The organism is Chryseobacterium scophthalmum (genome assembly GCF_900143185.1).
In the GTDB taxonomy this organism is placed as follows: Bacteria; Bacteroidota; Bacteroidia; order Flavobacteriales; family Weeksellaceae; genus Chryseobacterium; species Chryseobacterium scophthalmum.
Genome location: NZ_FSRQ01000001.1, coordinates 57,672 through 115,342, shown reverse-complemented (window position 1 = coordinate 115,342; position 57,671 = coordinate 57,672). Strand labels below are relative to the sequence as shown.

Annotated in this window: 64 protein-coding genes (1 of these 64 only partly in view); 25 read left to right on the top strand and 39 right to left on the bottom strand. The window is 32.6% G+C overall.

Features of this window, described 5'->3' with window-relative positions; all coding sequences use genetic code 11:
* Positions 1-3: 3 nt before the first annotated feature.
* The 3 genes from BUR17_RS00570 to BUR17_RS00560 all read left to right on the top strand — a co-directional run bounded on the left by BUR17_RS00570 (position 4) and on the right by BUR17_RS00560 (position 1,581).
* Positions 4-615, top strand: a complete 612-nt coding sequence (locus tag BUR17_RS00570; RefSeq protein ID WP_074228073.1) for a hypothetical protein — start codon at positions 4-6, stop codon at positions 613-615.
* A 247-nt stretch (positions 616-862) separates the two neighbouring features.
* Positions 863-1,183, top strand: coding sequence for a DUF962 domain-containing protein (locus tag BUR17_RS00565; protein WP_074228072.1), 321 nt, complete (start codon positions 863-865; stop codon positions 1,181-1,183).
* A gap of 50 nt (positions 1,184-1,233) precedes the next feature.
* Entirely contained in the window at positions 1,234-1,581 is a 348-nt protein-coding gene (locus BUR17_RS00560) for a DUF4377 domain-containing protein (protein WP_074230170.1), read from the top strand.
* A gap of 55 nt (positions 1,582-1,636) precedes the next feature.
* Here the strand turns inward: BUR17_RS00560 and BUR17_RS00555 are convergent, their stop codons facing one another.
* Positions 1,637-2,575 carry an SPFH domain-containing protein gene (locus BUR17_RS00555; RefSeq protein ID WP_074228071.1) on the bottom strand — a complete coding sequence of 313 codons (939 nt, stop codon included), beginning with the start codon at positions 2,573-2,575 and terminating at the stop codon, positions 1,637-1,639.
* Positions 2,576-2,641: 66 nt separating this feature from the next.
* The gene (locus BUR17_RS00550) at positions 2,642-3,997 is read right to left on the bottom strand and encodes a deoxyguanosinetriphosphate triphosphohydrolase (RefSeq protein ID WP_074230169.1); all 1,356 of its coding nucleotides are present in this window, start codon (positions 3,995-3,997) and stop codon (positions 2,642-2,644) included.
* Between the two features lie 71 nt (positions 3,998-4,068).
* Between BUR17_RS00550 and BUR17_RS00545 the strand changes: the two genes are divergently transcribed.
* Positions 4,069-4,800: an endonuclease gene (locus tag BUR17_RS00545; RefSeq protein WP_074228070.1), complete on the top strand. Its 732-nt coding sequence runs from the start codon at positions 4,069-4,071 to the stop codon at positions 4,798-4,800.
* Positions 4,801-4,858: 58 nt separating this feature from the next.
* Positions 4,859-5,485 (top strand): class I SAM-dependent methyltransferase, encoded by a 627-nt coding sequence (locus BUR17_RS00540; RefSeq protein WP_074228069.1) that lies wholly within the window; start codon positions 4,859-4,861, stop codon positions 5,483-5,485.
* 31 nt (positions 5,486-5,516) lie between these two features.
* Here BUR17_RS00540 and BUR17_RS00535 read toward each other — a convergent pair whose 3' ends face one another.
* Complete coding sequence (locus tag BUR17_RS00535) at positions 5,517-6,242, bottom strand: LytR/AlgR family response regulator transcription factor (protein WP_074228068.1); 726 nt, start codon at positions 6,240-6,242, stop codon at positions 5,517-5,519.
* The gene (locus BUR17_RS00530) at positions 6,239-7,315 is read right to left on the bottom strand and encodes a sensor histidine kinase (protein ID WP_074228067.1); all 1,077 of its coding nucleotides are present in this window, start codon (positions 7,313-7,315) and stop codon (positions 6,239-6,241) included. Before BUR17_RS00530 ends, BUR17_RS00535 begins: the two co-directional genes overlap by 4 nt.
* A gap of 199 nt (positions 7,316-7,514) precedes the next feature.
* Here BUR17_RS00530 and BUR17_RS00525 point away from each other — a divergent pair, with 199 nt between their 5' ends.
* From BUR17_RS00525 to BUR17_RS20530, 12 genes are all read left to right on the top strand, one after another.
* Positions 7,515-7,943 carry a hypothetical protein gene (locus tag BUR17_RS00525; RefSeq protein WP_074228066.1) on the top strand — a complete coding sequence of 143 codons (429 nt, stop codon included), beginning with the start codon at positions 7,515-7,517 and terminating at the stop codon, positions 7,941-7,943.
* 6 nt (positions 7,944-7,949) lie between these two features.
* On the top strand, positions 7,950-8,930 hold the full coding sequence (locus BUR17_RS00520; protein WP_074228065.1) for a hypothetical protein: 981 nt from the start codon (positions 7,950-7,952) through the stop codon (positions 8,928-8,930).
* A 534-nt stretch (positions 8,931-9,464) separates the two neighbouring features.
* Positions 9,465-9,968, top strand: coding sequence for a MepB family protein (locus BUR17_RS00515; RefSeq protein WP_074228064.1), 504 nt, complete (start codon positions 9,465-9,467; stop codon positions 9,966-9,968).
* Positions 9,969-10,151: 183 nt separating this feature from the next.
* A complete protein-coding gene (locus BUR17_RS00510; RefSeq protein WP_074228063.1) occupies positions 10,152-10,871 on the top strand; it encodes an AAA family ATPase in 720 nt (239 codons plus the stop codon).
* A gap of 142 nt (positions 10,872-11,013) precedes the next feature.
* Positions 11,014-11,703 carry an HNH endonuclease gene (locus BUR17_RS00505; RefSeq protein WP_074228062.1) on the top strand — a complete coding sequence of 230 codons (690 nt, stop codon included), beginning with the start codon at positions 11,014-11,016 and terminating at the stop codon, positions 11,701-11,703.
* 136 nt (positions 11,704-11,839) lie between these two features.
* Entirely contained in the window at positions 11,840-12,352 is a 513-nt protein-coding gene (locus BUR17_RS00500; protein WP_074228061.1) for a hypothetical protein, read from the top strand.
* On the top strand, positions 12,343-12,624 hold the full coding sequence (locus BUR17_RS00495) for a nucleotidyltransferase domain-containing protein (protein ID WP_074228060.1): 282 nt from the start codon (positions 12,343-12,345) through the stop codon (positions 12,622-12,624). Before BUR17_RS00500 ends, BUR17_RS00495 begins: the two co-directional genes overlap by 10 nt.
* Before the next feature lie 228 nt (positions 12,625-12,852).
* Positions 12,853-13,641 carry a GLPGLI family protein gene (locus BUR17_RS00490; RefSeq protein WP_074228059.1) on the top strand — a complete coding sequence of 263 codons (789 nt, stop codon included), beginning with the start codon at positions 12,853-12,855 and terminating at the stop codon, positions 13,639-13,641.
* Positions 13,642-13,780: 139 nt separating this feature from the next.
* Positions 13,781-14,563 (top strand): toxin-antitoxin system YwqK family antitoxin, encoded by a 783-nt coding sequence (locus BUR17_RS00485; RefSeq protein WP_074228058.1) that lies wholly within the window; start codon positions 13,781-13,783, stop codon positions 14,561-14,563.
* A 15-nt stretch (positions 14,564-14,578) separates the two neighbouring features.
* A complete protein-coding gene (locus BUR17_RS00480) occupies positions 14,579-14,950 on the top strand; it encodes a hypothetical protein (protein WP_074228057.1) in 372 nt (123 codons plus the stop codon).
* 81 nt (positions 14,951-15,031) lie between these two features.
* Entirely contained in the window at positions 15,032-15,763 is a 732-nt protein-coding gene (locus tag BUR17_RS20885; protein ID WP_084550313.1) for a hypothetical protein, read from the top strand.
* A 281-nt stretch (positions 15,764-16,044) separates the two neighbouring features.
* Positions 16,045-16,494: a hypothetical protein gene (locus tag BUR17_RS20530; protein ID WP_143747498.1), complete on the top strand. Its 450-nt coding sequence runs from the start codon at positions 16,045-16,047 to the stop codon at positions 16,492-16,494.
* Between the two features lie 115 nt (positions 16,495-16,609).
* Here the strand turns inward: BUR17_RS20530 and dnaN are convergent, their stop codons facing one another.
* Positions 16,610-17,740 carry a DNA polymerase III subunit beta gene (gene dnaN / locus BUR17_RS00470; protein ID WP_074228056.1) on the bottom strand — a complete coding sequence of 377 codons (1,131 nt, stop codon included), beginning with the start codon at positions 17,738-17,740 and terminating at the stop codon, positions 16,610-16,612.
* A gap of 83 nt (positions 17,741-17,823) precedes the next feature.
* Positions 17,824-18,438, bottom strand: coding sequence for a hypothetical protein (locus tag BUR17_RS00465; RefSeq protein ID WP_143747497.1), 615 nt, complete (start codon positions 18,436-18,438; stop codon positions 17,824-17,826).
* 76 nt (positions 18,439-18,514) lie between these two features.
* On the opposite strand from BUR17_RS00465, the gene BUR17_RS00460 reads away from it, so the two are divergent.
* On the top strand, positions 18,515-18,871 hold the full coding sequence (locus BUR17_RS00460) for a diacylglycerol kinase family protein (protein ID WP_074228054.1): 357 nt from the start codon (positions 18,515-18,517) through the stop codon (positions 18,869-18,871).
* Positions 18,872-18,978: 107 nt separating this feature from the next.
* Here the strand turns inward: BUR17_RS00460 and BUR17_RS00455 are convergent, their stop codons facing one another.
* From BUR17_RS00455 to tpx, 28 genes are all read right to left on the bottom strand, one after another.
* Positions 18,979-19,362: a ribonuclease inhibitor gene (locus BUR17_RS00455; RefSeq protein WP_074228053.1), complete on the bottom strand. Its 384-nt coding sequence runs from the start codon at positions 19,360-19,362 to the stop codon at positions 18,979-18,981.
* A 15-nt stretch (positions 19,363-19,377) separates the two neighbouring features.
* Entirely contained in the window at positions 19,378-20,100 is a 723-nt protein-coding gene (locus BUR17_RS00450) for a DUF4097 family beta strand repeat-containing protein (protein ID WP_074228052.1), read from the bottom strand.
* The gene (locus tag BUR17_RS00445; RefSeq protein ID WP_143747496.1) at positions 20,097-20,894 is read right to left on the bottom strand and encodes a DUF4097 family beta strand repeat-containing protein; all 798 of its coding nucleotides are present in this window, start codon (positions 20,892-20,894) and stop codon (positions 20,097-20,099) included. Before BUR17_RS00445 ends, BUR17_RS00450 begins: the two co-directional genes overlap by 4 nt.
* A gap of 133 nt (positions 20,895-21,027) precedes the next feature.
* Positions 21,028-21,870, bottom strand: a complete 843-nt coding sequence (locus BUR17_RS00440) for a HEAT repeat domain-containing protein (RefSeq protein WP_074228050.1) — start codon at positions 21,868-21,870, stop codon at positions 21,028-21,030.
* Positions 21,854-22,426 carry an RNA polymerase sigma factor gene (locus BUR17_RS00435; RefSeq protein WP_084550302.1) on the bottom strand — a complete coding sequence of 191 codons (573 nt, stop codon included), beginning with the start codon at positions 22,424-22,426 and terminating at the stop codon, positions 21,854-21,856. Before BUR17_RS00435 ends, BUR17_RS00440 begins: the two co-directional genes overlap by 17 nt.
* 192 nt (positions 22,427-22,618) lie before the next feature.
* The gene (locus BUR17_RS00430) at positions 22,619-26,317 is read right to left on the bottom strand and encodes a phosphoribosylformylglycinamidine synthase (protein ID WP_074228048.1); all 3,699 of its coding nucleotides are present in this window, start codon (positions 26,315-26,317) and stop codon (positions 22,619-22,621) included.
* 29 nt (positions 26,318-26,346) lie between these two features.
* Positions 26,347-27,309, bottom strand: coding sequence for a WG repeat-containing protein (locus BUR17_RS00425; protein WP_074228047.1), 963 nt, complete (start codon positions 27,307-27,309; stop codon positions 26,347-26,349).
* Between the two features lie 58 nt (positions 27,310-27,367).
* The gene (gene purB, locus BUR17_RS00420) at positions 27,368-28,795 is read right to left on the bottom strand and encodes an adenylosuccinate lyase (protein WP_074228046.1); all 1,428 of its coding nucleotides are present in this window, start codon (positions 28,793-28,795) and stop codon (positions 27,368-27,370) included.
* Between the two features lie 121 nt (positions 28,796-28,916).
* Positions 28,917-29,375 (bottom strand): DoxX family protein, encoded by a 459-nt coding sequence (locus BUR17_RS00415; protein WP_074228045.1) that lies wholly within the window; start codon positions 29,373-29,375, stop codon positions 28,917-28,919.
* 154 nt (positions 29,376-29,529) lie between these two features.
* Entirely contained in the window at positions 29,530-29,982 is a 453-nt protein-coding gene (locus tag BUR17_RS00410) for an SRPBCC family protein (RefSeq protein WP_074228044.1), read from the bottom strand.
* 161 nt (positions 29,983-30,143) lie between these two features.
* Positions 30,144-30,572 (bottom strand): SRPBCC domain-containing protein, encoded by a 429-nt coding sequence (locus tag BUR17_RS00405; RefSeq protein ID WP_074228043.1) that lies wholly within the window; start codon positions 30,570-30,572, stop codon positions 30,144-30,146.
* Between the two features lie 30 nt (positions 30,573-30,602).
* Positions 30,603-31,436, bottom strand: coding sequence for an SDR family oxidoreductase (locus BUR17_RS00400; protein WP_074228042.1), 834 nt, complete (start codon positions 31,434-31,436; stop codon positions 30,603-30,605).
* Between the two features lie 126 nt (positions 31,437-31,562).
* Entirely contained in the window at positions 31,563-32,426 is an 864-nt protein-coding gene (locus BUR17_RS00395; protein ID WP_074230168.1) for a VOC family protein, read from the bottom strand.
* Positions 32,427-32,550: 124 nt separating this feature from the next.
* Positions 32,551-32,808, bottom strand: a complete 258-nt coding sequence (locus BUR17_RS00390) for a DNA-directed RNA polymerase subunit alpha C-terminal domain-containing protein (RefSeq protein ID WP_074228041.1) — start codon at positions 32,806-32,808, stop codon at positions 32,551-32,553.
* Between the two features lie 18 nt (positions 32,809-32,826).
* Positions 32,827-33,240, bottom strand: a complete 414-nt coding sequence (locus tag BUR17_RS00385; RefSeq protein WP_074228040.1) for an SRPBCC family protein — start codon at positions 33,238-33,240, stop codon at positions 32,827-32,829.
* Between the two features lie 74 nt (positions 33,241-33,314).
* Complete coding sequence (locus BUR17_RS00380; RefSeq protein ID WP_074228039.1) at positions 33,315-33,746, bottom strand: VOC family protein; 432 nt, start codon at positions 33,744-33,746, stop codon at positions 33,315-33,317.
* 279 nt (positions 33,747-34,025) lie between these two features.
* Positions 34,026-34,550, bottom strand: coding sequence for a hypothetical protein (locus BUR17_RS00375; RefSeq protein ID WP_074228038.1), 525 nt, complete (start codon positions 34,548-34,550; stop codon positions 34,026-34,028).
* A 64-nt stretch (positions 34,551-34,614) separates the two neighbouring features.
* Complete coding sequence (locus BUR17_RS00370) at positions 34,615-35,076, bottom strand: hypothetical protein (RefSeq protein ID WP_074228037.1); 462 nt, start codon at positions 35,074-35,076, stop codon at positions 34,615-34,617.
* Positions 35,077-35,080: 4 nt separating this feature from the next.
* Positions 35,081-35,488, bottom strand: coding sequence for a VOC family protein (locus BUR17_RS00365; protein ID WP_074228036.1), 408 nt, complete (start codon positions 35,486-35,488; stop codon positions 35,081-35,083).
* Between the two features lie 33 nt (positions 35,489-35,521).
* Positions 35,522-35,935, bottom strand: coding sequence for a VOC family protein (locus BUR17_RS00360; RefSeq protein WP_074228035.1), 414 nt, complete (start codon positions 35,933-35,935; stop codon positions 35,522-35,524).
* Between the two features lie 76 nt (positions 35,936-36,011).
* Positions 36,012-36,602 (bottom strand): Crp/Fnr family transcriptional regulator, encoded by a 591-nt coding sequence (locus tag BUR17_RS00355; protein ID WP_074230167.1) that lies wholly within the window; start codon positions 36,600-36,602, stop codon positions 36,012-36,014.
* 280 nt (positions 36,603-36,882) lie between these two features.
* Entirely contained in the window at positions 36,883-38,094 is a 1,212-nt protein-coding gene (locus tag BUR17_RS00350) for a DUF763 domain-containing protein (RefSeq protein WP_074228034.1), read from the bottom strand.
* 163 nt (positions 38,095-38,257) lie between these two features.
* The gene (locus BUR17_RS00345; protein ID WP_074228033.1) at positions 38,258-38,602 is read right to left on the bottom strand and encodes a VOC family protein; all 345 of its coding nucleotides are present in this window, start codon (positions 38,600-38,602) and stop codon (positions 38,258-38,260) included.
* Positions 38,603-38,921: 319 nt separating this feature from the next.
* Positions 38,922-39,803 (bottom strand): YitT family protein, encoded by an 882-nt coding sequence (locus BUR17_RS00340; protein ID WP_074228032.1) that lies wholly within the window; start codon positions 39,801-39,803, stop codon positions 38,922-38,924.
* A 7-nt stretch (positions 39,804-39,810) separates the two neighbouring features.
* Positions 39,811-40,395, bottom strand: a complete 585-nt coding sequence (locus BUR17_RS00335; RefSeq protein WP_074230166.1) for an HD domain-containing protein — start codon at positions 40,393-40,395, stop codon at positions 39,811-39,813.
* A gap of 195 nt (positions 40,396-40,590) precedes the next feature.
* A complete protein-coding gene (locus BUR17_RS00330; RefSeq protein WP_143747495.1) occupies positions 40,591-42,639 on the bottom strand; it encodes an adenylate/guanylate cyclase domain-containing protein in 2,049 nt (682 codons plus the stop codon).
* Positions 42,640-42,649: 10 nt separating this feature from the next.
* Positions 42,650-44,986, bottom strand: coding sequence for an adenylate/guanylate cyclase domain-containing protein (locus BUR17_RS00325; RefSeq protein ID WP_074228030.1), 2,337 nt, complete (start codon positions 44,984-44,986; stop codon positions 42,650-42,652).
* An 87-nt stretch (positions 44,987-45,073) separates the two neighbouring features.
* Positions 45,074-45,571: a thiol peroxidase gene (tpx, locus tag BUR17_RS00320; RefSeq protein WP_074228029.1), complete on the bottom strand. Its 498-nt coding sequence runs from the start codon at positions 45,569-45,571 to the stop codon at positions 45,074-45,076.
* 172 nt (positions 45,572-45,743) lie between these two features.
* Here tpx and BUR17_RS00315 point away from each other — a divergent pair, with 172 nt between their 5' ends.
* Entirely contained in the window at positions 45,744-47,963 is a 2,220-nt protein-coding gene (locus BUR17_RS00315; protein ID WP_074228028.1) for an NADP-dependent isocitrate dehydrogenase, read from the top strand.
* Positions 47,964-48,258: 295 nt separating this feature from the next.
* Here BUR17_RS00315 and BUR17_RS00310 read toward each other — a convergent pair whose 3' ends face one another.
* Positions 48,259-49,443, bottom strand: a complete 1,185-nt coding sequence (locus BUR17_RS00310; RefSeq protein ID WP_228418559.1) for an MFS transporter — start codon at positions 49,441-49,443, stop codon at positions 48,259-48,261.
* A 288-nt stretch (positions 49,444-49,731) separates the two neighbouring features.
* Here BUR17_RS00310 and BUR17_RS00305 point away from each other — a divergent pair, with 288 nt between their 5' ends.
* Positions 49,732-50,019, top strand: a complete 288-nt coding sequence (locus BUR17_RS00305; RefSeq protein WP_074228026.1) for a GNAT family N-acetyltransferase — start codon at positions 49,732-49,734, stop codon at positions 50,017-50,019.
* 1 nt (position 50,020) lies between these two features.
* Here BUR17_RS00305 and BUR17_RS00300 read toward each other — a convergent pair whose 3' ends face one another.
* On the bottom strand, positions 50,021-51,112 hold the full coding sequence (locus BUR17_RS00300; protein WP_074228025.1) for an MBL fold metallo-hydrolase: 1,092 nt from the start codon (positions 51,110-51,112) through the stop codon (positions 50,021-50,023).
* A gap of 146 nt (positions 51,113-51,258) precedes the next feature.
* Here BUR17_RS00300 and BUR17_RS00295 point away from each other — a divergent pair, with 146 nt between their 5' ends.
* The 4 genes from BUR17_RS00295 (at position 51,259) to BUR17_RS00280 (ending at position 54,882) form a co-directional block, all read left to right on the top strand.
* Positions 51,259-52,803, top strand: coding sequence for a S41 family peptidase (locus BUR17_RS00295; protein WP_228418557.1), 1,545 nt, complete (start codon positions 51,259-51,261; stop codon positions 52,801-52,803).
* Positions 52,803-53,402, top strand: a complete 600-nt coding sequence (locus BUR17_RS00290; RefSeq protein ID WP_074228023.1) for a YdcF family protein — start codon at positions 52,803-52,805, stop codon at positions 53,400-53,402. The genes BUR17_RS00295 and BUR17_RS00290 overlap by 1 nt, the downstream gene beginning before the upstream one ends.
* A gap of 24 nt (positions 53,403-53,426) precedes the next feature.
* Complete coding sequence (locus tag BUR17_RS00285; RefSeq protein ID WP_074228022.1) at positions 53,427-54,260, top strand: helix-turn-helix domain-containing protein; 834 nt, start codon at positions 53,427-53,429, stop codon at positions 54,258-54,260.
* Between the two features lie 61 nt (positions 54,261-54,321).
* The gene (locus tag BUR17_RS00280) at positions 54,322-54,882 is read left to right on the top strand and encodes a DUF417 family protein (RefSeq protein ID WP_074228021.1); all 561 of its coding nucleotides are present in this window, start codon (positions 54,322-54,324) and stop codon (positions 54,880-54,882) included.
* 91 nt (positions 54,883-54,973) lie between these two features.
* Here BUR17_RS00280 and BUR17_RS00275 read toward each other — a convergent pair whose 3' ends face one another.
* From BUR17_RS00275 to BUR17_RS00265, 3 genes are all read right to left on the bottom strand, one after another.
* Positions 54,974-55,351: a GreA/GreB family elongation factor gene (locus tag BUR17_RS00275; RefSeq protein WP_074228020.1), complete on the bottom strand. Its 378-nt coding sequence runs from the start codon at positions 55,349-55,351 to the stop codon at positions 54,974-54,976.
* Between the two features lie 366 nt (positions 55,352-55,717).
* Entirely contained in the window at positions 55,718-56,320 is a 603-nt protein-coding gene (locus tag BUR17_RS00270) for a hypothetical protein (RefSeq protein ID WP_074228019.1), read from the bottom strand.
* A gap of 79 nt (positions 56,321-56,399) precedes the next feature.
* Positions 56,400-56,891, bottom strand: a complete 492-nt coding sequence (locus tag BUR17_RS00265) for an RNA polymerase sigma factor (protein ID WP_074228018.1) — start codon at positions 56,889-56,891, stop codon at positions 56,400-56,402.
* Between the two features lie 308 nt (positions 56,892-57,199).
* On the opposite strand from BUR17_RS00265, the gene BUR17_RS00260 reads away from it, so the two are divergent.
* A protein-coding gene (locus BUR17_RS00260) for an alpha/beta fold hydrolase (RefSeq protein WP_074228017.1) crosses the window boundary here: on the top strand, positions 57,200-57,671 show its 5' portion. It continues 359 nt past the right edge of the window; the window shows 472 of its 831 coding nt (coding positions 1-472); it begins with the start codon at positions 57,200-57,202; its stop codon lies beyond the right edge, outside the window.

The following is a 57,671-nucleotide window of genomic DNA, read 5'->3' as shown; positions in this document are numbered from 1 at the left end:
TCGATGAAATATCTTTTCTGTTTACTATTTTTAGTTATTATTGGCTGCAACAAAACTAAAGTTGAATCTGATAATCATTTAATTAGTGAAAATTTAGAAGAAAATAAAATTCCTTACAAAGAGTTTTTAATTTTAATCAACAAAAAATCTGAAGAAGAAAAGAAGAATTATCTGTTTCAATTTATCAACTATGATGTTCCAAATTACTGGGCTTCTACTCCATGGTCGTTTAACGGAACATCGAGGGAACCACAGAAAGGAACAATCGCCTGCGGATATTTTGTAACCAACACGCTGACTGATTTTGGTTTTGATATTAACAGAACTTATTTAGCGCAACAGGCTTCGTCGGTAATGATAAAAAAGCTTTGCAAAGACATTAAATATTTCAGCAAAAGACAAGATTTAGATAATTATATTTTAAGTAAAAATAAAAATCAGGTGTATATTGTCGGCTTAGATTTTCATACCGGATTTATTACTCGAGAAAACAAAGACACGTATTTTATTCATTCAAATTACATCAAAAACAAAGGAGTCGTAAAAGAATTAACGCAAACATCTCAAGCTTTGAATGCATCAAAAACTTTTATGATTGGAACTTTAAACTATTGACATTTTTAATTTTCTTAACTTAAATAAATTTTGTTTATTCTTTTTTCAACATTGAGAAATTAAGAAACATCATCATAATGAACGGTTTAAGAAATCAATAAATTGATTTTGATGAAAGTTTATTAAGCACAATTCTCTGAAAACCTTAACTTCTTAATGTTAAAAAATGTTTTATAAAAATTTAAACAGCTCTAATAATTGGCGAAATTATTGCTAAGGTTCTTTAAGAACTTTAAACTATAATGCCATGTCTGAAAGAATAAAAACATATGATGAGTTCTATGAGTTTTACCTCGGTGAACACAAAAAATTAGGAACCAGGATTTTTCATTTTCTTGGAATTTTATTTGTATTTCTCGTCATCGGTTTTGTAATATACACCGGTAAAGAAAGGTTCTTATGGTATATTCCGATATTTGGATATGGTTTTGCCTGGCTCAGTCATGCTTTTATTGAAAGAAATAAACCTGCCACTTTCAAATATCCGCTTTGGTCTTTAATGTCTGATTTTAAACTGTTTTTTGAGCTTTTAATAGGAAAACAGAAATTTAATGGAAAACAACCTTGAATTTTCTTTGGCACAAAACTTGTAAACCAACCCCCAAATTATATGAAGTTATGAAAAATGCGAAACTCTTCCTAAAAGGAACATTACTAGTATCGTCTTTATTTGTTTTATCACAATGTAAGCCGATGCCCAACTCAACAGCAGACAATGAAAAAACTTTCATTGTAGGTCCTGAAACAGCAGATTGCACAGGAGTTGCTCCTATGAAATGTCTTCAGGTAAAAGAAAAAGCATCTGATAGCTGGCAAAATTTCTACACCAACATTGAAGGTTTCACTTACGAACCAGGATATGAATATGTTTTAAAAGTAAAAACAGAGAAAATTGAAAATCCGCCAATGGACGCATCTTCAATTAAATACACTTTAATAAAGCAGGTTTCTAAAACCAAGAAATAACAAAAAATCCCTTTCAAATTATTTTTGAAAGGGATTTTTATTTTTTTAAACTATTTTATTCCTGATGTCCTCTATTTTGAGGAGGATTAGGCAATTGAGCTTTAGAATATTCTTCCATTTTTTGGGTTGCCGCCATAGAGACGACCAGATCATTCAGCATAGAGCTCGCTGCTGTCGGAGAATTTGGTAATAAAACCAAATTACTTCTATTATTCGCACCAATCGACTGTAAGGTGTCGTAATGTTGGGTAACTACGATCAATGCAGAAGCTTCCTGTGCGTTGATATTGGCTGCATTCAGCATTTTTACAGATTCTTCCAGACCTTTTGCGATTTCTCTTCTTTGGTCTGCAATACCTTGTCCCTGAAGTTTTTTAGATTCTGCTTCAGCTTTTGCTACGGCAACAATTCTGATTCTTTGTGCTTCAGATTCATATTCAGCAGCAGTTTTTTCACGTTCAGCAGCGTTGATTCTGTTCATCGCGTGTTTTACCTGTTCATCCGGATCGATATCGGTTACCAAAGCTTTGATAATATCATAACCATAACTTTGCATCGCTTCCTGTAATTCACTTTTTACAGCAATTGCAATATCATCTTTTCTTACAAAAACATCGTCTAATTTCGTTTTTGGAACTTCTGCACGGACCACATCGAAAACATAAGATGTAATCTGATTTTCAGGATTTTCTAAACGATAATATGCATCTTTTACATTTTCTCTGATGACCTGATATTGTACAGAAACTTTCATTTTGATAAAAACATTATCTAATGTTTTAGTATCAATAATAACATCCAACTGTTGAATTCTAAGATTCAGACGTTTTGAAATCTGATCCAGAAATGGAATTTTCAAATGCAAACCGGCGTGGCTCACTTTTAAAAATTTCCCTAATCTTTCTACAACAGCCGCAGATTCCTGCTTTACTGTAAAGAAAGAAGCGAATAATGTGACAAGTCCAAAAAAGACCAAAATACCTACATACACCATATTTGTTTTATTTTAATTGATATGTCGAGAAGATACGAAAAAGTTACATACCAATCAAACAAGCTACTACATCGTCATCCCGATATCAATTCCTTTTATTTTTCGATAAAGGTCAGTTGCGTAATTATCAGTCATTCCCGAAACAAAATCAATCACACCAAGAACTTTCTGATAATCGCTACCTTCTTCGTAAATAAACTGTTTTGGAATTAATTTTAAAGCTTTGGTGTCGTAAGATTTAATTTTATCTTCAGACTTCAAAATTGACGGAATAAAATGATCAAGCAATTCGTACATTACATTGTACCCTGCATTTTCAATTTCCACAACTGCTTTATGATTGTATATTTTTTCGACTGAAAAGCTTTCGATATCCTGTAAAGCTTTATTTTCACTTTTATAAATATCAAGCAAGGCTTTATCAAGGTTCCCTTCAAGAATTTTATCAAAGTTTTGCTTGTACATCGAAATCGATTTATTAATCAAAGCATTAATAACCTTTGCTCTTAAATAAGAAATCTTTTCGTTGTCATTTCCTATAGAATCCAGCTTTCTTTTTACTCTGTCAACATCATCAGTTTCTGATTTTACCAGCTCAAAAAACAAGTTTGTACAATCGGCTGTTGAAACGATACCCAATCTGTGTGCATCTTCCATATCGATGATATTGTAGCAAATATCATCGGCAGCTTCTACCAACCAAACGAAAGGATGCCTTTTAAAAATATACGGTTCTTCGCTTTCTGAAATTAAATTTGTTCCTTTTGCAATTTCAAGGAAAATATCTTTTTCATTCTGAAAAAATCCGAATTTTTTTCTGTGGATAATGCCTTTTTTCTTGGCAATGGCTTCACAGGGATATTTTGCAATACTTGCTAAAGTTGCAAACGTTAATTGAGTTCCTCCTGCATCTTTTCCGTTTTGCTGTTGTGCTAAAACTCGAATCGCATTGGCATTTCCTTCAAAATTAACCAGATCAGCCCATTCTTTTTCATTAAATTTAGGCTTCAGATCATTTTCATTTCGGTCGAAATAACTGGCAATTGCATCTTCACCGGAATGTCCGAAAGCGGGGTTCCCCACATCATGACAAAGACAGGCTGCAGCAATTACATTTCCTAAATTATGGTTGTAAAAATTCTTTGAATCTTCTGTAAGGTCACTTTTAAAATTTTCAGCAATAAATTCGCCGATCACGCTTCCTAAACTCCTTCCGACAGAAGAAACCTCTAAAGAATGTGTAAGTCTATTATGTACAAAAACACTTCCCGGAAGTGGAAAAACCTGCGTTTTATTTTGTAGTCTTCTGAAAGCCGAAGAAAAGATAATTCGATCAAAATCTCTCTGAAAATCTGTTCTTGAAGCTGTAGTATTTGGATTGTTACCGGTACGCTGACTGGTAAAAATTTGGTTCAAATTCATCATTTTTCAAAATTAATTCAATTTTTACTTTTAAAGGAATAATATTTGAGTTTTTCTTTAAAAACCAACCAATGCCTGAAGGTCCCACAATTGTTTTAATGAAAGAAGATCTACAAAAATTTGTAGGTGAAAAGGTAATTGAAGCTGATGGAAGCGAAATTCCTGAAACTCCCGAAGTAAAAGGAGAAATTCTGCGTGAAATAAAAACTTTTGGAAAGCAAACTTATTTGATTTTCGATACAATTATTTTTAAAATTCATCTATTGATGTTTGGCTCTTACAGTTTGTATAAAAGAAAAGATATCGACACGCTCCGATTGGGACTGACTTTTAAAGATGGCGGAATGTATTTTTATACGTGTTCGGTAAAAATTGTGGATGAAAGTTTTCTTAAGAAAATCGATTGGGAAGCAGATGTTATGAGCAACAAATGGAACCCGGAAAAAACTGAAAAAGTTTTAAAAGAAAATCCTAAAATGATGATTTGTGATGCTTTGATGAATCAGGATATTTTTTCAGGAGTGGGAAACATCATTAAAAATGAAGCTTTATTCAGAGTTGGAATTCATCCGGAAAGTCTGATTGGAAATTTGCCTCCGAAAAAATTAAAGGAAATCATTTCAGAAGCGAGAAATTACAGTTTCGATTTCAAAAAATGGAAAAAAGCGAATATCTTGAGTAAACACTTTCAGATTTATCATCAGAAAAACTGCCCAAAATGTGGTGAAGAGGTTATTAAAAAAGATATGGGAAAAGGAAAACGCACAAGTTTCTTCTGCGAAAACGACCAGAAACTGTATTAAAAATCATGTTTTTAAGAACAAAAAATATTCTAAATTTATAAAACCTTAATTACATGAAATGACCGACAACAAATGGCTTGACCGTTGGAATGAAAGATACAGCAATGATGAATTTGCTTATGGAACACAACCCAACAATTATTTAAAAGAGCAACTGCAAAAACTGGAAACAGGCTCTATTCTTTTTCCTGCAGAAGGTGAAGGACGAAATGGCGTTTTTGCCGCTCAACTCGGATGGAATGTTTCTGCTTTTGACATCAGTGCTGAAGGAAAAAATAAAGCGTTGCAACTTGCAGAAAACAACAATGTAGAAATTGATTATCAGGTTGGCGAATTGCAAAATTTGAACTTCCAGAAAGAACAGTTTGATGTCATTGCTTTAATTTATGCTCATTTTCCTGCAGATATTAAATCCTCGATCCATAAAATGTTAGATACCTATTTGCGTAAAGGAGGTTATATTATTTTTGAAGCTTTCAGCAAAAAACATTTAGATCTTGTGTTAAAAAACGAAAAAGTTGGCGGTCCGAAAGATATTGAGTCTCTATTCTCAATTGATGAAATGAAATCTGATTTTCCGGAATATGAAATTATTGAATTGGTGGAAACAGAAATAGAACTTAATGAAGGTGTTTTTCATAATGGTACAGGTTCGGTGATTCGATTTTTAGGAAAGAAAAAATAGAACATTTTAGAAACATTCTATTTTTGAAAATTTAGACCTCCAAATTCAGTGAACCTCCGGAATAAGCAGTAAAAAAATCAGATCTGTAAACTTCACCCAAAGGAATTTCAGATTCGTCGATGTAAATATTATGATTATCAAAAGAATCGATTACATTTAAATTAACCACAAAAGATTTGCTTACTCTAGAGAAAATTTCTGCCGGAAGTTTTTGATGAATGGTCTTAAGATTCATAGCTGTGATCAGTTTTTGAGTTTTGGTGTGAATCACTACATAATCTTTCAAACCCTCGATAAATTTGATCTCATCAAAATTGAGCTTATAAAACCTTCTGTCAGCTTTAATGAACAGAAACTCTTTGGTATTCGATTCAACCGTATTTTTCACCGTTCCTTGTGAAAGTAATTGATGATAAAGTATTGCTTTTCCAATCGCTTTTTCCAGACGTGGTTTTTCTATAGGTTTTAACAAATAATCGATCGCATCGAGCTCATAACTTTTCAAAGCATACTGAGAATATGCTGTTGTGAAAATAACCAGACATTCTTTGGGAAGCATTTTCGCAAATTCTAAACCAGTAACGAGAGGCATTTCTATGTCGAGAAAAATAAGATCGACAACATTCGTTTTCAAAAATTCTAACGCTGCAGGAGCATTCGAAAATGTTCCCAAAATATTGATCTTTGAAACTTCAAGGATTAACGACTGCATTTCTGCTTTTGCCAAAGACTCATCATCTACAATAATACAGTTCATACAGGAATTATTAGGTGAACAATATATTCGTTTGTGGTGGAACAAATTTCCAGCGTAAAAGTGTTTTGGTAAAGCAGCTCCAATCTTCTTTTGATATTTACCAATCCAAGTCCGCTGTAAATAGTTTCGGGAATTGGAAACTCTGAATTTTGAGAATTTCGGCATTCAAAGTGAAGAGTTTTATCTTTAATTTCGATATTCACTTTCACATAAGATCCTTTTCCACTGATGTCTACACTGTGTTTGACGGCATTTTCTACAAACGTGGTAAATAAATTAGGCGGAATGAAGGTGCTGTTTAAAGTTCTTTTATCGGTTTTGCTGTCGATATAAATTTGGAAATCTTCTCTTCTTATTTTTTCAAGGTTCAGAAAATTAGACAAAAAATCAATTTCGGAAGTGAGTAACGTTTTTTCTTCGTTGTTTTCATAAAGCTGATAACGCAGGAATTCTGATAACTTCATAATGACAACGGTTGCTTTTTCAGGATCTGTTCTTATTAAAGCTTTCACATTATTCATCATATTAAATAAGAAATGTGGGTTGATCTGATTTCGCAATTCATTAAGTTCCATTTTCAACGTCAAATTGCTCAGTTCTACAATTCTCATGTTATCTTTTGTCCATTTCTGAATAAGTTTCACCGTTGTACTCACCAAAATAATCGGAATACAGATCATAATTCCTTCATAAAGCCCACCTCGTCGAGCGTCATTCTCCAGACCTTCAATTTTATATTCTGCAAAGAAGATCTCAAAACAGTTCCCGATCAGATTGAGACCAACAATTCCCAAAGTGAAAAGCAATAAAAAGTAAATTACATAACGGGTTTTAAAGAAGAAAAGCGGCACTAAAACATAGATATTGATATATGCCATCCCAATCAACGATACAAAAACGAAAAGCAGAACAAAATATCGGTAGCCTTCTTTGTACCAATGCCAAAAATCTGCGAAGTACAGAAATATAAAGAAACAAATCGCAGAAACAACGTGCCTCAACAAACGGTAACGATCTTCCACCAGAAAATCAATCACCATGGTATCGTTTAATTCTTTAGACTTGCAATTCATTAAAATATCTGACCTTGTTAATTGTAAACAAAAATAACTAATAACGTCATCAAACAGCATATTATTATACAAACCCTGCACTTTATTATACAAAATTTTAAAACGTGGTATTTGGTAGAATTTGTAAGGCAGTTGGTATAAAAAACCAATTCCCAAAACCTTTTCTCTATTCCTTTGTCCTGTAAAATTTATTCAAGACATGGAATTAAACGTTTTTCAGAAACTCACCGAGCAAATTACACAGGAGTGTTATTTTATGACCGATTCTCAGCAGGAAGAAAAAGTCATTCAGCTTATCGACCTTCACCATTTTATAGCATCTTACAATGAAAGCCTGAAAGTGATCGATTACATCCATCATCCAATCAACATCATCGAAGAAAATGGAGTAAAAAAAGGGGTCTTATTTTACGATATGAAGCATTCTCATGCTTTAGACATTTATGAATCTGAACTTTTTAAAAGCCATCATCAGATCCAGGAATTATGGTTTGTTTTTGTGGAAGAAGAAAATGTTTCAAAAGCTGAAAAGTATATGGATTTTATTCAGCTAAATGCTATAGAAACTTTTTACGACAGAATATTCATGTTCAATTTTTTTCAGTCTACCATTAATGCCATCAAGTAAATTCTTATGATCCTATTTAAAAAAAATCTAATCACTTTTGCACTTATACCTGTTGCAACAATTGTTTCGGCTCAAAAGAGAGACAGTATTCCGCATAAAGTAGTTGCTTTTGTCACCGATAAATTTCCTCAAGCCCGAGATTTAAATATCGAATTTACCCAGGTTACGCCGTATAAATTTTCACCTGAACTTTATGGAAGCGATTTACCAGAAAATAAAATCAAATCTTTTCAGCAGGTAAAAGCGAATGCCAATGTTTATTTTATTAAAAACAGAAAATGGATGTTGAGCGGATCATTAAATTATCGCTTCACTTCTGTTAATTCAGAAAACAACATCAATATTTTCTCCGATGAAAATACCAATAAAGGGAATTTCCATTATCATTCTGAGGCCGTTAATGTTACTTATTTTTCAAAACTTTTCAATAAAATAGCAGTTTATTCTGCCACTGTATCAACTGATGGAAGCGATCAGCGTTTTGAAAGAATCAGAGGAATGGTAACTGGAAGTTTGGTTTTAAAAGCCAATGCAAAAACTAAAATGACTTTGGGAGTCGCTGTTTTAATAGATCCAAGTACACCAATTCCTGCGCTACCGATTTTTACTTATGAACATAAATTTGATAATGGCTGGGTTGCAGATATTATTTTACCTAAGAAAGTTTTAGTGAGAAAAGATATTTTTTCAAACGGAAGAATTTCTTTCGGAACCGAGATGGACACTACTTCTTTCTATCTTTATCCGTCAGGAAAAACATACGAATTCAGGCAATTGGAAATCAATTCCGGAGCAATTTATGAACATCATTTAGGCGGAAATTTTATCGGAACATTAAAAACCGGACTCAGAGCAACGCCAAATTCAAGGATTTTTGAAAAGAAAGAATCTCAGAAAGATTATATTTTTGAATCTAATGCAAAGCCTTCTTTTTATTTCAATGTAGGACTTTCTTACAATCCTTTTGGAAAACCGAGAACAAAATGACATAAAAATTAAATGCTAAAAAGTTAAATTTTGATGTTTCGAACATTTAATATGCTTTACATTCTATTTCCTTGATTTTGTCAACCTGAAAACAACAAATACAGAAACATTAACATATTCTTAATTTTTTATGAATTAAATAATTAAAAACAAAAACATTTTACACCTAAAGCAATCAATCCATTAATACTAAATTCATCTAAAAACACACCTAGACACTCTTAAAACACTGATATACATCATAGCAATTCAATTTGGCACGTCATTTGAAAGTTGTAATATTGCAATTATAAAATTCGCAATAAATAATTAATAATTTAAAAATTCAAAAATTATGATCGCTTATATTGGTATCGCTACATGTGCAGTTATTGTTACTTCTTATTTTGTAACAGCTAGAAAAGAAAGAAACTAGTTTTTAATAAACACGTTCTTTTATTTAACAAATTTCAATTAATATTTTTTTTTATGTTTGCAGTTCTAAACTGCCGCTCTTTTACTCAACCGGAGTAAAAGAGCCGAAAACATAAAGCAATGACTACCCTACTCGAGAAGCTTCAAGAATTACTTTTTTCAAATCTCGGCTTAGTCATTTCCAATACACACCAAGAGCAAGAATCCAAAGAATATTTTGGATGCAATTTTCAGCTCAATTCCTTTCAAATTAAATTCAGAAAAGCCAAAGTAACACCGACAAAAGTTGGTCAGTTCGTCACTTTATGGAAAAGAAATTCTATTTCTAAAGAAACAGAGCCTTTTACTTCTGAGGACACTTCCGATCTTTATTTAATTCTAACTGAAATCTCTGAGAATTTCGGGTTTTTCCTTTTTACGAAAGAAGTTTTAATTAAAAATCAAATTCTCAGTACAAATTTCAAAGACGGAAAACGGGGTTTCAGGGTCTATCCGAACTGGGATATTCCACAAAATAAACAGGCAACGAAAACTCAAAACTGGCAAGCTCAATTTTTTATCAACTTTGCTGATGAAAATTATGTTGAGAAGTTTGAATCTATTTTAAAATCTGAAGCTCAGTAAAAATTACAATTTTCTCTCGCAGATTTTTCTGATTGAGCAGATTTAAAATGCTTTAAAATCGATGAATTTAATTTGCAAGAATTTGAAAAATAAAAAGAAGAAATTGTTTTTCAGACTCATTTAAATAGTCTTCAAAATTTTAAATCAATTATCTTTGTAGATTAATATAAATGTTCAAGAAATATGAATCTGTACAATCTCATTATTCAGGATAAAGAAGCTGTAACGCTGGATGAAGTTTATCTTGAGCCTCAAAATAAGGAACAATTTGTACAGCTCATCAAAGAACATACTTACATCAAAGAACTTCAGGAATATGGTCTTCCCGTCAATAATAAAATACTTCTGGAAGGAAGTTCAGGTTGCGGAAAAACAATGACCGCAAAGGCGATCGCCAATGCTTTAGGAAAAAGTATTATCATCTTAAATTTGAGCAACATTGTTTCATCAAGAATCGGGGAAACTTCCCAAAACATCAAAATGATCTTCGACAAGGCTGCAAGAGAAAGATCAGTTCTTTTTCTCGACGAACTCGACCAAATCGGAAAAGCCCGTGGAAGTGATGATAAAGATGTAGGTGAAATGCGAAGACTCGTTAATACTTTAATTCAGCTAATCGACTATTATCCCGAAAATGCGCTTTTATTGTGCGCTACCAATCACGCTGAAATTATTGACACTGCTATTATCAGACGTTTTCAGTTAAAAATAAATTACAAAATGCCTTCAAAAGATTTTCTTGATGAATATTACGATCATCTTTTATCCCAATTTCCTGAAGAATTGAGGAATATTGAAAGAAAATATGAGATCTCGTTTGCAGAAGCGAAAGATTATACTTTTACGGTGGTGAAAGGGAATTTAATTGAAAAGTTGGAAGCTAAAAACTCAATACTTCTATAAATATTGAGATAAAGATTTTTCTTTGAATGTTGATTTAAAATTGTTTTGAACTAGATAATTATTTACTTTAGCGTAATTAGTTTGGATTGACGCAATGCGTGAATCCAAATGTTGTACGCAATTTTAAACAAACAGCAATCAAATGGCATGTTCAAGAGGAAAAGCAAATCCTGACAATTTTACAAAAGTTAAACTTTTTGCTAATTCAGGAGGTTATTGTCAAAGACCAGAATGTAATGAACCTTTATTTAAAACTTTTAAGGAAAAAGAAATTCATATTGCAGAAATCGCACATATAATAAGTGTAAATAAAGGCGCTAGAAAAGATGATAGTTTAACTGATATCGAAAAAGGAGATTATGATAATTTAATTCTATTGTGTCCAAATTGTCACACTATTATCGATAAGAACGAAGATGATTTTCCAAAACAACTTATAAATACATGGAAGAGAAACCATGAAGAAAGTATTTCTAAAATTTTCGGGATAAAAAAATTTGACGATAGAACTTCAGTTAAATTAATTATTACTCCATTATTCGAAGAAAACAAGACGGTTTTTGAGCTTTATGGTCCTGAAACAGAAGAACGATTTAATCCAGAAAGCGAAATGCCTGAAATTTGGTTAGAAAAAATTAGAACTATTTTAATTCCTAATAATAGAAAGCTATTAAATATTATTGAAATAAATAGTCATTTATTGACAGAATCCGAAAAAGAAATTTTTCAAAATTTCCAACAACATGTTAAGGATTTTGAAGCAAAACATATATTTAATACAATATCAACTGGTATTAGATTTCCTCAAGAAATAAAAACTGTTTATGTATAGCGATAATTGGTAAAAAGATTTTTTAATTGAAAAATTAATAAACTTCAAATCTGCAAAAAAAATTAATTCAATAGAGCAAAATTTAATTTTAGTAGAGCGTAAAAAAGGAATTGATTTTACTGCATTTACTTTATCAATGGAAAAAATAGAGCTTTCAGCTTTGCAAGAAATTTGCAATAGATTTCTCACTATTAATTTTATTGTTAATATAAAAAAACAACATAATATTCCTTGGAATGCAATTGAATTTTTACATAATCGAAATATTTCTTTTGGTACTTTGGGAGATTTTATGAGATTCTGTAACAATGAAGATAATGAGATTTTATTAGATAAAGAATTTTATTTTGTATCTAGAGCATTACGTCAACACACAGCTGTTAAAAGTTTTAAAAGATTAGATAATAGAAGAATTGAAATCGAGCGATTTGGTTTACCATCAATCATTGCTATTATGATTAATGAATATGATGTTACAGGAGAGTCAATAAGGTTTGCAAGAGACTTATATGGAGATTTTAAAGTTGTTATTAAAACTAACCCAAATGGCTCAATTACTACACAAGCACATAATATTAATACGCAACTTGATATAGAATGTTGTACCTGGGGGGAATTTTTAGGAAAATTAAACTCAAAATGGAGGTAACTAACATTAATGTGAAATTAATTGAGATAATAAAGAATTCTAATTCTCAAAATTTACAAATTTATCTTTTTGGGTCATATCTTACTGGAAGCTATTATGAAGACATAGATATTCTGATAATTTATGGAGATTATGATGCAATGAAAAGTATTAAGAAGAAAATAAATCATGAACTTACTGAATTTTTTCCTCATATAACATGTCTAACTTTTGAGGAAGAGATAGAACTAAGTTTTATCAAAAAATCTAATGCCAAAAAAATTGCAATATAAAAAAACTGCGTACAACATTGTATTGGCAAAATGCGGGGTTAAATTCTAAATTGAACTACTCTACTTTTTTATACGCCGCTGCTTTTCATATTGTTTTTTTCTTAAATTAGACAATCTAAAAAAGCACTTTGTTTCAATTGTAAATTGTTGAACTTTTCATTCTTATAATTTTCTCACTTCGCAAGGCCCCAAACCTTTATCAGAAATTTAAACAAACACTCGTCATAAATGAAATCTATTATATTTTTTCTTGGAATTTCTACCTTTTGCTTCCCGCAAAAATTTAGTTTTATTTACGAAACAAAATGCAAAGTGAATTCAGAAAAACAAGATGATTTTTATTCCGAGAATATGATCTTGGATCTAAAAAATAATAGTTCAATTTTTAGAGATTCACTAGACAAAAATTTAGATTCAATAAAGTTGAATAATGGACACGGAAGATTTAAAATGGGTGTTGAAAACCAATTCTATGTCAAAAAGAATTTAGCTCAAAAAAGAATTGAAAAAGTAATAACTTATTTGGGAACAGATTATCTTCTTCCAGTTGAGGAAATATTAAATTGGAATATTACTTCGGAACAAAAGCTCATTGGAAAATATAAATCTCAAAAAGCAGAAACTACGTATGGAGGAAGAAGCTGGATTGCTTGGTTTACTACAGAATTACCTTTTGCAGATGGTCCCTATATTTTCAGTGGTTTACCTGGATTGATTGTTTCTATTCAAGATTTAAACAATGAATATTCATTTAATTTGATAGAAGTCAAGAAAGGCGTGAATATTTTTGACGCACGAACAAAAACAGTAAAAATTGATTGGAAAAAATATGAAACACTTGCAAAATCATATTTTAATGACCCATTTAATATAAATTCAAAAGGTTGGAAGACAGCTACATTTACCGATCCGAAAGGTAGTACAGTGGATATTTCTATAAAGGTTAAAGAGATGCAAAATAATATTTTACAAGAAAATAATCCAATTGAATTAAATCACAAAATAAATTACAAATAACAACTTCGATTAACATTGCATTGGCAAAATGCGGGGTAAATCTACATTGAAATATTCGAAATATTTAACCGCGCTATTTTTCCAACTCCGCAATTTTTTATAATCTAGTTCTATTGGAAAAAACTGAGAAAAAAAATTAATGAAAACTAGAAATTTAAATAAATTACTATTTGTACTAATTTGTTTTGTTCCGTTTTTCGGAAGAAGTCAAATTAGTACAATAGAAAACTGTACAGAAAACCTATACTTCAAAGAAGAATTTTTTAATAACATAAAAGTTGTTGACAGTTTAATTTATAAAATACAAAACGAAGAATTTCTTAACTCACTAAAATTCATTTTAAAATACGCTCACGTTTCGACAGAAAGCATGGCAAATTATGCGAGAACATATCCTAGTGGGTATTATGAAGAAGACCGCAAAAAATGGATAAGTTGGTATGATAAAAATAAATGCAAAAACATCCAATTCAAAAAATTGAAAAACTTAGAGATTTATTTTCAAAATGGAATCGCATATGACAAATCAACAAACAAATTTTATTCGGGAATTGCACAGACGTATAATAAAAATGGGTTGAAATTTGAAGAATTTTATCAAAATGGAAAATTGAACAAAACATTGCTCTACTACAACATAAATTCTGAGCAAATTGTTAGTGATGAAACTTTATATATTCCCGAAAAAAACAAAAAAATTAAACACATCAGATTCAGTTCTGATGGAAATAAATATTGGGAGACAATTTTCGATGAAAATGAGAGAAAGTCAGAATTTAATTTTTTTGAAAAAGAAATTTTAAAAATACACGAAGAATATATAAATGGGAAAAAAAATGGCATTTGGTTTTGCTTGAGTGATGATGGAACAATATGCGAAACAGAGTATAAAATCGGAAGAAAAATAAAAGATTGCAACTAACATAGACTTTGCAAAATGAAACCAATCTATCTATTCTCGCTTTTGACAATACTGTTTTCCTGTACCGAAAAATATACCGGAGAAGTTAGTTTTAGATTTTGTAAAATCAAGTATGATGTTTTAGATGAAAAAGAGGAATTTAAAGTAGACGGACAACATATGGTCGGTAATCAATGGAGGCTTGAATCTGCGAAACAAGAATTGGCTCTTTGTCTTTGTGAAAAATATTTACAAAATCCCAATAAAGAAACTAAAGATAAAATTTTAGAGATCTACAATGATGATTTTAAATTTTATCGCAGGCAGATTAGCATTAAACCCATTTATTTTGAATCAATCCTAAAAAACAGAAAAGAAGTTTTTGATTATAGAATTTTAGTAGATTAAACATATAAAAATTATATTTGATCAATAAAAATTAAAAACTGAATGCCATTATTAATCATCCAAAATAGAAAACTAAACTAGATGAAAAAAACAATTTTAATTTTATCGACTGCTTTCGCAGTAAACCTGAATGCTCAAAATATTTTTCCTGTAAAATTAGACAACTGTAAAACAGATAAGTTTTGCCTGGATTGTGGAGATGTAAAAGCCGGATATGATGAACAAAATTTTTTGCAATTACAAAATGAACTTCAAGAATCTTTGAATTTAAAAGGCTTAAAAGGTGTTATTAAATTTCAGATGCTTGTTGATTCGAAAGGAAAAGCTTGTGTTCTAAGCCATACAGACCAATCAAAAAACCCAATTACTTTAAAGATTATTGAAAAATTAAATAAATTGAAAAACTGGTCACCTGCAATTACAGCTGGAAAAAAGGAGGAAAAGTCTTCAATTAATTTAATTTTCGCCATCAACGAAAACAAAATCAAAGGGAATGTAGAAAGAGTAGATGTCAAAGCTTTTACAAAATCATTTGACAGACCTACAAATCCTGAAATATTCAATAAAACTTATAATTATAAAAACGAAAATTTAAAAAATTATAAGATAACATCTTGGAACTCTAAAAACTCCAATCTTCCAAACAATATGAATGATCATATTGCAATTGATAAAAGTGGATTAATTTGGTTAACTGCAGATGAAAGTTTGGTCACTTTTGATGGCAAAGATTTTAAAAACGTAGAGCAAAATATTACTGATAAAGGAAAATTCTTTCATATTATGCCCTTGCTTCGGATAATGACAATATAAAATGGGTTGCAGCAACCAACAACATTTATAGTTTTGATAATGATAAATGGACAAAATATGATCCTAAAGAAATCGGCATTGACGGAGCCTATGAAATAATTAACAACCCGAAAACCGGCGAAGTATTTTTCTGTTCTGATGAAGGATTAACAATTTTCAAAAACGGAAAATGGTCAAATATCAATAAAAGTAAAATTAAAGAATTTCCTTCCGACAGAGTAACTTTCGCAAAAAGGGATTCTAAAAACAGAATCTGGATTGGAACTTTTAGCGGAACGGTAATGATCGATGAAAATGGAAAAGCTATAAATTTTGAAAATTCTTCGACGATATTAAAAGGCAAATGTATTACCTCAATGGATGAAGATGAAAATGGTAATCTATACTTTACGTTATATGAGTTTAACTCTAAAGAAAAAGGACAGGTAAATAGAAATGAAGGTTTTGCAATTAGAAATAATGACGGAACATTTAAACAATACACAACAGAAAACTCAGGAATGCCTTTTAATCATACAAACTGTATTCTTTACGACAAAACTGATAAAGTAGTTTGGATATCAACCGACAGAGCAGGATTGATAAGATACGACTTAAAAGATGGATGGGAAAATTATCATAATCAAAACTCAGATATTCCAACTTCATACATCTCAACAATGACATTTGATGAGAAAGGAAACCTTTATTTAGCGACCAGACAAGGATTGGTAAAGATTGAAAAAAAATAAAATTATTATAACATATTTTGATTGAAACCTCAATATCTAAAATCAACCAAAATGCTTCCGCAAAAAAAAAGGATCTCAAAAATTTGAGATCCTTTTCACTTATATTTTTTTAATCTTACAATCCGATTACCGGCATTGAAAGCATTAAGATATTTTCGTTTTCTTCAAGTCCGTCAAGCGGCTCAATGATTCCCGGTCTGTTGGGTTGAGACATTTTCATTGTAATATCATCTGCTCCTAAAATACCCAACATTTCTGTTAAGAATTTAGAACTGAAACCGATGTTGATATCTTCACCATTATAATCACAAGGAATCTGCATATCTGCTTTGTTTGCATATTCTGTATCTTCTGCGTGAAGGTGAAGAATATTTGCAGATAATTTGAATCTTACCTGATTGGTTGATTTATTAGACATGATCGACGCTCTCTTAATCGCACCTAACAAAAGGTTTCTGTTGATCGTCAAAACATTCGGGTTCTCTTTAGGGATTACCGCAGTATAGTTAGGATATTTACCGTCGATTAATCTACAGATCCAGATATGTTTACCAAAAGTAAATTTAGCCATATTCTCGTTGAAGTCGATTTTAATGTCTTCGTTTGAGCTTGCTAAAATATTTTTGAAAATATTCAACGGCTTTTTAGGCATGATGAATTCCATTGGTTCGGCATTCATCAAATCTGTTCTTTTGTACACTACCAATCTGTGAGAATCTGTAGAAACAAAATTGGTTTCGTTTTCCCCAAACTGGAACAAAACTCCTGTCATTACCGGACGAAGAGAATCATTGCTTGTTGCAAAAAGTGTGTTGGTTAAAGCTTCAGACAAAACTCCTGCAGGCATTGTGATACTTTGAGAAGCATCAAATTCCGGAATCTCAGGATAATCATCTGCGTTATCTAAAGCCACAGCAAAATTATCTTTTTCATCCAAAATTTCAAGCAAACTTCCTGTATTTTCAGCATTATCTTTCACTACCAAAGTAAGAGGCTGTTCGCCATAGGTTTTAATAAAATCTTGAAAAATCTTAGCTGGAACCGCAAACTTACCAGAATCGTCAGACTTTACCTCCAAAGAAGTAATAAGTGTCGTTTCGCCATCAGATGCAGTAATGGTAACGTTGTTTTCGTTTAGTTCAAAAAGATAGTTTTCTAAAATCGGTCTCGACTGAGAACTTGATATTACGCCACTTACAGTTTGCAAAGCCTTCTGCAGTTCACCACTTGAAATAATAAATTTCATAGATTTAAAAATAAGTTTCTACAAATATAATAAATAGAAAACAGATAGAAAAGAATAATATGGAGAGTTATTAACAAACATCATTATTCTGTTTTAAGTGTTGAGATAATATTCAGGGTTTTGTAGTCATTAATTTTCGGATCAAAAATCTCCATCGTAAAATAACTGATGTTAACTTTCTTATTCATTAAAGTCTGATATTCTTTAGGTAAATCTAAATTGGAGTCCACAGATGAAATCCAGTAAAGCTTATTCAGCATCTTATTTTCTCCTACCACATGGAAAACAATAAAGTTTTCTTTCTCAATTTTAGATACCGTTCCGTTTATCAAAAATTCTGAAGACTCTTTACCTCCCGCTTCCTCATCAGAATATTGAGCTATTTTCAAAAACTCTTCCTGACATTCTTCCGCCATCAGAATTCCCATTTTTATTCCTAGCTGCTCCATTTTCGCGCTGTCCATAATATCGGCGGTAGGATCAATGTTATAATCTCTTTTAATCTCTTTTGAAAAAGGCATTGTAGCTTTCAGCATACACACTCCCAGCTCTGAGGTTATTGCCGAACCATTTTTTCCCTCGGTCTTAATTGACTTCACACAATCGCAAGAAGATTTAGCAATTTTCTTCTTATAATCCTGTGAAAAAAGGCTTGTAGAAATCACTAAACCTAATAAAAGAAATACATTTTTCATCATTAAAATTAAATTTCTCAAAGATAAGAGAAAAATTAAAATTCTCCTCTTTTTTCTATATTTGTAAAAAAGAAAAAAAATGCGCAAACCTCCGATTCATAAAAGTTTTCTGAATGCTTTTCGAGGTATTTTCTTTATGCTTAGATCTGAAAGAAATTTTCAGCTTGAAGTTTTCGCCTTTTTCATCAATATTTTTCTGATTTTTTATCTAAAACTGTCAAGTTTTGATACAATTCTCATCCTTATCGTTTGTTTTGGAGTTTTAGCAGCTGAAATTTTCAATACAGCAATCGAGAAAATTTGCGATATCATTCAACCTGAATTTGATAAAAGAATTGGCTTTATAAAAGATGTTTCTGCGGGAGCCGTTACTTTGATGGCGATACTTTCTGTGATCGTAGGAGTTTTGGTGTATTGGAAATATATTTTCAATTAAATAGTCATTGCGAGGAGCGAAGCGACGAAGCAATCTCAATTCAAACTATTAATTCCCACAGATCTCTCAGATCTTCACGGATATTTTGTGTTATTTGTGTTTAAAAATCAATCTAAAATCAATTCTATTTTTTGATGTGATTCTATGATCTCAATTAAAATTTCAAATAAAGTCTTTCCGTTTCCGGCAATTAATTCGTCTAATTTTTGTTGAATCAATTGCACGTTGAAAGGTTTCCCTTGTTTAATCTTATTTTCATAAAATTTTTTAGTTAAATCAAGACCTAAATCTTCTTTCGACTTTTGAGAGTCTTTCCAAGTAATATCTGTTTCAACTCCGTACAAGATATCATCAAAACCATCTAAAGTTCCGACTTTCCAATCTTCATCTTTCATAAAAAGTTGAGAAATTTCTTCGTAAAAGCCTTCCAAATCTGAAAAATGACCGCCATTGATGACGGTCATTTTCTTATGATGAATTTCGTTTTTCATTGAGTACTACCAATACTATTTTCTTAGATAAATATTTCCGTATTTGGATTCCAGATTATATTGTGGTCCGTTTCCAAATGTTGCCGTAACTAAAGTACGAAAATCATTCGAATCTTTTCCTGTGAATTTGGTATCTAAATTTGAATAAATTTGTCCAAAATGGGTTTCCGCAGAAAGCTTTCCAACATTTTTATCCAAAACCGTAGCATCAATTCCACCGTATATCGCATTCACATTGATTGTTCCGCCAAAATCTTTCACTTCAACCAAGCCATATTGAGATTCTATCTGAGTCATTAAAGATTTCGGAACTTTTATTTCTAATTTGATATCCACATCAACGCCATTGTTCATCGAATTAAACGTTACATTATTTTCTTTACAATACTTTTGATACTCTTCACGGGTTTTAAAAATCAGTTTTTTATTATCTTTTTCAACCTTGATTCGATGAGGAATATTCTTCATTTCAGCTATTTTACCTTCAATAACCAGAGAATTTCCTTCTTTAGATTCTTTTATCTGAAAAGCTTCATTGCTTTCATTCTCATTAATATTAACTGTTCCCAAGATTTGAACTTCCGGCTTATCCCAAGTGCTGATTTTAATCAATTCGGGATAATCAAACTTCAACGATATTTTTTGGTTTTTATCTGTAGAAAAACTTTTATTAATCGTTTTTTGTGCTGCAGTAAGACCGAAAACCAAACTCACTGCAAGAGTTAATACCGTTCTCATTTCGCTCTTAAATAAACTTTACTGTAATCGGAACGAACTTCAATATTAGTACCGCCGCCGTTCACTTTTCCAATCAGCTCATCGCCATGACGTACCAAGCCATCTTTCTTCTCAACATCAATTTTAAAATCCGGAGACATATAGATTTCACCATAAGAAGTTGTTGTTTTCAAATCAGCTTTTACCGATTTAGGAAGCGTAACATCCGCAAGACCATACACGGAAATAATCGACAAAGGTCCTTTTGTATTTTGACTAAAAACCGCTTCTACTTTTCCGTAAATAGATTTTACAGTAGCTGGACCTGTAATATTTTCCAGCTTGATATTGTTATATGTGGTCGCAATTTCAATTTCATTCTGAATATTTTTGAAAACTATATCTCCTCCATATTGTGACTGATGTTTAAATGAAATAATAACGTTTTCAGGAACTAAAATTTTCACATCCGGAAAAGACATTTTTTTCAAAGAATTAACCTCTAATATGCCGTCTTTTTCATTTAAATTAATTCCAAGTCCTGTATTATCTACAAGTCCTAAAGAATTAACAATTTGCAGCCCTTCGGCACGTTTATCTTCATCCTCATCTTCGCCTTTCACCGAAAAAATGATTTCGCTCCCCTTGTAACCTTCCACCGTTACTTTACCTAAATTAAGGAGTAGCTTGCCTTTACTTTTTTTGATTTTATACATTTTAGAACTTTCTTGTGTAGCGTTGGGTTGCTCAGCATCATCTTGCGCATGCACAGAAAGTGTCATCAAAGCAAATAAGATTAAATATATCTTTTTCATATGTAGATTTTTATTGTTTTTTTAATTGTCATATGTTATCGCTGTACCATCACACGTGTTTATAATTTCTAATAATGGCGATTTCATAATGTTTAATTTGTTAAATAATTTACTTGTTTATATATAAAAGCTTTTAATATCTCATTAAAACCGCATATGCTTCGTCTTTTACGAAAACGGCCGTTGTAGGATCCAGAGTAAGTTCCTTCAACTTTGCATTAACTTCTCTGTTAAGTTGGGATGGATTTTTCTCAGTTAAAATCGCAATAAGTTCTTTTTGCACAATAGGGTCATCCTGATTGAGAAAAATCTGTCGAATATTTTTACTAACCTCTGCATTTTCAATATGTACAGATAAAGCTTCAACAGCAGCCAATCTTACATTTGTATTTTCATCCGAAAGTGCTTTTTCAGATAAAATATTGATAATTTTTTCATCAGAAGCTGAAAAACTCTTCAGCAAATCTATTCCTCGTAACCTTGAACTTGCTGAATGCTGATTATTTATCAATTCTAAAGCTTTCAGCTCATCAAAATTACTTTCGCCCTCAAGATCATCATTCTGAGCAAGACTTTTAGTTTCTACTATTTTCTGTGAATCATCTGAATTATTTTTTGTGAAAGCTTTACCTGTATTTTGCTGTATTACAGTATCTATTTTCACAGTTTCCAAATCATTTTTTTGATTTAAAACATCAACTGTACTTCCGTTTTCCTTAAGTTTTTCATGAACTGCAATCCTGGTTCTTTCACTTTCCTTTTGATTCCACAAAGTATAACTTCCAATACTGAAAATCACAGCTATAGAAGCAGCGACAGTCCATTTTTTCCACGAAAACAAAGGAATTGTTTTTTCCACAGAAACGGCTGGTTCATTCAGTCTTGACATTATTTTGTCAAACGTGTCTTCAGGAACTTCGAGCATATCGAACTCTTCCCGGTGATCTTGAATATATTTTTTAAGCTGATCTTTCATTTTGACTTTTTTGAGTTAGTTTTTCAAAAATTTTCTTTTTAGCACGGTGATAATAGCTCCTTACCGTACCTGCCGGAATATTCAAACTTTTTGCTATTTCTTCCTGTGGCATGTCTTCAAACAGAAGAAGATTCACAATCGTTCTGATTTGCACCGGAAGCTCTGCGATAGCATTCTGAAGCTCTTCTATACGGAATTCTAAAGCCAGTTTCTCTTCCAGTTCATCATCTTTATCATCCAACATTTTATCATCTTCAATTTCAGCAAAATAGACTTTCTTTTTTCTGAGGAAATTCAGTGAATGATTGATCGCAATTCGCTTAACCCACCCTCCGAAACTGTCAGTATTTTTTAAAGATTTTATCTCCGAAAATACTTTCACGAAAACCTCCTGAAGAATATCTTCTGCATCTTCCCTATCATTTACAATACGAAATATTGAATTGAAAGCAGCCTTAGAATAGCGCTGATAAAGCAGAGAATATCCGGAATTGTTTCCGGAACCGCATAGCTCCAACAATTCCCTGTCACTGATATTTACTGTTTTTGTTTTCAAAAATTATTAGTCGTTTATCGTTTCTATCTAATAGACGCAATCACACCTTGAATGTTGCAATTTATTTTATTTTTTTTCGATTTTATTTAAAAAACATCGAAAGTTTTCAAATAAAAAATGACTGCCATTAATGACAGTCATTTTCTTGTTATTTATTTAAAAATATTTTAGCCTTTAATAAGCCTCAATGAGCTATTTAAAGTATTCCACTCCGTTTTTAAAGATATTGTGATAATTCGCTGTTGGAATGTTTTTCATTAATCCTTCTGCGAAACGTTCAGGATGCCCCATTCTACCATAGATCTTACCACACGGACTTGTGATCCCTTCAATTCCGAATAATGAGTTATTTGGATTGAACGGCATTCCGTGAGCGATGTTTCCATCTAAATCTAAATATTGAGTAGCAATCTGTCCGTTCTCATACAATTTCTGAATTTCTTCTTCTGAAGCCATAAAACGACCTTCACCGTGAGAAATTGGAATTGTGAAGACTTGGTCTTTCATTCCTTTCAACCAAGGCGATTCATCATTTAATACTTTCACATTGACCATCTGAGAAATGTGTCTTCTGATTGCATTGTGAGCCAAGGTTGGAGAATTCTCATCCAAATCTTTGATTCTTCCATAAGGCAACAATCCTGACTTCACCAACGCCTGGAAACCGTTGCAAATTCCGATGATCATTCCGTCTCTGTCGAGCAATTCGTGAACGGCATTTTTCATCTTTTCGTTTTTCAAAACATTCACGATAAACTTAGCAGAACCGTCCGGTTCGTCACCTGCAGAAAACCCTCCGGAGAATGCTAAAATTTGTGACTGTTTAATTTCTTCCACCCACGCATCGATGCTTTCGTCAAGCAACTGATGATTGATATTGATCAAAGGTAAACTGCTTACAATTGCACCTTCTTTTTGGAATGCATTTAATGTATCGTACTCACAATTTGTTCCTGGAAAAACAGGGGCGAAAACTCTTGGTTGAGCAATTCCGTGTTTTTTTATAACGATATTTCTTGGGTTGATTGAGTTCAGTTTTGAATCTAATTCAACCACGATTTTTTCTTTTTCAACCGTTGAGAAAAGGTTTTCAAAAGTTTTTGTATTTGCTTCAAGTAATTTTTCGATTTCAAAATTCAAATTACTGATTTTCAAAATATTTGAATTTTTAACCTCACCTATTAATTGAAGTTCAATAGAACTTAATTCTTCTGTTGCTTCGATGATTAAACTCCCAATATTTTTGGCTAATAAAACGTTCTCATCAACAATATTTATTTCAGCTCCCAATCTGTTTCCGAAACTCATTTTTGCTAAAGCAACTGCAACTCCGCCTTCTTTGATTGTCTTCACAGAAACCACTTTTCCAGCTTTGACATTTTCGAAAATAAGTTCGTAAACATCTTTCAATTTATCATAGTTTGGAAGTCCGTTTTCCTGTGGAATATGATTAAAGAAATACAGTTTATTTCCTGCTTGTTTAAATTCCGGAGAGATGATATTTTTCTTTTCTCCATTAGCACAAGCGAAAGAAATTAACGTTGGCGGAACATTCAAATCCTGGTATGTTCCACTCATAGAATCTTTCCCTCCAATTGCTGCTAAGCCGAAATTGATTTGAGCATCATAAGCACCCAAAAGAGACGCCAAAGGCTTACCCCATTTTTCTGGATTCTGACCTAATTTTTCAAAATATTCCTGGAAACTGAATCTGATATTTTTATAATCGCCACCCATCGCAACGATCTTAGCAACACTTTCAACGACTGCATAAGAAGCTCCTAATAACGAGTTTTGCTTTGAAATTTCAGCATCAAATCCCCAACTCGCCAAAGAAACCGTTTCGATGTCTTTTGCTCCTAAAATTGGTAACGTCTGAACACTTCCTTCCATCAAAGTCTGCTGATATTTTCCACCTAAAGGCATTGCAACTGTAGTCGCACCAATCGATGAATCGAACATTTCCAACAAACCTTTTTGAGAAGCAACATTTTTATCACTTAATATTTTTAAGAAATTTTCTTCGTTAAAAGTCTGTGCTTCTTCTTTCAATTCATTAAGATGTGTGATCTTAACTTCCTGATTTTTAGAACAACCGTTTGTATCAAGGAATTCTCTTGAAAGGTCAACAATCTTATCACCTTTCCAGAACATTTGCATTCTTCCAGAATCTGTTACTTTCGCCACTTCAACAGCTACAATGTTTTCAGCTTCACAGAACTTGATGAACTGTTCTTTATCTTTTGGTTCAACCACAACTGCCATTCTTTCCTGAGATTCAGAAATAGCAAGCTCGGTTCCGTTCAAACCTTCGTATTTTAAAGGTAAAACATCAAGATTAACTTCCAAAGAATCAGCGATCTCACCGATTGCTACAGAAACTCCACCCGCTCCGAAATCATTCGATTTTTTAATTAGTCTCGTCACTTCAGGATTTCTGAATAATCTCTGGATTTTACGTTCTTCAACCGCATTTCCTTTCTGAACTTCCGAACTCATCGTGTGGATAGAAGTTTCGTCCTGTTCTTTCGAACTTCCGCTTGCTCCACCAACTCCGTCACGACCTGTTGCACCACCTAAAATGATGATAGAATCACCAGCTTCAGGCTTTTCACGTCTTACCCAATCCACAGGAACCGCTCCGGCAACGAAACCAACTTCCATTCTTTTTGCTTTGTAGCCTTCGTCATAGATCTCAGAAACCATTGTAGTTGCCAAACCGATTTGGTTACCGTAAGAAGAATATCCGTTGGCAGCCTGTTTTGTGATTGTTTTTTGAGGTAATTTCCCTGGTAAAGTTTTATCAACCGATTCTAAAACATCAGCAGCGCCCGTTAATCTCATCGCCTGGAAAACGAAAGAACGTCCAGACAAAGGGTCTCTGATCGCGCCACCTAAACACGTTGAAGCTCCACCAAAAGGTTCAATTTCTGTTGGGTGATTGTGTGTTTCGTTTTTGAATAATAAATACCAAGGTTCTTTTTTACCATCGTATTCAGCTTCGATCTGGATTGTACAAGCGTTGATTTCGTCTGAAACTACCAAGTTATCAAGCTTTCCGGTTTTACTAAAATATCTTCCGCAAACAGTCGCCAAATCCATTAAAGAGATTGGTTTCAATTCGCGCCCTAAGAACTTTCTTTTTTCGATATAATCATTGAAAATAGTTTCCAATGTATGTTTAAACTGTCCTTCAAATTCAATATTTGACAATTCCGTTTCAAACGTTGTGTGACGACAATGGTCACTCCAATACGTGTCTAAAACTTTAAGTTCAGTTTCCGTAGGATTTCTCTGTTCAGTTTTAAAATATTCCTGAATGAATTTCAAATCATCCAATCCTAAAGCAAAACCGTGATCGTTAAAAAATTCTTCAAGTTGGGCATCATCAAAATTGATAAAACCTTCATGAACAATCACTTTTGACGGCATTTCTTCCGCAGGAATATTTAAAGTTGATAGATCTTTCTCCTGAGATTCTACTTTATTGATTAAAAGATCTTTGATCTTAACTAAATCAGATTCAGAAACTCCTTCAAACTCGATAAGTTTACCGCTTCTTACTTTAGACTTCTCATTTTCAGTCAGTAAAGCGATACACTGTTGCGCAGAATCAGCACGCTGATCGTATTGTCCCGGTAAAAATTCTAATGCGAAATAAATTCCCTGCGCAGGGTTTTCTTCGATTAAAATATCAGTAACCGGATCTACGAAAGTACTGTTTACTACTTTTTCGAATTCACCATCGTTTAATCCAAAAATATCGTAAACGTTATACACTTTTACGCTTTGGATAGACGGAACAACCGCTTTTACTTCATCAAAAATCTTTGGACTTTCTACATCGAAAATACCTCTTTTTTCTACGAAAATTCTTTTGTTATTAGACATTAGATGTCAGATATTAAATATTATTAGACTTATTTACTTAATTTATTCGGATTATCCGGATTTTCTTTTTGAAATTGTTCAGCTTCTATCTTTTGATTTTCAAGCCATTTTTCAAAAGGAATTTTTTCTTCATCATAATCCAGTGCAAAAACATTTTTACCGTTTTCTGAGATTAAGAATTTGAAATCAAACCAAGATCCTGTTTCTATTCTTCCGTAATCGTATGTATTGACCTGATAAAACGGAAAATTTTCTTTCGGTCTTTCCACGATTTCAAAGAATAGTTTTTTTTCATTTTCAGATAATTTGTTGTAATGATTTACATAATACAACTCTGAAAGCTTTTTATTTTGTTTTTCGAAAAACTGAAGAATAGTCTTCTCTTTTTCATTGTATTTGAATGGATTTGAAAAATATTTTCCGTCAACTTCAATAGCATTTTCAGATTTTGAGATTGGTTTTACGATTTCTCCTTTAAAATTCATCACTCCCCAAGTTCCACCGACTATTGATTTGTGTTCGTCATCGGTTTTTTCCCAATCGCAACCGTCGCAAAAAGCTGCATAGCCGTAATTAAATGGTGATGCAAAATCATGTTCAGGATTAATGATAATCTTTCCGTTTCGGTCTACAAACCCAACTTTCCCGTTTTTGACAAACCTTCTTACTCCTTCAGAGAAATAATCTGCTCCGTTATCATAAAAGAAAGGTTTGTATAGAAAATTTCCTTTTTTGTCGTAGACATAACCCCATTCATTTTTTCCGGGCTTTTCATCATTTTTAAAACCATCAAAATAGATCGTTTCTCCTTTTACTAGTTCTCCGTCTTCCAAATAAGAAAAAACCCTGAACTGCGCAGGAACGATAATTTTGCCGTTTTGATTTTTAACTCCAACCAGCGAATCTTTTGATTTAAAATACTTCAAAACTTCCTTTTCCTGAGAAAAAGAAAGCATTGGCATTAATAAAATGGCTAAAAGTATTTTTTTCATTAATCAATTTGATTTAGTTAAAAATAAAATATGCAGCCCAAAAAGACTGCATATCAATTTATACTTTAAGATCGGCTTCTAATCCTATCAAGTCTTTGTTTGCGTCAATGATCGGTTGAACTTCATTGGCAATGAATTCTTCCGTCTGAATTGGTGCAAAACCAATGAAATTTTTAGGATCAAGAACTTCTTTTAATTTTGATTTATCTAGTTTTAATGAATCGTCATTTAAGATTCTTTCGATAAGGTCGTTTTCTTTACCTTCTTCTTTCACTTTCTTAGACGCTTCCATAGAATGAACTCTGATCACTTCGTGAATTTCCTGACGATCTCCACCAGCTTTTACTTCTTCCATGATGATATATTCTGTCGCCATGAAAGGAAGTTCTTCCATAATATGCTTGTTGATTCTGTTTGGATACACCACGATTCCGTTCATGATGTTGTTCCAAATCAATAGAATCGCATCAACAGCTAAAAACGCCTGAGGAATTGTTAATCTCTTGTTTGCAGAATCATCTAAAGTTCTTTCAAACCATTGTGTTGAAGCCACCATTGCAGAACTAGTCGTTAAAGACATAACGTATTTTGCTAAAGCTCCGATTCTTTCGCTTCTCATTGGATTACGCTTGTAAGCCATTGCAGATGAACCGATTTGGTTTTTCTCGAATGGTTCTTCAATTTCTTTCAAATTCTGAAGAAGACGTAAATCGTTTGTAAATTTATGTGCAGATTGAGCGATATTTCCTAATAAAGCCACTACTTTAGCATCGATTTTTCTATCGTAAGTCTGACCTGAAACTCCGAAAACTTTTTCGAAACCGAATCTTTTTGATAATTCTTTATCTAAATGTTTTACTTTAGAATAATCGCCGTTAAAAAGCTCTAGGAAACTTGCTGCAGTTCCTGTAGTTCCTTTTACTCCTCTGAAACGTAGAGTTTCTAGGAAGAAATCAAGCTCTTCAATGTCTAGGACCAAACTTTGTAACCAAAGTGTTGCTCTTTTTCCAACAGTTGTTAACTGAGCTGGCTGGAAGTGTGTAAATCCTAAAGTCGGTAAATCTTTGTATTGAATAGCAAAATCAGAAAGATTTTTCATTACGTTAACCAACTTTTTCTTTAAAATTAAAAGTCCGTCACGGATTTGAATTAAATCTGTATTGTCTCCTACAAACGCCGAAGTTGCTCCCAAGTGGATAATTCCTTTTGCAGAAGGCGCAACGTCACCATAAGCGTGAACGTGAGCCATCACATCATGACGAAATTTTTTCTCGTAAGCTGCAGCTACTTCATAATCGATATTTTCTGCATTGGCTTTCAACTCAGCGATTTGCTCGTCTGTGATGTCAAGTCCAAGGTCTTTTTCGATTTCAGCAAGGGCGATCCAAAGCTTTCTCCAATTCTGGAATTTGTTGTTATGAGAAAAGTTAAATAACATTTCTTCACTGGAGTAGCGCTCTTCCAATGGATTTTTGTAGGAATTCATTTCTTTACTTTTACTTTTTAGATATGCAAAAATAAGGATTTTCGGTGAGAGAGAAAAATTGTGATGTTGGTTTTAAATTTTGTTTACATCAAAGTTATTTTAACCGATTTAAAACTCATTTTCAGTTCAGGTAAATTCCAAAAAACCAAGTCCAAGCTATTAAAATAATCTGCATGGGAATTCTTTCTTTATACAAATAAGCCATTCCAGGACCTGAATAATTTGCTTTAAAAATATTGACTTTTTTTCTTGATGAATCGATATTTGCAATAAATATTAACACAAAAAAGATAATTAACAACATTGAAGTAATCTCACGAATTGAAGGAATCATTAAACCAATTGCCGCGGCAATTTCAATTACACCTGTAAAATAAACCCAAAACATTTTTGCCGGAATAAACTCAGGAATCATTAAAGCCATTCCTTTCTGGAATTTAAAATGAGCAAAGCCTGTGAATAGCATAAAAACTGCCATTCCGAGATTTCCTGAAAATACAAGATTCCAATTTCCCTGGAAAATTTTTGTTCCAAGTAGAGCTAAAACGAATGTAATAAAAAGGATTGCCAGTAATTTCATGTTGCTTGATTAAAATTAATTCATACTAAATTCCCGCAAATCTCACAGGTTTCCACAGATGATTGAGAATATTTTATTAAAAAGATTTGTTTAAAGGTAAATAAAAAAAGAGGTTTCGTGTAAAAACCTCTTGATATAAATTATTCAAATCTTATTAATTGGATTCTGCAAGATCTTTTACAATCTGTAAACCTTTTGTAAAACCTTCATTCATATGATCTTTCCATTCGCTTTCGGCCTGAACTTCTGCCTGAAGTTTTACCGTTCCATTATCAAGCGAAATCAGAAAATATTTTTCGAAAGAACCGTTCCACTCCATCACTTCTTTGCTTTGAGTATCTTCGTTTCCATCTTTATCAACCATTCCCAAATGTTTAAAAACAATCTGATCGGGTTTTTCGAGACTATCGATCGTGGAAACCATTCCTTCACCATCTGAATTTGTAAAATAAGTTTTTCCGCCAACTTTCCAATCTGATTTCATCAATGAAATTGATTTAGGATTGAAATATTTTGTCCATTCACTGTACGTTTCGGGAGTCCATAAAACGTCCCATATTTTTTGTTTTGGAGCATTAATAATAATGTCGTACGATAAATTTTCCATAATAATGATTTTTAAAGTGATTGATTAGATAGAATAAAGAATAAAGAATAAAGAATAAAGAAAATAGACTATTACTCAGTAATCAAAATTCATAAAATGTTAGAATATATGATTGACTATTTTTGATTATTTATAATTTTAAAAAAAATTAATCCAACTTATTACAATTGGTTTTCGGCCAAGTTTTTTACATTCTGAAGTGCTGCAGGAAATTTTTCTTCAAAAAAATCTTTAAATTCTGGTGAAGATTTGATGGTTGCTTTTAATATTGTCTCCTCTTCAGTTTCTTCCAAAACATAAGATTCTGTGGCATCACCCCAATCTTGTGGAGTTTCTATCCCATCATAAATTTCACCCAAATGCAAAAAGACCATCTCTTTATTGGGATCATTTTTTAAAACACGGCTGTACATTCCGTTATTATTAGGATCAAAAAATTTAATGATGCTGCCTTCATCCCAAGTTCCTACATAAAAAGAACCTTTTGTAAACGCCGAAGTCCATTGTCTGTAATGCATATCGTCCCAAAGAACGGTCCATACTTTTTCGGGACTTGCGTTGATTTTTATTTCAAATTTTAAAACTTCCATAATTTAATTTATAGGTTTAGGTAAAATTATTTATCCACCGACAAAATCTCCGCCATTGATGTGAATGATTTCACCCGTGATAAAACTGGAATCTTCCGAAGCCAGAAAAACATAAGCAGGTGCAACTTCTGAAGGTTGGCCGGCTCTTTTTAAAGGTGTATCTTTTCCGAAAGAAGCAATATCTTCAAAAGTTTCTTTCACTAGTGGAGTCCAGATCGGACCTGGAGCAACACCGTTAACCAAAATTTTCTGCTCGGCAAGATTTGTTGCAAGAGAACGAATAAATGTTGCAATTGCGCCTTTTGTTGACGAATAATCTATGAGATGATCGCTGCCACGATAAGCAGTTACCGAAGTGGTACAAATTATTCGCCCGCCTTTATTCATTAATTTCAAACAATCTCTTGTAAATGAAATCATTGAAATGATATTGACATTGAATGTTTCATTAATCTGATCATCTGAAATTTTTTCGACATCGCTTTTTGGAAACTGAATTCCGGCATTATTAACCAAAATATCAATGGTTTTCCATTCTTTAGCAATCTTTTCTAAAGAATTTTTTCTAAATGTTTTTTTAGAAATATCCCCTTTTAGAAGAATGCATTTCTGTCCTTCTTTTTCAACCAGTTTCTTGGTTTCTTTAGCATCTTTTACACTTTCTTTATAAATAACAGCAACATCGGCTCCTTCTCTTGCAAAATGCACCGCTACAGCTTGTCCTATTCCACTGTCGCCACCTGAGATAATTGCTTTTTTATTAAGTAGTTTTTTGCTTCCTAAATAATTTTGTCTGATAATTTCAGGATACAAACCGTCTTTGGGTACTTTGGAAAGTGATTTTGACTTGTTCTGTGTCTTCATAAGCAAATCTTTTTATGAATATCATCAAACAGCAAGCCGAATAATTAAAGCTGGAAGTTTGATGTTGGAAGCCGGAAGTTTTTAACGACTCAAAATAACTTCTAACATCGAACTTCCATCATCAAGCTAAGAATTATAAGCATCTTCTAAATATTTAATTACAATTTTCTGCATTTTCATCATCGCTTGTACTACTTTTTGCGCTTTCAGCTGATCAGAATCACTCATAAGCTCAATTAATCTTTTAGGCACAATTTGCCAACTCATTCCAAATTTATCTTTCAGCCAACCACACATACTTTCTCTTCCGCCATCTGCAGTTAACGAATTCCAAAGATGATCTGTTTCTTCCTGATTTTCTGTCATAATAACCATTGAAATTCCCTCATTAAAATCAAATTTATGATCATAAGAATTATCCATACAGAATAAAGAATAACCATTAATTTCGAAATGCGCGTGCTGTACATTTTCCGGAACTTCGTGGTTTTCATCTCCTACTCCGTCTCCATATTTCAAAACGCTTTCTATTTTTGAATTAGGAAAAACTTCTGTATACAATTTCATTGCTTCCATTGCTTTCCCATTATTTTGGTGAATAAACATTAAAGTCGGAATAACTCTTTGCTCACTTTTCTTTTCACCTAAATATAATTGCCAAGTAACGCCAAATTTATCCCGAATCCAACCGTATTTTTTACTCCAAGGATAAGAATCTAATGCCATCAAAACAATCCCTCCGTCTTCTAATTGATCCCAATATTTCTGAACCTCTTCCTCAGTTTCGCACATCACCATCAACGAAACGGAAGCATTTTTTTCAAAATGTGGACCGCCATTTAGAAGCATTATTTTTTGTTCGAAAAGTTCGATATTCAAAACCATCGGAGTATCTGCTGTAATTTTTCCGTTGAATATTTTACAGTAAAAGTCAGCTGATTCTTTTGCATCACCATCATACCAAAGACATGGGAAAATATTGTTATTCATTGTTTTAAAATTTAGAGTTGATTGTATCATTTAAGTTTTTCATTCTGAATGAAATGTAAGCAAAATGCAGAATCTCAATTTAATCATGAGATTCTTCCTTCATCAGAATGACAAACCATTTGTTCTAATTATTTTTAAAAGAAAAATTGTTTTCTTTCATGTAATTTTTTAGTTTCGAAATCGTGTTTTTTCCGAAACCATGAAATTTCATTAATTCATTTTCAGAATAATCTGACAGTTTTGTGAGAGAATCTATTTGTTTTTTTTCCAAGGCTCTTCTTGCAGGCATCGCTATAATACCCTGCAAAAATTTGTTTTCCACAACATGATTCTCAGTATAAATAGGCTTTAAACATCTTGCCATTATTACTAAATTGATCATGATTACAGCTTTTAAAGTTTAATGGTTTTCTACATATTTATGAAAATTGTTAAGAATCGCATACCAACCTTCACGCTGCATCTCAACTGAATTTTGTTTTTCAGGATCAAAAATTTCGGTCACTTTAGTTGTATTCTCGTCTATTTTCTCAAAAATCACTTCTACTTCTCTCCCGTCTTCTATATGATATTTTATTCTTTCGTTCAGAATTACTTCGTCATAAACTCCTATAAAATCAAAGCCGAAACTTCCGTCTTTTGCTTCCATTCTATTATTGAATTTTCCACCTACTTTCAGATCGTTTTCAGAACTCGGGCAAAACCAGCTTTCATGAGCGAAATTCCATTTAGTAATATGTTTTGGGGCATTAAAATAATCCCAAACTTTTTCTACCGGCGCCAAGATTGTAATGTCAATTTTAACTTTATCCATTTAATATTTTGTTTTTTAATGTGTAAAAAGAAGGGTAAACTCAACATCTACCCTTTCATTAATTAAATATAAAACTATTTTGTGTATTCTTCGTTATAATTGATCATCCAATGAACGCCAAACTGATCCTGAAAACTACCAAAATAATCACCCCAAAACTGATCTTCAAGTGGCATTTCGATATTTCCACCTTCAGAAAGTCCTTTGAAAATTCTGTCAGCGTCTTCTCTGGAATCAGGGAAAACAGAAACATAATTGTTATTTCCTACCGTTAAGTTTTGTCCAAAAGACGGCACAATGTCTGAAGCCATCAAAAGATCTCCACCAATCGGAAGCGCAATGTGCATTACTCTGTTTTTTTCTTCATCTGATAAATTTTCAGTTCCGGGAGCATTGCCCATTTTATGGATTTCTCCAACGAATTCTCCGCCGAAAACAGATTTGTAAAATGTAAATGCTTTTTCTGCTGTACCATCAAAATTCAGGTACGGATTTAATTTTGCCATGATTTTTATTTTTAAAAGTTAGTTTTTTAAACACGAGTTTCGCTAATGGTTTTCACGAATAAAACAATTAAATTTATCGTGAAATTTGTGTAAATATTTGTGTTTATTTAAACGCAAAGAGCACAAAGATTTTTTTATCTAATTGAGAATGTTTTTCGTTCACAAAGGCGTTTGATTCAGCAAAGAAAATAAGTTATATTTTTATACGTTTTGTCATTCTGAACGAAACGAAGTGCAGTGAAGAATCTGTTTTAAATATATTCAAATCTACATTTGATTTTAATACTTCATATTCTCATCAAAGTCGTATTTCATTCCTTCATAATTGAGAATTCTACGCATCAATCCGATTTGTCCGCAGAGATAATCTTCACGACCGATGCACATTCCGATAAAATTGAGCACATTTTCAGGGAAAAATTCGATATTCATTCCCATTGGAAAAGCTTTTGCTAAATCTTCGTCTGAAACTTCCAATAATTTCTGATAAACAAGAGGTGAAATTTTATGAAAAGAATCTTTCAATTGCTGTAAAGATGGATATTCTAAGTTTGAATCCAACGCTTTTCCCTGAAAGAAAAAATCTTTAAATTCAAATTCTTCATTTAGGCCAAGTACGCTTCCCATTGCATAACGCATATCGAGAAAATTTCCAACCATCCAAACGATGTGGTTTGTTCTGCCTTCAATTCTTTTCAAAGCATCTTCTTCTGAAATTCCATCAAGAACCATTAGAAAACTCTGACTGTGTCCTCTAAATGCAGGAATTATAATTTCTAATTTTGATGATTTTGCGGTGTCCATTATGTTTAGTTTAATGTTGTTTTGTGAATTCTATGAAATTGCTTTTTAAATTTCTCTTCCTGATTTATTTTACCGCTCCGGGTTTTCCTAAAATCCTTCGGAGATATCCGAATTGACCGCTGTGATAAATTTCGTGAAGTGACAATCCTGAAACGTCATTAACTATTGCAGGATCAAGGCTTTCAAGACTGTTAAGTTTCATTTCAAACTTATTCTGAGATTCTTTTAAGTAAGATTTTAATTCGTCGAAACTTACAAATTCATCTTTTCTGTTCAAAGGAATTTCTCCTCTGTTGTAGCATGAAAATTTTTCGTTGTCCCAAACTGATTCTTCACCCAAAACATTCAGAAAAACATTTCTTATGTAAAGTAAATGTCCTAAAATCCAATTCATACAATTTGCTTCGCCATTAGGAAAGATCATTGCTTCTTCGTTTGAAATATCATTGATATTCATCGAAATCACTTTGTAATTACTCAATATCAGAAATTTTAGAATTTCAATATCGTTTGATTGTGTTTCCATTTAATTATTCTTGAGGCATTTGCGACATATCTGCAAAAGTGACATTCCAACCGTGTCCATTGATGTCCCAAAAAGAATTTTGATACATCCATCCGTAATCTTGTGGTTCTTCATGTTGATAAGCTCCATTCGCTACGGCAGCATTAACAACCTGATCAACTTCTTCACGGCTATTTAAACCGATTGCAACCAAAACTTGTGTAGTATCGCCTTTCGGAACCGGTCTTTCTGAAAAAGTCTGAAAATATTCTTCCGTTAAAAACATCACATAGATATTATCATTCATCACCACACAAACTGCCTTATCGTCTGAAAACTGTTCGTTGATGGAGAATCCGACTCTAGTCCAAAAATCTTTTGTTTTCTGAATATCTTTCACCGGAAGATTCACGTAAATTTGATTGACTTTCATTTTTTCATTTTTTTTAGGTTAAAATATGAGGATTTAAAAATCCGCAGGAAGCTGAGACATATCTGAAAAAAGCACTTCCCATTGATGACCGTCTAAATCTGAAAAAGTTTTCTGGTACATCCAACCATAATCTCTTGGCTCACTGTATTTGGAACCTCCATTTTCTGTAGCAGTTTTCACCATTTCATCAACTTCTTCACGACTGTTTACGCCAATCGCGAGAAGCGTTTGAGTGGTATCTCCTTTTGCAACGGATCTGTCTGTGAAAGTTTGGAAAAACTCTTCTTTTAAAAACATGGTGTAAATATGATCTTGTTTCATGATTACACAGATTGCTTTTTCATCAGAAAATTGTTCGTTGATCGAAAAACCTAGTTTCGTCCAGAATTCTCTAGTTTTCTGAACATCTTTTACAGGAAGGTTTACGTAAATTTGATTGATTTCCATTTTGTAATTTTTGATGTTAAACTTTTAACCAAAATTACCAAGTCATTGCGAAAATCAACTTGCCATAAGACAAGATTTAATTTTTCTTCGGATGAGATACTATTTCTTTGCGGATTCTGCTTAATGAAGTGTCTGTAATTCCCAGATAAGAAGCAATTTGTTTTAAAGGTGCAAATTGTATCACCTGAGATTTTTGCTCTAAAAGATGAAGGTAACGTTTGGTTGCAGAAAGTGTAAACATCTCTACAGAACGCTGTTTGTATAAAAAAAGCTGTTGAGACATCCAAGCTCTTCCCCATTCTCTGAGGTTCGGAATTTTATGAAATAATTCCTGAAAAACATCAAAATCTAGCTTCCAACATTCGCAATCTGTAATGCAGATAATATTTTCCTGAGTGGGAATTCTTTGAAACAGAGAAGAAACATCGATGATAATTTCGTTTTCTGTAAAAAAATTTGTTGTCACATCATTCCCGTTAAAATCATTAACAAAAGAACGCGCCAAACCTTTTTCTAAAATATAATATTCGTTGGCCATTTTGCCTTCCTGAAGAATAGTTTCTCCTTTTTGGAAAACTACTTTTTCGTGAGCCTGAATAATTTCATCAAGTTCTTCTTGAAAGAAAAAAGGAAAATCACGATAAACGTCGAAGGCTTTGCTGGTCATCCAATTAATATTTTGAGATTTTAAAATTAAAATTTTTATTGGAATTAAAAGTGACATTTTTTGTATAAATTATCATTAGTTCTTTTGTCTTGAAACAGAACCAAAAATTCAAGACTGGAAACTTCGACTAAAAACTAAAATTTACTCCTAAAATCCCCAAAACTCGCACGAATGAACATTTCTTCGTTAGTTCAAATTTATCAACGTGCTCAAACAATGGGAATTTTTTAACGGATTAAATTCTAATTTTATTAACTTCTCCGTTTCCTAAGTCAAAAATTTAAAACAAAGAAAGCTGAATCGGTTTAGGTTTTGATGGCTTTTCTGCGTCACCGAATACTGTTTTCCCACCAAATCTCCATGAATTTTGGCGTTCTTCCTCAATGACTTCATTAATATCAAAATCCGGAGTGAAATTTTTCTCGGCTTCTGCAATAATCGTGTGTAGTTTATTGATCGATTGCAGCTTATCAGAATTTCCCAATTTAGATTTTTCAATTCCTTTTTGTAAAATGGAAATCGTTTCATCATAAACATTGATGGGAACAGGAAAAGGATGCCCGTCTTTTCCGCCGTGTGCAAAAGAAAATCTCGCAGGATCTCTGAATCTTGAAGCAGCACCATGAATGACTTCACTTACCAATGCCAGACTTTGTAAGGTTCGTGGTCCTACTCCTTTCATTAAAAGTAATTCTTCAAAATTTTCAGGCTGGTTTTCTCTGGTCATGTACAAAAGTGTTCCGAGTTTTTTCAGATCAACATCTGAAGCGCGAACATCGTGATGAGCCGGCAAAATTAAATTGGCAAAATCCTGCATGATCTTTTCAGAATTTGTGTGGGAAATCTCTAAAATTCCTTTGCGGTTTTCCTGAGCTTCATTTGCTGTAAGATTCAAAATATTTCCACGGTTAATTCCCTGAATTCCTTTGTGAGGTTCATCTACAAAAGATTTCATATTTTCAGAATGCCAATGATAACGTCTTGCGGTTCCATCTGCATCGTTCATTCCCTGTTGTACAACTGCCCAATTTCCTTCATCTGACAAAATAAAATTATGAAGATATAATTGATAACCATCCTGAATTGCAGTATTATCAACTTTTGCAGAAAGTTTGCTTGCCCGAACTAATTCGTTTCCATTTAATCCGGTTTTATCGGCAATAACGAGAAGTTCATTTGGTGTTTCTTTAGAAAACCTCCCTTTTCCGCCACAAATATAAATCCCGAGTTCTTTGGAATTTGGATTGATGCTGCGTTTTAAAGCTCCCATTACCGAAGTTGTGATTCCTGAAGAATGCCAATCCATTCCCATAACTGCACCAAAACTTTGAAACCAAAAAGGATCTGCCAATCTTCGAAGGACTTCATTTTTTCCGTAATCTGCGAGCATTACTTCAACAATAGAAAGCCCAAGTATTGCCATTCTTTCATAAAGCCAAGGCGGTACTTTTCCGTAGTGAAGTGGTAAAGTTGCGGTTCCGGAACGTTTCATTTGTTATAGTTGATGGTTGATAGTTGATAGTTGATAGTTGATAGTTGATAGTTGATAGGCAAAATTAAAGCCTTACAATTGAAATACATAAGGCTTTAACATTTTTATGTTTTAACGAAAAGATTTTTAATTTACTAAAATCAATCGAATGATATTAAACTTATTAATGTGAAAGAATATTAACAAGTTTTTCGAACGGATCTATTACAAAGAATCTTCGAACACCCCAATCTTCATCGGTCAATTTGTAAGTAATTTCAAATCCTGAATTTTTCATTTTATTATATATTTCGTCGACATTATCAACTTCAATAGAAAAATCGGGAACTTCGGTGTCATTTCCACCTTGAGTTGCAAAACTGATCTGAACTTTTGCTTCTTCTTCATTGCCAAAAGTTTTGATCCAGCCATGATTCATCAATATTTCGAGACCCAAAATATCATGATAAAATACATCAGCTTGAGATAAATCTTCAGTTTTTATATTGGCTACGATTCTCTTTACCATTTCATTAAAATTTAAGTTTAAAATTAAGTCTATTTAACTTTTATAAAACGCTACTTGTTGGAAAAACGCAAAGGCGCAAGTTTTTTATCTTTTTTAGTTTTTAAGGCGCAAAACACTTCGACTTCGCTCAGTGTGACTAAACAAGTTCATAAAGAATCTAAAAATAAAACAATTAAAATTTTATCGCAGATAAATCCTTGCGCCTTAAAACAGTTTGTATATTAATTGCGCCTTTGCGATCACCAACTATTAAAGTTTAAACAAATTTATTAAATAAAAAAACCTTGAAAATATTCTCAAGGTTTAAAGGTTTAAAATTTTAATGCTTTATAATTTCTTTTACAATTCCGCCTTGAGGTTCTCTTACGGTCTGTGTAAAAATAAATGCTTTCGGATCGATTGAACGAACGATATTCTGCAGTTTTCTAACTTCCAATCTGGTGACAATGGTGAAAATAATATCTGCATCGGCACTTTGCTCAAAAGATTCTTTCATAAAACCTCTTTCGCCTTTGTACACCGTGATCCCTCTATTCATCGTTAGAACCAAAGCTTTTTTGATTTCTTCACTGTTTGCAGAAACGATGGTTACGCCAGTGTACGCTTCAATTCCTTCAATTACATATTTGGTAATCTGACTAGCCACGAGATATGTCATAATTGCATACAAAGCGGTTTCAAATTTAAGAAAAACGGTTGCGATGATAAAGATAATCACATTCATTCCTAAAATAATTTCGGTAATGCTAAAACTGCTTTTTTTGAATGTTAATAAGGCTAAAACTTCCATTCCGTCGAAAGTTCCGCCACCTCTCATGGATAAACCGATTCCAATTCCCATGAAAAATCCGCCAAACACAGCGACCAATAATTTGTCATGGGTCACTTCCGGAAAAGGGACGAAAAAAATGGTAATGATGATCAGTAAAATCGTTAAAAAACTTCTGATCGCAAAGTGTTTTCCGATTTGGAAGTACGCCAGAATGATAAATGGTAAGTTTAAAACCAATAGAACGACTCCGAGATTCCAATGGTAAACTTCGTGAAGTAAAAGTGAAACACCGGTAACACCACCATCTAAAAAGTGATTAGGAACGAGGAAAGATTTTAAAGCAAAACTCGCAGAAATAACTCCTAAAACGAGATAAATAATATCTGAAAGAGTAAAAAGCGGGCCATGTTTAGTTGAAGCAGAGCTCATAAAGTGATCAGTTATTTTTTAGTTTTGTTTTAATAATATTCAGGTTATCCTGTTTTTTTTGATTTCTGCTGTTGATGGCTGTTTCTGTGAAATAATGATGACTTTCGAGGAATTTTTCCTGTAAAAGATTCCAGTCACGCTCGGAATTGACAATTCCAAACATCGAAAGTTCTTCAAATAATTTGTCACCAATTACAAAAAAATCGTCTCTTCCCAAATAATCTAAATCTGCATCTGCCAAGATTTGCTCTAAATGATTATGTGGCGTCTGCGGAATTTTTGTCGCCATAATCATTCCTTTGATTTTCTCGGTCTGCGATTCTGAATAGCCGTAATCAGAAAGATATTCTTCAGCGATTTCGCACGATTTTTCCTCATGATTTTTTGATCCGTATAAAAATCCGGTGTCGTGAAATAATGCCGCCGTTTTTAACAATAATAAGTCTTCATCATTCACGTTTTCAGATTTTGCAATTTTTTCTACAGAATCAATTACATCTTTTACGTGCATCACGCTGTGATAAGAAAGGTGCTCCGGAAGATTTTCCTTGAGTCTTTTTAATATGAGTTTATTTAATTTTTCGTATTCCATATTTAAAATAGAAAATGTTTTTAAAATTTTTAACCACAAAAGTCACAAAAGCTAATACAATAATTTTAAAAGTTAAAAAAAATACTTTGAAAGTTCAAAAAAGGTAAAAATAAGATAGTCTCCTTTCTGCTCTTATCATAATCCGAATAGATCTTCTAATAAAAATTTTATGGCTTTTGTGGTTTAATTAATTATTTATTCAGTTTTGATTTCAATCGCAAAATACATATCCATATCGCCTTTTCCTTTGGTGTGAATTTTACCTCTGTATTCACAAGTTATTTTTTCTTTTACCAATTGATAGGTCGATTCTGAGATATTTATTTTTCCTTTTTCGCTGTTCTGCTCCATTCTTGCGGCTGTATTTACAGTGTCACCCCAAATATCGTAAGCGAATTTTTTCACCCCTACAATTCCGGCAATCAAAGAACCTGAATTAATCCCGATTCTGATATCTAAAACATCAGGATGAGTTTTCTTTCTTTCTTCAATAAAATCTATAATATCCAAAGCTACCAAAACTGTTTGATAAGCGTGACATTCATTTTTCATAGGTAAACCGCAAACCGCCAAATAAGCATCTCCAATGGTTTTTATTTTCTCTAAACCATGTTTTTCCATGATCATATCGAAAGCAGTAAAACATTCGTTCAGCTCAACCAACATTTTTTCTGCGCCCATTTTCTCTGAACTCTGGGTAAAATTAACAAAATCGGTAAATAAAACAGTGACTTCGTCATAATATTTGGCTTCAGAGCTTCCGTTTTCCTTTAGTTCTTCAGCAACTTCATGCGGAAGAATATTGAGAAGTAAATTTTCTGTTTTCTGCTTTTCTTTTTGCAACTCAAACGTACGTTCGTCGACCTGTTTTTCAAGCAAATCATTCTGATCCTGAAGAATCTGCTGTTTTTCCTGTTCCTGTTTTAAATTAACATCAGAAAGTCGCTTTACTTCATCCAGCTGTTTTACCAAACTTAAATTGGTTGATGCAAATTGCCAACCTAAATAAGCAGAGATCGAAATCGGAAAACTTATGAAAATAAATCCTAAAACATATCCCATAAAATCATCTCCGAAAGCTTTATTAATATCAACCGTGTTTGTTTTATTTAAAAACATGAAAACGATAGACATCACAATAAAAAGAAAGAATACCAAAACTCCTCCTCCTACAATGAAAGCAGATTTTTCTCTTCTGATCATTGCTCTTACAATCAAATAAAAAGATTCGAAAGCAACAAAACAAAGATAAAAAAAGGCAAAACTAGCCGCAGAAGCTGCGCTGAAATAATAGAGAATAAAAATACAAGCTGAAATAATCAACATTACTTTCAGTCTTTTTTTAGTTCTTCCAAATAATGTATTGACAAATCCTGTAAGCGAAGTACCGAATGCCATTACCGAAAGAAATGCAAAAAACGTATAAGTGTCGATATCTAAAGGATTTTTTATTTCTGACAAGAGCAAGACCATATAGCTCATCAAAGAAATCGAAAAATTGTACGTAGAAAAATACAGATTATAAATTGCTTTTCTGTAAAAAATAAATAACAAAAGATGAATAAATCCTAATGCACCAAATATTCCGCAAATCAGCATGGTGTAAAAATTGAAATACTGCACTTCTTCAGTTTTGTCTCTGATAAATTCGTTAGCAGAAGCAAGTTCAACACCGATGGCAAAAGGTACCAAAGTAATGGTCTTCTTTTTGCCAGCAGCAATCGGTAAAAATCTTATCGCTAAAACATTTACTTTGGTATTATCTAAAGTAAACAATTCTGGTATTCTGTTTTTAATCCTGAATTCTCTTGATTTTTCGTCTCCGATTTTGCCAATACTTTCAATTTTTTTACCATTTAAATAAATTTCGGAAGCACCGAGTTGCTGAATTTTAAAACATAAAGATTTATTGACCGATGCAGAATCTATCTTAAAATAGTACCGAACCCAATAAATCTGATCTTTTTTAGCATCTTTCTTAGAGGCATAATTCATAGGATTCCATGAATAGACTTTTCTAGAATTAAAATTGACATGTTTCCATGAAGAATCATCAAATTGTGGCGAAGCAAAAGCAGGATTATCACCAGCAAAAAATTTACTATCTTCATCAATAGATGCGCCGTTTTTGATTTCCTTTTCAGTAAAAACTCTAGGTTTTTCAAAAGAATTTTGTGCAAAACATAAATTTTGCAATCCGATTAACAAGAAAAATATAAATGTAAGGAGTAGATTTTTTTTCACTCTGATAAAATTAAATTTGATTAACAAAATACATCTCCATTTTGCCTTTACCTTTGGTTTCGATTTTTCCGCGATGCTCAAAAGTAAAGTCTTCTTTTATTAATTGATAGGTTGCTTCAGAAACATTTACTCTTCCCGATGAACTGTTCTGCTCCATTCTAGCCGCTGTATTCACCGTATCTCCCCAAATATCGTAAGCGAATTTTTTCACACCCACGATTCCCGCAATCACCGGTCCGGAATGAATTCCGATTCTGATATTTAAAGCATTTGGGTTTTCTTTTTTTCTTTGCTGAATATAAGAAAGAATTTCCAAACTTGCATTCACCGCATTTTTTGCATGTTGGTCGTTAGAAACAGGCAATCCACTCACCGCCAAATACGCATCACCAATGGTTTTTATCTTTTCTAAATTGTATTTTTCCATGATTCTGTCGAATTCGGTGAAGCAAATATTAAGTTCATTCAAAACTTCCTGCACACCAATTCTTTCGGAATTTGCTGTAAAGTTGACAAAATCTGTAAACAGAACCGAAACCTCATCAAAATGTTTGGCGTTGGTTTTTCCTTTTTCTTTTAATTCTTCAGCAACTTCATACGGAAGAATATTGAGCAGCAAATCATCTGATTTTTGTTTTTCTTCAGCAATTTTTTTGTTGTCTTTACGCTTCTGATTATACGAAAACCCAGCAAAACCTAATAACAGCAAAGATAAACCAGCTCCAATTGCCCACATATTTTTTTGAGTTTTAGAACTTTCTAAATCTGCTTTTGCAATGGCATCTTTTTTCTCCTGATTGATTTTGGCAATATTTTTTTCCTGAGAATATTTTAAAGCTACTGCTTTTTGCTCTTCATCAAATTTAATCTGAATTTCTTTTCGTTTTAAATCTTCCTCAAGCGCCAATCTTTTTTTCTCTTCTTCAGTTTTTGCAGCCGCCTGTTTTTTTTCATATTCAAAACGAAGTGCCTTTAATTCTATTTCTTTCTGAAGCTGAATTCTTTTGGTTTCTTCTTCAAGTTTTATACGGGTTCTTTCGTTGGCTAGCTCAGTCTCAGATTGTACAGAAGAAAGTGCCTTCATTTTGTCGATTCCGTACGTTTCTTCTTTCTTATCATACATTTTTTTTAAATATGAATAAGACTGATTATAATCACCCAAAAAAGCATAAGCACGATGCAATACCTCATAATTTTGTATGAAAATTTCTGGAGAAACATAAGTTTTCAATTGAGTAAAATACTCAAGATTTTTAACCTGCTCTTTGGTTTTAATTTCCAATTCAGAAAGCTTTGAGGGAGTATTTTTTAATGAAAGACTGTCTTCCATAATTTTCTTTAGCCCGATAAATCCTTCATGATTTTTATAATACTGATACATCGGGTCATTTTCATCACTCAATTTCATCACTTTAGCAGCGTAGTCTTCAGCTTTTACAAAATCTTTTTCTTTAGAATAAATATCCGAGAAATAGTAATAAACCAGAGGTAAACTGTTTTTCAAATTATGAGATTCATAATAAGCTTTAGCCTCATTCAGATATTTTTTCGCTACTTCCAGTTGATTCATTTCAGAATAAACATTAGCCATAAAAATTTTCGCTTCCGCTATCTGCAAATCATTACCGCTCTTTTGGGAAACACCCAACCCTTTTTGGAAATATTCCAGCGCTTTTTTATTATCTCTGCTGGTTAAGAAAAATGTTCCTGCACTTCTGTATGCAGGATATAAATTTTCAGGATAATTTTTTTTTACAAAATCAATGTAGGTGTACAAAGCTGTATAGCTGTCTGCATATTCCTGTTTTATAAAGTTGTTGGCAAAAAGACCTTGGTAAGATTCCATTACAAGATTTTTGTCTATTTTTCTGCCTTCTTTATTATACTTTAAAATTTCATTGTAATATTTTGTAGCAATATCACTTTTTTTATTAACAGCATTTAGTCGTGCCATCCAAAAATTGAGAAGAGCTCTCTTTTCGTAATTTTCAGTTTTATGGAGATATTTTTCGGCTTCTAACAAGTATTTTTCACCCGTAACTAAATCATTTTTTTGCAAAAACAAAGTCCCTATAAACAAATTTGCTCTTCCGATTTGTTCAGTATCATTGTTTTTTGAATAAATGGATAATGATAATTTGGAATATGAAATTGCACTGTCTGCATTCTTACTCTGAAAATAGATATTACCTAAATCTCCAAAAATCTTTGCTCGTTCTTTGTCAGACTTAGTCAATTTCAGCTGACTTTTAAGATTATTAATCTCAACAGATTCCTGTGCTTTAAAAACTGTGTTCCCACAAAAGAGAAAACAGATAATTGCAAAAGAGGTAAATTTATTCTTCAATGGCTGGTTATTGCGTTGATGTACAAAAATAAAAAAATCATTCTATTAAATAACAGAATGATTCAAATTGATGAGAAATATTTTCATTTATTTCAAAGATGCGATAGCAGCTTCGTAATTAGGCTCTTGTCCGATTTCAGGAACTTGCTCTGTATAAATTACTTTAGCTTTTTCATCTAAAACAACCACAGCTCTGCTCAAAAGACCCTTTAAAGGTGAATCTGAAAGCGTTACACCATAATCTTCCCCGAAATTCCCTCTGAAATCTGATAACGTTTCAACATTATTTAAACCTTCAGCTGCACAAAATCTTGATAATGCAAAAGGCAAATCTCTTGAAACATTAATCACAACTGTATTATCAAGGTTTGATGCCTCTTCGTTGAATTTTCTTGCTGAAGCTGCACAAATTCCCGTATCGATGCTTGGGAATATATTTAATACTACTCTTTTTCCTGTGTAATCTGCAAGATTTTTTTCAGATAAATCTGAAGATACCATTGTAAATTCCTGAGCTTCTCTTCCTACCTCTGGAAGATTTCCGATTGTATTGATTGGGTTTCCTTTAAACGTAATTGTAGACATTGTTGATAAATTTATAATTTTCATCAAATTTATTTAAATTCTAGATGATTTTGTCTGAAATAAAGGTTAAATAATTCTTAAAGTGGAAAATCTCATTGACTATTAAAGCGAAAAAAATTAAAATTTAACTAAATTTGTGAAACTAAAAATTTAAATAATAAATAACAGTATAATGTCAGACAAATCAAAAATCTATTACACCCTTACGGATGAAGCTCCAATGTTGGCAACACACTCGTTTTTACCGATTGTAAAAGCTTTTACAAAATCAGCAAACATTGAGATCGCAGTTCCGGATATTTCTTTGGCAGGAAGAATCTTAGCAAACTTCCCAGAATTTTTGAAAGATGATCAGAAAATCGTTGATGCTTTAGCTCAATTAGGAGAATTAGCAACTCAACCGGATGCAAACATTATCAAATTACCAAATATTTCAGCTTCTGCTCCTCAATTAGATGCTGCTATTGCTGAATTACAAGCTAAAGGTTTCGCAGTTCCTAATTACCCTGCAGAGCCTAAAAATGACGAGGAAAAAGCAATCAAAGCTAAGTATGCTAAAGTTTTAGGAAGTGCTGTAAACCCTGTATTAAGAGAAGGAAATTCTGACAGACGTGCTCCAAAAGCTGTTAAAAACTACGCAAAAGCAAACCCTCACAGAATGGGTAACTGGGCTTCAGACAGCAAAACTGACGTTGCTCACATGAACAGTGGAGATTTCTACGGAACTGAAACTTCTACTACTCTAGAGAATGCTACAAAATATAAAATCGTTTTCAAAGGAAATGATGGCGCTGAAACTTTATTGAAAGATTTCGCAGGTCTTCAGGCTGGAGAAGTGATCGATTCTTCTGTAATGAATTTAAATTCTTTGAAATCTTTCGTTCAGGAAGCTATCGAAGAAGCTAAAAACAGAAATGTACTTCTTTCTGCCCACCTGAAAGCGACGATGATGAAAATCTCAGATCCAATCGTTTTCGGAGCTATCGTTGAGACTTTCTTTAAAGATGTTTTCACTAAATATGCTGAAACATTTAAATCTTTAGATGTAAATCCAAACAACGGTCTTGCAGATCTTTTCGATAAAATTAAAGGAAATGCTCAGGAAGCTGATATTAAAGCTGATATTGAAACTGCTTTAGCAAACGGACCAAGAGTGGCAATGGTAAATTCTGATAAAGGAATTACTAATTTCCACGTTCCTTCAGATATTATCGTTGATGCTTCTATGGCTGCTTTGGTAAGAGGCGGAGGAAAAATGTGGAACAAAGACGGAAACGAAGAAGATACAGTTTGTATCATTCCAGACCGTTCTTATGCAGGTTTTTATCAATCAGTTATTGATGATATGAAAGCGCACGGAAAATTAGATCCTACAACAATGGGTTCTGTTCCTAACGTAGGTTTGATGGCTCAAAAAGCTGAAGAATATGGTTCTCACGATAAAACTTTCCAGGCATCTGCTGAAGGAACAGTTGAAGTTCAGGACGAAAACGGAAACGTTCTTCTTTCTCAGAAAGTTGAAGCGGGTGATATCTTCAGAATGTGTCAGACTAAAGATGCTCCGATCCAAGACTGGGTAAAATTAGCTGTAAACAGAGCAAGACTTTCTGATACTCCTGCTATTTTCTGGTTAGATAAAGGAAGAGCTCACGACAGAGAAATGATCAAAAAAGTTGAAAAATATTTAGCTGATCACGATACAAACGGACTTGACATTAAAATTCTTGATGTAAAAGACGCAATGACGGAAACGTTGAAGAGAGCAAGAGAAGGAAAAGATACTATTTCTGTTTCAGGAAACGTATTGAGAGATTATTTAACTGACCTTTTCCCAATTCTTGAACTTGGAACTTCTGCAAAAATGCTTTCTATCGTTCCATTGATGAATGGCGGTGGTTTGTTCGAAACAGGAGCTGGAGGTTCTGCTCCAAAACACGTTGAGCAATTCTTGGAAGAAGGTTATTTAAGATGGGATTCTTTAGGTGAGTTCTTAGCTTTGCAGGCTTCTTTAGAGCATTTAGCACAAACTCAAGGAAATACAAAATCTCAGGTTCTTGCTGATGCATTAGACGAAGCAAATGCTAAATTCTTAGCGACTGACAAATCTCCTGCAAGAAAGGTTGGACAAATCGATAACAGAGGTTCTCACTTCTATTTGGCAATGTATTGGGCTGAAGCTTTGGCAAACCAAACAGCAGATGCAGAATTAGCTGAACAATTTGCTCCGGTTGCAGAAGCAATGCAGGAAAATGAAGAAGTTATCAATGCTGAATTGATCGGTGCTCAAGGTAAACCTCAAAATATTGACGGTTACTTCAAAACTGACACTTACAAAACTTACGAGGCAATGAGACCAAGTACTGTTTTAAATGAAATTATTGACGGAATTTAATTTTCAGATTTAATATAAATTGAAAGCTCCTTTTTTAAGGAGCTTTTTTTGTTTTGTTAAACACGAATTGCGCTAATATTTTTCACAAACTACACAAAAATATGCGTGTAGTTTGGCATTCCGAAGGAGTTTAAGCGTAGTAATAGCGAAATATTTTTAAGTTTTGGCTAAAGCCGATGGTTATATTACAAAAATAAAGCGGGCTAAAGCCCGCTCCTATTGATATTGCTTAGTACAAAATTTGAAATTTATCAAAAAACTAATTCCTAATTCCTAATTCCTAATTCCTAATTAATCAAACATGCGCTTTTCTCCATTTAATCATACTTAAAATAAGCAGCCCTAAAACTCCCATTATAAAATATCCTTCCGCAACTTCCAGCTGAATTTGAGGTCTAATGAGTGTTACAATTCCGTAACTGATCGCAGAAGTGAGAATAAACACGACTCCACCGGTCATTCCACCTGCAAGTCCTGCAGAATTGGGGAATCTTCCGATACAGTAGGAGAAATAATTATTAAAAATAAATCCGGCTGTTACATGAATGACGAATGCAAAAGCAACCAGACTGTAAATATTATTTGAGAAATAAGATGCAATAAACATCAGAACAATTAAAGATAATTGAATGAAGTTAGCATAACGAATTTTAGGTAAAAATGCTTTATTGATCAATGCTTTTCCTAAAAATCCTCCTGCCATCCAGGCAAAACCTAAAATTAAAGAAACATAACCCGCAATGACTTCAGAATAGCCCATTTTATGTTCGATAATGAAAGATCCGCACAAATTGAAAAACATAATCATCGAATAGCTGATCCCGCACATCACCATTCCGTAGAAAAAATCTTTAGCTTTAAACATCGAATCGTATTCTTTCAGCAAGAACTCAACATTGAAAGGATTCCTTTTCTTTAAAGTTTCGCCAGAAAAAATCAATTCAAGAATTAAAAGAACCAAACTATATCCCGCCAAAACATAAAAATTAGATTGCCATCCGAAAATTTTCTGCAAATAACCTCCGATAAACGGCGCAATAATCGGCCCGACCGACCAGACAATTGTCATAATACTGAGATAATGTTTCCGCTCATCGCCCTCATAAACATCCACAAAAAAAGCACGTTTAGAAACGACAGCAAATCCCGACAAAATTCCCTGCAATACACGCATTGCATAGATTACAAAAATATTCTGAGTGGTTGCGGTAATCAGAAAAGAAACTACAAACAGAGCCAAAGAAGCCATTGAAACTTTATACCTTCCAAAAGAATCAACAATACTTCCCGCAAAAAACTGCGTCAAACCATAACTGATTAAAAATATTGATAAAGTAAGCTGAATATTGCTTTCAGGTTGATGAAGTTCGGTCGCCATACTCGGCATTGAAGGCAGGTAAATGTCTGTTGCTAAACCTGACATCGGAATCATCGCAAAAGCAAGAATCGTTGCAATAAATTTATTTTTCTCTTTTAACATCCGCATGAAATTTTCAAGCGACAAAAGTCCGACTTTTTATTTGTTCAAGCGTATTTGTTTAGATCAATAATTCTGAAATAGTATATAATTAAATTCAATCGAAATCAATCTCTTTCTTCATAAAATTTCTGTATCTATAATTATAGTTTCAATCAATTTGCAAGAAAATATTTGATTGAAGATTTAATTTAAATCATTATAAATTAGTTTCATTTTCTTAAAACAATCTCATTTTAAAATATAAATTTGTAATTTTAAAGTAGAATTTCACCAAAAGCATCAGAAATTATGGAAAGTATAAAGTTTGAAATTACACCTTACCAAGATGAATTGCAGTTATTAATTGATGGTAAAAAAGTCGGCTATATGTCGATTTCCGTTGATGGAAGACTACTCAATGTATATTATACCAAAATTGATGAAAATCTGGAAGGTCATGGTTACGCCAAACTTCTTCTGGACAGGTTGGTAAGTTTTGCCGAAGAAAAAGATCTGATGATTGACCCTGAATGCGATTTTGTAAGACAACAGTTAGAAAATCATCCGAAAAGATATAAAGGAATTTGGCACGAATAAACTATTCCCACCAATTCTGAAAATGATACGATGTATTGTTTAAATCTAATTTTTCACCGATTTTTGGAGTGAGAATCTGTAAATTTTTCTCTTTTCCAAGCATCGTCACTTTTTGTAATGGCTCATTCCAAGGATGTAAAGCGAGAGCAAATTTCCCAGAATGCACCGGAATAATATTTTTCGCCTGAATATCTAAACTTGCCTGAATGACATCTTCCGGCAACGCGTGAATGTATTTCCAAGCCGGGTTATATTGTCCGTTTTCCATGATTGCAAAATCAAATGGTCCGTATTTCTCACCAATTGTTTTAAAGTGAGTATCATAACCGCTGTCGCCACCCAAAAATATTTTTTTCGTAGGCGTTTCAAGAACATAAGAAGTCCACAACGTCGTATTTCTTTGGAATTTTCTTCCCGAAAAGTGTCTTGCCGGAGTAAATGTTATTTTAAAACCCTCTTTTAAAGCGACAGTTGTGCCCCAATCTTCTTCAATGATCTGATCTTCAGAATATCCCCATCGTTCAAGATGAGCTCCCAATCCCAAAGGCATAATCGATTTTCCCACTTTCTCACGGATCGCTTTTACCGTTGGAAAATCTAAATGATCATAATGATCGTGTGTAATTACCAGATAATCAATATTCGGAATATCTTGAGGTTTAAACAAATCTGAACCTTCAAAAGCTTTATTGAAAAACTTAAAAGGTGAACCGAAAGTGCTTAAAACAGGATCTATCAGGAAAGAAACTCCGTCAATTTTTATAAAATAAGAAGAATGCCCCATCCAAATGAAAACATCTTCGTTAGCTGAAATTTTATTTAAATCTGTATGAATTGCAGGAATTGCCTGTAAAGGCTTCAGCAACGGATCTTTTTTACCAAATAAAAACTCAAGCATTACTTTTGGCATAGAAAAACCTTCGGCAATCTGTGGTGTAAAACTTTGATTCTGAAACTGCTTATCTTTATAATTCTTAGAATTGAGTATTTTTTCCAGACGTTTCCCTTTTGGTGCTGCGCCAAAAACTTCCTGAGACATTACAAAATAAGTGGCCACAACAAGTACAGCGATCAATATAATTAAATAAATCATTATTAAAATTTGAAATTCAAATGTAAAAAACTTTCTTTAAGTTTACTACTCTTTCATCAATGACGCACGAAAATGAATTTTACTTTTTTTCTATCTAAATTATATTTAAAAGTTTTTAAATTCGTTTGTTAAAAAAACTACTTACTTTGAAATATTTTATATTCACTTTGATGATGTTAAGTTTTGTTTCGTGTACTTCAGTAAAAAAGTATAACGAACAAAGATTAAGCATAATTCCTCCTGAAAAACTGCTTCAGGATGTTGATTTTGCCTACCAAAAACTTCAGGAAATGCATCCGAATTTAAACTGGTATATTTCAAAAAAAGAACTTGATTTTAAATTTGACAGTTTAAAGTCGACCATCAATAAGCCTTTAACTCCTACTCAGTTTTATTTTAAATTGCAACCCGTTATCGCCCAAATCCGTGAAGGTCATTTATCTTTAAAAATTCCGGCAAAAAAGTTTTCAAAAAAAGAAATTAAAGCTTTAAAAAACAAAAAAGGTCTCTTCGGAAGATTTGAATATCATGTAGAAGATGATCATTTGTATTTTATTGAAAATAAAGATTCTATTCAGAACATTAAACCCGGAACTGAACTTTTAAGTATTAATGATGTTCCTGTTTCAAATTATCTAAAAAAATACCGTGAATTAATAAGCAGTGACGGTTACAACACCACTTTTTATTCTTATTATCTTAAGGATGTTTTCTTTAACTTTTTTGTTGCCGAAAAAGGAATAATGGACAGTGCGAAAATTGAAACTCTTTATAACGACAAAAAACAAACTCTGGTCTTAAAACGGGAAAGCAAAAACAAGCAAGAGATTGAAAAAGATAAGCTTGATAAAAAACGAACTCCCGAAAAAAAGATCAACGATTATGTTGTTTCAACAAATTCTTACAATAGAAATTTAAAATTTTTAGATAAAGACAGCACCATTGCTTACATGAAAATTAAAAGTTTCTCAAGGTCGTTTTCAGATAAATTTTACAAAGAATCTTTTGCTAAGATCAAGAATGCAGAATCTTCTTACCTCATCATCGACATTCGTGAAAACTACGGTGGCTCGCTGTACGAAATCAATCAGCTCTATTCTTATCTCACTCCAGAACCGTTTGTTTTGATAAAACCTTCTCAGCTTACATCAAGAGTAACTCCGCTTAAAACCAACTATTTCAGAAAATCAAATCCGTTAGAATACACTCTTAAAAGTCTGGCTTATCCCGGTTATTTCTTTTATCAGGCTTTGAATGTTTACAAAGGAAAAGACGGCGTTGCGTATTATAAAATGAAGGAAAACAAGCCGACAAAACCTAAAGAAAATGCTTTTAAAGGAAAAGTGTATGTTTTGATTAATGGTGGAAGCTTTTCAGCTTCATCTGTTATTTCTTCTAAATTAAAATTTGACAAACGGGTAACCTTGGTTGGTGAAGAAACCGGCGGTGCGAACGACGGAACAGTTGCAGGATTTTACTCTTACCAAAAACTCCCTAATTCTAAAATAGATTTACCAATTGGATTGCTTTTAATACAGCCCAATATCACATTTGAAAATACAAAAAAAGGCGTAACTCCCGATGTAGAAATTGAGCAAAGCATGCAGGATATTATTGATCAAAAAGATTCGCAACTGGATTGGGTGAAATCAGAAATTGAAAAAGAAAAAAGCTTAAAAATTGCTGATTGATGAAGAAGTTAATTAAATATTTAAAATTTATTGTCGTTTTAATCTTTTCTTGGTTTGTAATTCACACCGTTTATATTGTAACAGATGGATTGTCTGATAACGGCAAAAAAGCAGACATTGCCATCATCCTCGGAAATAAAGTAAACGAAGACGGAACTTTATCGACAAGACTTGAGAAACGTTTGGAAACCGGAATTGAGCTCTATAAAAATCATCGTGTTAAAAAAATTCTGGTAAGTGGTGGTTTAGGTAAAGAAGGTTTTTATGAAGGGGATAAAATGAAAGAATTTCTAATCAGTAATGCAATTCCTGACTCTGTAATTTTTGTGGATAATTACGGCAATAATACAAGATTGACCGTTGAAAACAGTTTGAAATTTCAACAAAAATATAAGTTTAAAAGCATCATCGTCGTTTCGCAATATTTTCATGTGACCCGAACGAAGAAATTATTTAATGATCAGGGTTTCGAAAATGTTTCAAGTGTAAGTCCGAGATATTTTGAATGGCGGGATTTGTATTCTATTTTAAGAGAATTTCCTGCTTATTATACTCAATTAGATTCCGGCGAAAACTCATCATCAATTCAGAAATCTTAAAATAAAATTCTGTAGTTTTAGGATATGAAAAGTACATTTTTTTCCGTTCAGAAAAAGAGTTCGGAGTATTTTAAAAATATATTCAGTGATTCGATGTATCATATTTTTCTGTTTAGCGGAAACGGAAAAATCATTGTAGATTTTACAGAATATAATTTTACAGGAAAGACTGTATTTTTCTCTTCACCTTTTCAGAATATTCAGATTTTAAGTGAAGATCAAATTGAAATTGAAGTTTTAAATTTTCACGGTGACTTTTACTGTATAGAATTTCATAAAAAAGAAGTCGCATGTAACGGTTTACTTTTCAATAACATTTATCTTTTCCCGCATTTTTCGTTAACTGAAGAAGTTTATCAGGAGATTTCAGATTATTTTTCAAAAATTCAGGAAGTAGATTATCATGAAGATTTTTCGGGTTCGGTTTTGCAGTCATATCTTCAGTTAATTCTGGCTATTTCAAGCAGGGAAAAGAATAAATTGCTTCCGGATAAGGAAATTATCAAAGATGATTTTAATGAACTGAAATCATTTCAAAATCTTGTGGAAGAACATTTTATTTTAGAAAAAAACCTGTCTTTTTATGCGGATTTACTGCATGTAACCTCAAATACTTTAAGCAAGAAAATCAAATCTAAATTTAATAAAACTCCTTCTCAGATTATTCAGGAACGGGTAATTCTTGAAGCCAAAAAACAGATTCATCTTACCCGAAAATCGATTAAAGAAATTGCTGTGGAACTCAATTTTAATGATGAATTCCATTTCAGCAAATATTTCAAAAAATACGTGGGAATTTCACCTACACAGTTCAGAAAAGAAACAGGAATCTCTATCGTGGCAGATTTATACAAATAACTTCCACAATCGTCCATTTCATTGGCTTTTGGTTCGGCATAACTTTGTGAAAAAATAAATTATGTTGGAACTTTTAGCAAATTCGCAGAAAAACGTCATTCACTTTTTAAGAATAAGTATTTTTATTGTAATGGCCTGGATCGGAGGTCTCAAAGCTTTTCAATATGAAGCTGAAGGCATCATTCCTTTTGTGGCAAATTCTCCTTTTATGAGTTTTTTCCTTCAAAAAAAGGTTTCCGATCCCGATAATTATAAGCTTCATAAAAATAAAGAAGGTGAAGTAATTCCTGAAAATATTCAATGGCACAAAACCAACGGTACTTATATTTTTTCTTATGCCTTAGGAAGTGTGATCTGCATCATCGGAATTTTGGTGCTTTTAGGAATTTTTTATCCTAAAATTGGAGTTTTAAGCGGAATTTTAACAGCCGGAATGTCGGTAATCACACTTTCTTTTCTTATTACAACACCAGAAACCTGGGTTCCGGATTTGGGTGGAAGTCAGCATGGTTTTCCTTATTTATCTGGCGCGGGAAGACTGGTTATAAAAGATATTATTATGTTGGGTGCAGGTTTGGTAATTGCTTCAGATTCTGCGAAAAGTATTTTGAAAAAAGAGTGATTGTATTTTTTAGGTTTCGGCGGCATCGAAGGTGCCGCCGAAACCTAAAAAAGCTCCCAATTCGGGAGCTTTCAATATGATTTTTTTTCAATTAATTGATATGTTCTACACTAAGGATTTCAATTTTTCTGTCTCCTTCCTTAAAAGGCCAATCAATAACTTCACCTTCTTTATTTCCCACAATGGCCAATACAATATCTGATAATACAGAGTATTTTCCCTTCTTCACTTTTGCCTTGTCATCAGAAACAATCGTAAATTTTTGCTCCTGAGGATGTGAAGAATCTTTTATTTTTACCTCGCAGTTGATCGTTACAATATCCTTTGGTAAATCACGACGCAATACCTGTTTTGCATTTCTCAGTTGCGCAAGAAGTACTTTCTCTTCTTCAGCAGTTGTTTTTTTTCTTCTTAAATGGTCTTTTATTAAATCATACACTCCTGTGGTTAAAATAATCTGTTCTGACATAATTTTTATTCTTAAAAAATGAATTTCCGAATGCCGAATAATAGACTCAGACATAGCCATAACGCACAAAAAAATTGTGATAAGGTATGCAGAATGCACATTCAGAAAAAATGAAATTGAGTTAAAAAAACACTTAATAATGCCCTGTCCTGAGTCTCGACAGGGATATTAAATAAACTCTTTAGAATTTTTTAAAAATTTGTCATCATGCAGATACGACAAAGACAACGAAAGGGTAATCGAGGTATACTTTACCGGAAAAAAGTACTTTGTTGTCATTTAATTGATATTGACACGAAGATACAACTTATAATTGATATTAAATAAAAGCTGCATCTTCGTTATGCGTTTTCAGGATGTTCTTTATTACTTCTTTTGCAATTCGCTCAAAAGATTTTCTATCTGGTTAACATATTTTCCATAAAAAATTTGGTACCAATACTTTGCTAATAAGAAAAGACCAAAAAGACCAACAGCAAGCGTAGAAATAATCGTTGTAGCTGCCTGAAAATCGCTCAATGGTTTTCGATGTGGAAGAAACTCAATAACGATAATCAACTCGCAAACCAAAAACGGCACAAATGAAAGCATAAAAGATAGATAATATTGCTTATTAAGGTCAAACTGGTACATTAAATCTTTCAGTGAATCAAAAGTTTTCATCATTGGATTGCCGATATTATTATACAATTTAAAAAACTTACTGAAGAAAAATGATACCACGATTACCATTGAAAACAACAATACCGTGATATAAAATTTAAACTTAAACGGAGCTTCAGGAATAGGAATCCAAACGATGAAAAACCCGAAAATTAATATTCCTACGGTTGACCAAAATTCCATTCGCATATTTTTCCTGATTTTTTCTAACGGAAGATTGATTTTATTTTTATGTTCAATGCTGATTTCAGGTGTTTCATCAGAAACATCATCGTTCCATGCGTTTTTAAGGTCATCTATATTCATAATGTTTGTTTTAATTCTTGGCTGGAAGTTGGGAGATGGATGTTGGAAGTCTTCCAGCTTTAAACTTCCGGCTTCCAGTTTATTTATTATTTAAGATATCTTTCAGTTTGTTTTTTGCGCGATTCATTTTTACTCTTACATTTCCTTCAGAAATCCCCATCTGTTCGGCAATCTCTCTTCCTGAAAAATCTTCGAGATAATAAAAAATAAATGCTTTATCGATAGGGTTTAGCTGATGAATGGCTTTATACATTTCAGCAAGTTTTTCCTCTTTTTCGTGATCATATTCATCCTCTGCAATTTTATAATTCGAAAAATCTTCATTGGCTATAAAACTCCTTTTCTTTTCAGATTTCAGGAAAATAATCGCTGTATTGAGCGCTATTCTGTACAGCCAGGTTGAAAATTCACTTTCACCTTTAAAATTCGGATATGCTTTCCAGACCTGATACGTAATCTCCTGAAAAAGATCATCGCGGTCGTCTTTATCATCCATATACATTTTAGAAATCTTAAAAATGATTCCTTTATGCTTTTCGATTTTGGTAATAAATTCCTGTTGTGAGGTCATGGTTTGTTTACTCTCTGTAGAGTTAGTAGTTGTTTGAAATAAATGTTACAATCATTTTTTATTTTTTATTCAATACTAATAAATGATTTTTACTGATGAACCTTGTCAAGGTTATCTTCATAATAATTATTAACCTTGACAAAGGTTTCTCAAATAAAACAAAGAACCTAAAAGAAATAAGTAAATATTCAAACATCTTTCATCTGTTAAAAATATTAAAATCATCATAAACATATACCACATCTTCATTTCACATTATTCGTGGCGCAAAATTTGTGTTTTATCAATCACACCAAAAAAATATAAATATGCCTTACCTTACAAAACAAGACAGCAAAAATTTTGAACTTTATTACGAAGATTACGGTTCCGGACAACCGATTATTTTAATTCATGGTTGGCCTTTGAGCGGAAAATCTTGGGAACTACAGGTTCCTGTACTTTTAGATTTAGGATACAGAGTAATCACTTACGACCGAAAAGGTTTCGGAAAATCTTCTCCGACTTTAGATGGTTATGATTATGACGGATTGGCTGCAGATTTACACGAGATTATTACTCAATTAGAATTAAAAAACGTCATCCTTTTCGGATTCTCAATGGGTGGTGGCGAAGTTGTACGTTATTTAACCAATTATGGTTCAGAAAATGTAGATAAAATAGCTTTGATTTCATCTATTATTCCTTTGGTAAAACAGAAAGACGATAATCCGCATGGAGTTTCTGAAGAAGAATTGTATGGAATTTTAACCAGTTTAAAAACTGACAGAGTCACTTTCC

Coding starts and splice junctions, on each gene's coding strand:
- BUR17_RS00570 (WP_074228073.1), top strand. CDS start 4: ATGAAATATCTTTTCTGTTTACTATTTTTAGTTATTATTGGCTGCAAC.
- BUR17_RS00565 (WP_074228072.1), top strand. CDS start 863: ATGTCTGAAAGAATAAAAACATATGATGAGTTCTATGAGTTTTACCTC.
- BUR17_RS00560 (WP_074230170.1), top strand. CDS start 1,234: ATGAAAAATGCGAAACTCTTCCTAAAAGGAACATTACTAGTATCGTCT.
- BUR17_RS00555 (WP_074228071.1), bottom strand. CDS start 2,575: ATGGTGTATGTAGGTATTTTGGTCTTTTTTGGACTTGTCACATTATTC.
- BUR17_RS00550 (WP_074230169.1), bottom strand. CDS start 3,997: ATGAATTTGAACCAAATTTTTACCAGTCAGCGTACCGGTAACAATCCA.
- BUR17_RS00545 (WP_074228070.1), top strand. CDS start 4,069: ATGCCTGAAGGTCCCACAATTGTTTTAATGAAAGAAGATCTACAAAAA.
- BUR17_RS00540 (WP_074228069.1), top strand. CDS start 4,859: ATGACCGACAACAAATGGCTTGACCGTTGGAATGAAAGATACAGCAAT.
- BUR17_RS00535 (WP_074228068.1), bottom strand. CDS start 6,242: ATGAACTGTATTATTGTAGATGATGAGTCTTTGGCAAAAGCAGAAATG.
- BUR17_RS00530 (WP_074228067.1), bottom strand. CDS start 7,315: ATGAATTGCAAGTCTAAAGAATTAAACGATACCATGGTGATTGATTTT.
- BUR17_RS00525 (WP_074228066.1), top strand. CDS start 7,515: ATGGAATTAAACGTTTTTCAGAAACTCACCGAGCAAATTACACAGGAG.
- BUR17_RS00520 (WP_074228065.1), top strand. CDS start 7,950: ATGATCCTATTTAAAAAAAATCTAATCACTTTTGCACTTATACCTGTT.
- BUR17_RS00515 (WP_074228064.1), top strand. CDS start 9,465: ATGACTACCCTACTCGAGAAGCTTCAAGAATTACTTTTTTCAAATCTC.
- BUR17_RS00510 (WP_074228063.1), top strand. CDS start 10,152: ATGAATCTGTACAATCTCATTATTCAGGATAAAGAAGCTGTAACGCTG.
- BUR17_RS00505 (WP_074228062.1), top strand. CDS start 11,014: ATGGCATGTTCAAGAGGAAAAGCAAATCCTGACAATTTTACAAAAGTT.
- BUR17_RS00500 (WP_074228061.1), top strand. CDS start 11,840: ATGGAAAAAATAGAGCTTTCAGCTTTGCAAGAAATTTGCAATAGATTT.
- BUR17_RS00495 (WP_074228060.1), top strand. CDS start 12,343: ATGGAGGTAACTAACATTAATGTGAAATTAATTGAGATAATAAAGAAT.
- BUR17_RS00490 (WP_074228059.1), top strand. CDS start 12,853: ATGAAATCTATTATATTTTTTCTTGGAATTTCTACCTTTTGCTTCCCG.
- BUR17_RS00485 (WP_074228058.1), top strand. CDS start 13,781: ATGAAAACTAGAAATTTAAATAAATTACTATTTGTACTAATTTGTTTT.
- BUR17_RS00480 (WP_074228057.1), top strand. CDS start 14,579: ATGAAACCAATCTATCTATTCTCGCTTTTGACAATACTGTTTTCCTGT.
- BUR17_RS20885 (WP_084550313.1), top strand. CDS start 15,032: ATGAAAAAAACAATTTTAATTTTATCGACTGCTTTCGCAGTAAACCTG.
- BUR17_RS20530 (WP_143747498.1), top strand. CDS start 16,045: ATGATCGATGAAAATGGAAAAGCTATAAATTTTGAAAATTCTTCGACG.
- dnaN (WP_074228056.1), bottom strand. CDS start 17,740: ATGAAATTTATTATTTCAAGTGGTGAACTGCAGAAGGCTTTGCAAACT.
- BUR17_RS00465 (WP_143747497.1), bottom strand. CDS start 18,438: ATGATGAAAAATGTATTTCTTTTATTAGGTTTAGTGATTTCTACAAGC.
- BUR17_RS00460 (WP_074228054.1), top strand. CDS start 18,515: ATGCGCAAACCTCCGATTCATAAAAGTTTTCTGAATGCTTTTCGAGGT.
- BUR17_RS00455 (WP_074228053.1), bottom strand. CDS start 19,362: ATGAAAAACGAAATTCATCATAAGAAAATGACCGTCATCAATGGCGGT.
- BUR17_RS00450 (WP_074228052.1), bottom strand. CDS start 20,100: ATGAGAACGGTATTAACTCTTGCAGTGAGTTTGGTTTTCGGTCTTACT.
- BUR17_RS00445 (WP_143747496.1), bottom strand. CDS start 20,894: ATGAAAAAGATATATTTAATCTTATTTGCTTTGATGACACTTTCTGTG.
- BUR17_RS00440 (WP_074228050.1), bottom strand. CDS start 21,870: ATGAAAGATCAGCTTAAAAAATATATTCAAGATCACCGGGAAGAGTTC.
- BUR17_RS00430 (WP_074228048.1), bottom strand. CDS start 26,317: ATGTCTAATAACAAAAGAATTTTCGTAGAAAAAAGAGGTATTTTCGAT.
- BUR17_RS00425 (WP_074228047.1), bottom strand. CDS start 27,309: ATGAAAAAAATACTTTTAGCCATTTTATTAATGCCAATGCTTTCTTTT.
- purB (WP_074228046.1), bottom strand. CDS start 28,795: ATGAATTCCTACAAAAATCCATTGGAAGAGCGCTACTCCAGTGAAGAA.
- BUR17_RS00415 (WP_074228045.1), bottom strand. CDS start 29,375: ATGAAATTACTGGCAATCCTTTTTATTACATTCGTTTTAGCTCTACTT.
- BUR17_RS00410 (WP_074228044.1), bottom strand. CDS start 29,982: ATGGAAAATTTATCGTACGACATTATTATTAATGCTCCAAAACAAAAA.
- BUR17_RS00405 (WP_074228043.1), bottom strand. CDS start 30,572: ATGGAAGTTTTAAAATTTGAAATAAAAATCAACGCAAGTCCCGAAAAA.
- BUR17_RS00400 (WP_074228042.1), bottom strand. CDS start 31,436: ATGAAGACACAGAACAAGTCAAAATCACTTTCCAAAGTACCCAAAGAC.
- BUR17_RS00395 (WP_074230168.1), bottom strand. CDS start 32,426: ATGAATAACAATATTTTCCCATGTCTTTGGTATGATGGTGATGCAAAA.
- BUR17_RS00390 (WP_074228041.1), bottom strand. CDS start 32,808: ATGATCAATTTAGTAATAATGGCAAGATGTTTAAAGCCTATTTATACT.
- BUR17_RS00385 (WP_074228040.1), bottom strand. CDS start 33,240: ATGGATAAAGTTAAAATTGACATTACAATCTTGGCGCCGGTAGAAAAA.
- BUR17_RS00380 (WP_074228039.1), bottom strand. CDS start 33,746: ATGGCAAAATTAAATCCGTACCTGAATTTTGATGGTACAGCAGAAAAA.
- BUR17_RS00375 (WP_074228038.1), bottom strand. CDS start 34,550: ATGGACACCGCAAAATCATCAAAATTAGAAATTATAATTCCTGCATTT.
- BUR17_RS00370 (WP_074228037.1), bottom strand. CDS start 35,076: ATGGAAACACAATCAAACGATATTGAAATTCTAAAATTTCTGATATTG.
- BUR17_RS00365 (WP_074228036.1), bottom strand. CDS start 35,488: ATGAAAGTCAATCAAATTTACGTGAATCTTCCGGTGAAAGATATTCAG.
- BUR17_RS00360 (WP_074228035.1), bottom strand. CDS start 35,935: ATGGAAATCAATCAAATTTACGTAAACCTTCCTGTAAAAGATGTTCAG.
- BUR17_RS00355 (WP_074230167.1), bottom strand. CDS start 36,602: ATGACCAGCAAAGCCTTCGACGTTTATCGTGATTTTCCTTTTTTCTTT.
- BUR17_RS00350 (WP_074228034.1), bottom strand. CDS start 38,094: ATGAAACGTTCCGGAACCGCAACTTTACCACTTCACTACGGAAAAGTA.
- BUR17_RS00345 (WP_074228033.1), bottom strand. CDS start 38,602: ATGGTAAAGAGAATCGTAGCCAATATAAAAACTGAAGATTTATCTCAA.
- BUR17_RS00340 (WP_074228032.1), bottom strand. CDS start 39,803: ATGAGCTCTGCTTCAACTAAACATGGCCCGCTTTTTACTCTTTCAGAT.
- BUR17_RS00335 (WP_074230166.1), bottom strand. CDS start 40,395: ATGGAATACGAAAAATTAAATAAACTCATATTAAAAAGACTCAAGGAA.
- tpx (WP_074228029.1), bottom strand. CDS start 45,571: ATGTCTACAATTACGTTTAAAGGAAACCCAATCAATACAATCGGAAAT.
- BUR17_RS00315 (WP_074228028.1), top strand. CDS start 45,744: ATGTCAGACAAATCAAAAATCTATTACACCCTTACGGATGAAGCTCCA.
- BUR17_RS00310 (WP_228418559.1), bottom strand. CDS start 49,443: ATGTTAAAAGAGAAAAATAAATTTATTGCAACGATTCTTGCTTTTGCG.
- BUR17_RS00305 (WP_074228026.1), top strand. CDS start 49,732: ATGGAAAGTATAAAGTTTGAAATTACACCTTACCAAGATGAATTGCAG.
- BUR17_RS00300 (WP_074228025.1), bottom strand. CDS start 51,112: ATGATTTATTTAATTATATTGATCGCTGTACTTGTTGTGGCCACTTAT.
- BUR17_RS00290 (WP_074228023.1), top strand. CDS start 52,803: ATGAAGAAGTTAATTAAATATTTAAAATTTATTGTCGTTTTAATCTTT.
- BUR17_RS00285 (WP_074228022.1), top strand. CDS start 53,427: ATGAAAAGTACATTTTTTTCCGTTCAGAAAAAGAGTTCGGAGTATTTT.
- BUR17_RS00280 (WP_074228021.1), top strand. CDS start 54,322: ATGTTGGAACTTTTAGCAAATTCGCAGAAAAACGTCATTCACTTTTTA.
- BUR17_RS00275 (WP_074228020.1), bottom strand. CDS start 55,351: ATGTCAGAACAGATTATTTTAACCACAGGAGTGTATGATTTAATAAAA.
- BUR17_RS00270 (WP_074228019.1), bottom strand. CDS start 56,320: ATGAATATAGATGACCTTAAAAACGCATGGAACGATGATGTTTCTGAT.
- BUR17_RS00265 (WP_074228018.1), bottom strand. CDS start 56,891: ATGACCTCACAACAGGAATTTATTACCAAAATCGAAAAGCATAAAGGA.